Below are 44,574 nucleotides of genomic sequence, written 5' to 3'. Positions count from 1 at the left end.
TGAAACAATAAATCTTCGGCCTAAAACAAGGTCGAAAGAATCGTTGTGGACTATAATCTGAGTAAAAAGGAGGGGACCTTAAACCGAATTGGGGTCAGAGAATACATACCTCATTTTTTCTGTCGTATCTTCGGTTAGGATAATTTCTTCGCCGACCTTTCGGGCTGTCAGTCGGATAGCCTCGCCCATACAACCGTAGAATATACCCCACACCATCGTCTCGGGATTAAAAATGCGAAGTGTCGTTCCGTATTCGGCATCGGGTTGTTTATCTATCAGGCGTTCCTCGCGAGAGGGAACGATAAAGAGGTCTTGAACTGCCGTACCGTCCAATACTCGGGAGAATATCCATTCGCCTTTTACTCTTCGTGGCTTGACATCTTCCAAATGGTCATTCCACACGATGTTCCATTCACCTATCAAGCAGCCGAAGAAGTCGTATTCTTCGGGGATTCGTTCATTTCTTGCATTACTACACAATGCTGTTATAAATTCATTCATATCGTTTTTATTTCTTGTTCTTCGGAAGTTTTTGCGAAGCTTGTTCTATTTTCTTCTCATCTCGAGTAACCTTGCGTTCCAACTTCTTTATATCTTCTGCAGCAGGCAATTCTTCTGGTTTGATACCACGGTTTCCCAACATGGCACGCACACTTTGATTGTTTTGAATATGCTCTCGAGTGATGGACGGTTCTCCGTAAAGGTCTTTGTTTTCTACATTGTAATTGGTCATTTCCGTGGCGAGATTTTTAGCAGCAATGGTAAGAGTGGGCAGAAAGTCTGCCAGCGGTCTATTGGATTTCACGCCCAACCGTTTTTTCATATCTTCCGTAGTGTGCCCTCCGAAAAGAGCCGTGTCACCTTTAGAGCGTATTCGTCCAAAACCTTTATCGTCCACACCGCGTTCATATATATTTTGCGACAATTGTTTTTCTGCTGCTCTCAATTTGTCCCGTGTTTCCAAGCGAGAAAGCAAGTTTAGTCGCTCTTCTATCAGCTCAGCCTTCCGTGTTTGAACAGCAAAATAACTTTGGGCAAAGGCAATCTCTTCTTTCTTTGGATCACCGTTTTGAGCAATGAGATAACAAGCGTAACGAGTAAGCATAAAATCAGAAACTTCACGCTTGGCACCACTACCCAAATCTACCATTTTCGTGACTTCACGAAAATGGTCATCTACATTGATGTCCTGCGACTTGCACGAGGCGACTGCCCGATGTATGGCAACGAGAAAATTCTCCCAGCGAGCATAGCCCAATATCGTTTGCAGTTCTCGTGCAAACCAAACCTCGATTTGATCTTTGGCATCATCACTTTCTATATGCCGAACAATGCCGTCAAAAGTTGATTTATATTGTAATATACTATTCTTATCCATTGTTTTTTATTTTCTTGTGAATCCTTCAATTGTATGGGGGTTGATAACAAAAAAAATAACATCAGTAAACCTCTAAATGCAATATGATTTTTATATTAGAACTTGGATTGTTTGCGAAGTCCAATTACTGCATTTGCAATATCTTGTTGAGCACACCTATTACTCCATTCTTTCCAAAATTTTATAGTTGCACTGTCAGGCTTAATTATTGGTTCTGAGATTAAAATCCTTGTCGGTAACAAAGAAGCATCTCCTACTACCAATGCTTCTCCAATATCTAAGATTGGAAGAACTTCTGTTAGACCGGCAAGATTATCGGGTAAAAGTCTTTTAATTACGGTTTGATCTTCTGCATTAGAAAGCCGTAATGAGATAAAGTTGTTGCATTGACTTAAAACTGTTCTATTAACCTCTGCTGGTCTTTGACTTATTACTACTAGACTAACGCCATATTTTCTTCCTTCTTTTGCAATTCTTTCAAAACTTTTCAAACTTAATTCAGAAGCAGCATCTTGACTGGTTCTTTCAGGAATATATAAATGAGCTTCATCACAAAGCAGACAAATTGGATGTTGATTTTCTTTTGTTGTCCATTGTTGAACGGTGAAAATAATTCTTGCAACCAATCCAATTACTAATGGCAAAACATCTGATGGAACCTCCGAGAAATCAATAATTTTAACGCCTGCTTTTTTACCATTAAGTTCTGAACCATGCATTAAAGCACTACAAAGATCATTTAACCAATTTAACTGTAATTCATCATCTGAAACTTGGAAAAGAAACCCAATACGTTTATCGTCTTTTTTTGCTTCAAGTCGTTGAATAAATCTTGTCAACTTTCCAAAGAATGGACCTTGCTTTTCTTTTCCTGCAGCTCCAGGAACCATTTCTTCGTCAAGGCGTTTTAATTCTTGAAGCACCTTTTCTAATTTATAAGGGATAGGGCTATCAATAGTAATACTATCTTTGAAAATAGTATCTTTCACTTCATCAAGATATTTTTGTTTTTCTGTAAATACGGTTTTAGAAAATAGCATTGCTTGATTGGGGGCATTGCTATCACTACGGTCAAGCAACATTGCTAACATCTCTTCGTAAGTCAATAACCAATAAGGCAACATCAAAACGCCGTTTGTAAGATTACCTTTTTTTCCTAAATCAGAAGGATTGGCAATTCTGAAATGCTGTATTCCGTCTGCCTTAAAATTCTCTCCACTATATTCTCCGTGTATGTCAAACAAAATAGAATTTGCCATTGGTAATTTAGCAATCTGTTCAATAATTTTGGCAACACACCACGATTTCCCCGAACCAGTACTTCCTACAATAACTGCGTGCCGTTGGAATAGTTTATCTCCATCCAAAAATGCTTCTGCATTTTCATCTATAGAATATTTCCCAATAGAAAGAGGTATTTGATATTTCTCTTTCGTGGAAATAGTTTGCATAAACCTTGTAATGTTTTCTCCGTCTATAGGGAAGCATTTGGCCTCTATTTCTGGAACAGTATCAAGCGTTCTTTTAAACACATTCTCTTTTTCTCCGTGCTTATTTAACAATGTCCCAATTAAGTTCACTTTCAGAATATTTTCTGTAAAAAGAAAATTATTCAATCCTAAATCTTCACCTACTGGTTGCTCGTCATCAGTAGCCTTACGAGTTATACGATTTATAATTCCAATTAAATATTGTCCAGCTTTTGAGCTTTTGATTGCAACCAAATGATTAACCTGTAACTTTCTTAACTTATCAAGTTCTTCAACTTTTACGATAAGCGTTGCTGTGTCAACGCTAAAAACAGTTCCGATAGAAGCATTATCTTCAAAATCAAAAATTACCATATTTCCTATTTTATTAGTTTGATATATTCTGAAAGTTGCCAATAGCTAACGCCTTCAATTGTATGTTCTCCCTGATTTGAAGAATATATTTTTGTGTGGTTGCCACGGCTTTCTTCCATAAGTATGTAATTCTTACAATCTCCATCAATTATTGCCTCTTTTGTTTTTGGGGTTAATTCTTTTGTGATTACAATTATTGGTTTTGATTTTATCTGTTGAATGAGTTTTGGTTGAACGTGTTCATCATTGAACCCGTAACCAATACACAGAAATCCATTTGCGTTTTGAATTTCTGTATCTGCCTGTGTAAAAATAGTTCTATATGGTTCTTTATGTGTTTCAGCATACTTGCTAAGTCCGGGAGTTACAATCAATGGCTTATAGCCTTGTGGAATATTTTTACATAGTGGCAAATGAATGTTTTCTTTATTCGGTGTTTCAAACCAGTCTAATGATCCATGGACCTTCCATATATTAACCTGTCCGCTATATCCTTTTATATTTGCCAAGGCATTCGTATGAATGCTGTCTGAAAAATGTCCAATATAGTTGTGAGCATATCCTGTACAGATAAAAGCGTTTGCAATACTTGCACTATATTCTGCAATACGATCATAATTGGTAGTAACTATGGAAAGTTTTCTATTAGTCGTTGAAAGCAAATGTTTCATTAATATTGCCAATGGCACTTCCTCTCCATTCAAAACAAATTGTTTGTATGCTTTTAGGTCAGTTTCAGAGATTCGTTCCCAAGTTGCTTTAAGTACAGATTTTAGAACAGTATCGTTGAGTTGTATTTCTAACAATGTTTTCTCTAAATCCTTTGTTTCTTCAAGACTTTTTTTAAACGCCTCAAATTGTTTTCTATCTGAATCCTCTTCAAAGTCTAATGTGTGTTTCAAGTGTTCGCCAAGTGTCCACATTGAAGGCAATCCAAACGAAACAGAAGCACCACTACCTAATACGAGCAATGGGACTTTATTAGACCAATCCTGAAGTTGTTTTAACAATGCATCAAAATCCATATAGCTTTCCTTGGTTTATGTTCTTGTGTATAATCTCAGATAATAACCACTCCATATATTCTTTCAAAATTTTCTTATAGAAGAAAGAATTACTTTACCGTAAAGGGATAGAGTTGTTCACTTACACGTTGTTCCGACTTCTTCCATCCCAAACCCTCATAGAAAGCCAATGCCTTTGGAAAAGCTTTTACTCCCAATGTGATTAAAGTAAATTTCTGTCTCATAATTTGTACATTATAGAGTTTGCCACAAAGTTACTCATTCATAACGAGAAAGGCGAAGAAAATAGCAAGAAAACAGGGCAACTGCATCAAAATGTAAGTGCCTGATTATCAATCATAGTTTTGAGAGCATTCCTTATCTTTGGGTATAATCTCCGAAATGCAATCATTTGAAAATTAGCAACTTGTATTTTCTCGAATTTTTTGATGCGGTTGCCATGGCTGAAGATAGGGATTTACAACAGTTTCCTAAATTTCATTTCAGCCAATCTGTTGATTTCATCTTTGTAGGTCTCAAGATGATGCAGGATGATGTTTTCTACATAGATGCCAATGGTCATATCTCTGTTTCTCATCGACATGACTATCTCCGCCAACGTGTCCTGCAACTCTTTGGCGATATAGATGGTCTTGCGATTTTTCAAAGTGTTGCGACAGATGAAAAGCGACTCATAATCGCCTTTGTCAGCCTTTCGTCTTTCTCTTCTTGGGACTCTTGAAAAATCCTTTGACATAGGTTCGTCATTTGGACGTTCCGATTCAACACACAGCTCTTCAGATTGAGAATGTTTTATCTCACTCTCTTTTTTTTTCATGGGAATACCCTGTGAAATAAGTTCTCGGATGGCAACGGGATCTACCTTGCCATTTTTGTTCTCTGTCATACTTCCTTAATTTTTATTGTTATACAATTCACTGTTCATTACGTTGCCAAGATGTTTACCGATGGAGATGAATACATCCGTTATCGGAGATATATCCAATAATTGGCTTGTACCAGCAGGGCTACATCCTTTTGTTCATACCCTTTCTGTGGAGATGTTAATTAGCGTCCATCAATACAATCGTTCGATTGTATCTGCTTTCGCACATTCCCACGTTCGAGTGAAAGAATCAAGGATATGTTCTTTGGTATATACCCTCGCCTATATCGCTCATCGAAACGTGATGTTATCGAAGACGCACACCCTCACCGACATATTCGACAGTGCAAATATATGGCTCGGTGATGCTGTAATCAGTGTGATTTCCTTTAGTGCGTACTTGTGGCGTCAATTTGGATAGTTATGGCTTCATATGAGGTAATGGAGTTAGACATGACGCTTAGTAATTTTGCACCCAAGCGGTAAGCCGAAGCTTTCGAGACATAAAGCGCTCTTTTTTGAGTGATTCGTTTTCGTCCTTCATGGACAGACTTATTTGCATCGGGCAAATAGCAAGGTATGCCTTGCGTTACCCGAAATTATTTCGGTAACTCAAAAACCCTTGCTCTTGGCAGAGGGCGGAACATCTCCGAAGTCGGTGTTCTTGAATAGAAGTTTTCGTTGTTTTGATTGGCTATTTTATCGTGAACGCTCTCTGAGGGATTTCAATTGTGTTTAGCACGTCCTATTTCCAGAAGAGAGAATTACAAACCATTAAAATCCAAAGTAATGACAAAGAGAAATGTGGGACGACCTCCCAAGAATGAACGAGCCGACCATTGTTGTATGGTTCGATTTACGGACACAGAATTTGCTAGTTTCCTAACGCTATTCGAGCAATCGAGGCTTCAAAATAGAGCCGCTTTTATCAAGGCAAGGGTCTTTGATGAGACCTTTCGAGTGATAAAAGTGGATCGTTCGTTGCTCGATTACTACCAAAAACTGACAACTTTGTACGGACAATTTCGCAGTGTCGGGGTGAATTATAACCAAACTGTAGTCGCTTTGAAAAGCAATTTTACTGAGAAGAAAGCCTTTGCGATGCTCACCAAGTTGGAGAAACTGACACTCGAATTGGCAATTATTGGAGGGGAAATCGTACAACTCACTCGTGATTTTCAAGAGAAATGGCAACATCGGTAATGACCTTTTACTGTGTATTATTATTCCTTAATGAAAAAATCAGGCTTCCCTTTTACTTTCGGAAGCCTGTTTAACCTTTTGATGGTGATTACCGTTTCTTGAACTTGCCGCCTTTCAGGTCGCTCTCCACCATACGTCTGTTGAGTTTCTCTCGGAGTTCGTCGAGGAAATAGGTGCGGCTATCATCTTTACGACGTTTCATGTTCATATAGACGTTGTAGCAGTTCTTTATCTCCACTCTGAAGATCTCCGAGAGAGTATCTGCCAACTCCTCTACACCTATTTCTCCGTTGTTGATACAGTCGCAGGTGTCGAGAGCGTAAAGAAGTTCAACTAAATCTGTTGCTTTGCCTGTCCAACAGAGTTCCTTCACAGGTCTGACTGGCAAGGCAGGAAGAAGTCCCTGCATTCGCAGCTTCAGTAATTCAAGCTCCGTGTCAATGACAAAGAGCAGTTCTGATACATTTTTTCCCCTCTCCGTCCATTGAATCTCCCCTTTGCAAGGGTTGTAGGCAAAAGCGTGTATAACGGAGGGTACGAAACAATGAGACTAAATCTCTTTCTGCATCACATAGGGCAATAATCTTCAGAATAAAATTGTCTGACGCGTTTTGTATCTGTCCTTTTGTAGAGCATAAAGAGATTATTGTCTTAAAGTCTTCAGTTTGAATAAGTCTTAGCATAATCATATCTTTTATGTTCAACATTGTAGATTCTCTGTTGTGAGATGTGATTTATGACGTATTTCCCTATGAATTTGAATGGCAAAGAACAGTGTCATCAAAGTTGCAAAGACGTCGGCTACCGGTTGTGCATAAAGCACTCCGTTCAATCCCCAATATGATGGAAGCAGCAATATTACAGGAATAAAGAAGAGTCCTTGTCGTCCAATATTGAGCAAAAGGCTTTGTCGTGCTCTTCCGATTGCCATATATAGTGTGGAATACACAAACTGGAAGCCGAAAGTGAAAAACATTAGCGTATTGGCTCTAAGGGCAATTCGTGCAATTTCTTGCATTGTTTCATCTTTGCCGAAACAACTGATAATAGGAGAAGCAGACACGAGTATGAAAGTGCTCCAAAGTACACAAAACGAGGTTGTGAGTATCAAGGAACAACGTACTGCCTCTTTTAACCTTTGGAAATTTTCTGCCCCATAGTTATAGCCAGCCATCGGTTGAAGTCCCTTAACAAATCCGAAAACCACGTTCGTTCCCAATGTTACAATTTTCAAAACAATGCCCACTGCTGCTACAGCCTCTGCCCCATATTTCACAGCGGCTTTCTGCAACAAACTAATGGAAAGGGTTTGAAGTAATTGCAGAAAGAGCATCGAGATACCTATCTTGATGATGTCCAAGTACATTCTTATTGTGGGAATAAACAAGGTAAATGATACTTTTACCTTTGCTTTCATAAAGAAGCGGATGTAAATGATTGTCGTAATGATTCTTGAAAGAATGGTTGCCCATGCTGCTCCTTCCACACCCAAATTGAAAGTGTAGATAAACAAAGGGTCTAATGCAACATTGACGACAGAGCCTATAATCATTGCCGATGCAGATGTTTTCGATACTCCCTGAGAAACGATAATATTGGACATCGACACATTCAATGTTCCTATGACACAACTAATAATAAAGAGTCTGCCGTATGCTTCTGCTAAGTTTATCATCTCCTCGTTTGCCCCCATGAAAAGCAGGATGTCCGGTAGGAACGCATTACATACAAGGGCAATGAGAGCAGCTAAAATTATAGAAGTGATCACCGAGACGGAAGCGACCTGGCCTGCTTTGACAATCTGCTTCGCCCCTAACAAGCGAGATATATACACTCCGCCCCCAACACCAAACATCAGCCCTATCCCAAGAAACAACAACGATAAAGGGAAAACAACTGATACGGCAGCGACAGAAAGAGTTCCCAAACGTGCAACCCAGAAAGTATCTACCACATTGTATATCGCCATAATCAGCATTGCGATGACAATAGGTATCCCCAATTTTGTCAAGGCTTTCATCATACTTCCTTCTTGCAAAATATTCACAGCGTTGTTCATCCTTGTAATCCGTATCTTTTTAAGTAAATAAATTCCGCTGCAAAGGTACAGTGGGATACAGGTCGTCACAATAGACGAACAAAGGGGATAATAGCACTATTCGTGGTAATTCTTTCTGAAGAGCGTTGGAGAAACTCCTGCAACTTTGGTAAACAGTCGTGTGAAGTAGGAGTAATCGTCAAAGCCCAAACTATGTGCAATCTCTTTGACGGAGGCTTTCGTATAGACTAACTGACGTTTAGCCAATAAAATAATCTCGTTTTGGATATGGTGGCTTACACTTGTCCTCAGAACAGAATTTACCGCCTCATTCAGATAGGCAACGGTAATGTTCAGCCGTCCGGCATAGAATGATGGCGAACGGTTGCTTCGGATATTGTTTTCCAGCAAATCCCGAAATTCCCATACAATTTCCTTGTGTCTGGTCACTGTCCCCTGCAATTTGGATTGAACTATTGTTGCATTTACAATGTTCTCTACGACCAACCCTACAATGACGGTGGTCAGTCGCTGAACGACTGCTTTGGCAGATGGATTTTCCATGCCACTCAGTTTGCAGTCGAGAAGTGATAATAATGGTTTCAGTTCCGATATGTCGGAGAGTTGTATTTCTTGGCGACCGTATCGCTCCAATGTTCGTTTTTCCTCCTCGTTTACCAATACAGAGTCGATAATCAGAAACGTTGCGGAAAGATTGAAAGCGTCGATGATACGGTGTACTTGTTCCGGACGGATGATGACCAGACTTTCCTTCCCGAAAGTGTATTCCTCGAAATCAATATTCAGACAGCATTGCCCATCCTCTATGAAGCCAAAGAAATAATAGTCGTCAGTATGAGAAAAGGCATATCTGTCTGAAGATACTGATGTTTTAGATATAATCGTCTTCAGATAGACTCCAAAATCTGTGAGTTGTGAACTTCTATGGATTGGTAACTGGGGCATACTTTAAATGTTTTCTACCAATATTTCCCGAATAAACTCCCAAGCCTCCTCTATACGGTAAGATATTCCCGGACGGATGATAGCGTACATGTCGGTGATGAACTCATTGTCTTTCAACTTGGTTTCCATATTGGCAAGGAACTGTTTGCATGTGGGAGGTTGCTCTACCACAAATGCCATATACTGGCGATAGCACTCCAATATTTTCGTTGCATTCGTATCATTATTCTTCATCGCCCAATAGAGATCGAAGAGGTCGCGTCCTTTACGGCGTTGATATAATGCCCGAAGTTTTGTTCCGAGCAGTTCTTCCAGCTCATAGCAAGTTAAATCACATTTTCCTGTAAACCATGAATTGGTTACTTGAAAAGGAATCTGTTTCAGTCCCAACACACTGAAATGCTCACGGGTGTTGATTTCTATTTTCAGCCGCAGGTCGATGACCGGAGGAAACTCCGATTCAAAGCGATAAATGACCGTATTGTTATGGATATGCTGCTTGACTGTCCGTTTCGTTCCCAAGAATACGAGCCGTTCACGTATTTCCTTCAATATCGGGTTAATCGGAGCCGGCTTTATCTGTACTAAGTCAATGTCTTCCGAATAGCGTACCTGTGGCTGTATGTAGAGCTTGTGCAGAGCCGTACCACCACGAAACGCCAATGTCTCCCTGATGAGTGGCGATGAGAACATTTCCACCAGTGCACGACTGATAACCAAATCTTGTTCCACTTGTGCTTCGTTTGTCCAAGGGGCTACGGATTTCCATTCGAGGATATATCGTTGAGGTATCATAAAATGTCTGTTTCTATTTCATCGTTTACAATGACTTTCCATTTTTCATCCAATGTGCCACGCTTCTCTGCCGAAAGAGAAAGATATTGGGGATATACAGTCCGCTTGGCAATGACGGAAGACAAGCCCTTTGTCAGGTCTGCTTTTTCCAACAGACTCTCAAAGATGTAGCCCAAACGCTGTATGATAGCTGTAGGGTAATAGGTTGCGGTGTTTCGCAAAGAGGATTTGCTGATACATTCAGACAATTCATCAATAATACCGACAACCCGTGCCAATCCGAAAGTGCGTTGGTTTTCCACAAGGTCGAGCATTGTCGCCTCCGGAGTGGACACATTCACATATCCCGTTCGAGTCTTCATCTGTGTAATACAAGAGTTATTCCACTCTTTCTTTATGTTGAAAGCAATATGCAACCTGTCATTCTCAATGTTTCTGACAGGAGGCATACCTGTAGTAACAAAAAAACGCATCGGTTGCTGATGGGCTGCCCCGTGAAGTGCGGCAGCCGATAAAAGAGAGATGTAATAGTCTCGTCCTATATATCTCATCAAATCATCGATATACATAAGAGGAGGAACGTTTTTTTGCAGGGAAAACTCCGGAGTGATAATTACGTAAAAGCCTCGTCTGACAAGTGCAATCTCTCCATTACTTGCCAAACGGGATAAGGATACCTGTGCGATTTTTCTGCCATATCCGCTTTGTTGCATCACCTCTTCAATGGAAAACGAAATTCGCCCCACCGACAAGACCTGTCTGATAAAACCGCTGTAAGAAAATCCTTTTTCTGCCATATCCTTATTTTTTAATAGTAGCTATAATAGCTACCGTTTGCAAAGATAGACTATTCAAAAGAAAAGCCCAAAGATTTAAGTAAGAAAATAATTTCAACTGTCTTTTACATTTAATTATACCATACATCCTTGGAATAATACACAAATAAAATTGGATTTGTTTTCTTCTCCGAAAGCCTGCCAATTATCCACCTTCGCAAATTCTTTGCCTTTGGTGTGGCAATACGAAACGATAGAATCGTTATCATTTCCATACCATACAAATCTGTAAAGCCGTGTTCAAAGTGGAGCGTTTGCATTGCTTCCGTCTCCATCAAAAGACCCTCTTTGAATATCGCTTTGATTTGTGCGTTCACTTTTCCGGAGAATGCCCCTAGTAGGTCGGCAATCTCACAAGCCGACATCCAAATGGGAGCAGACGGGATGTGTATTTCTCCATTCTCACTGATGGTTATGATTTCTCTTTTCATCGTGTTTCAATATTCGTTGTTCTTTCGTCTTTCTATCAGTCTATCCATATCTTCTGAGATTTTCTTCTCCGAAATCTTCGCATAGGTCTGCGTACTGGTAATGGAAGCATGTCTCATCATCTTGGCAATGCTCTCCGTGCAAATCCCTTCGGAAATCAAAAACGATCCGAAGCTGTGCCGGGCTTGATGGTAGGACAGATTCTCCTTGCGTCCGATGATGACGCCCAGTTCGTGTATCTCAAACCACATCATATCCCTGCTTGGCAGCGGAAAGACGGGTTGCGTGTCATCTGTCGTGTTATACAGGTTGATAATCTGCTCGGCTATCGGATGCAGGGGAATGAATGACTCTACTTTCGTTTTCCTGCGGTTAATCCGTATATAACGCCTTCCCTAAGCTGTCTTTCCTATGTGATGCGGATAAAGCAATTGTGTATCAACATAGGCAAGCCCCGTAAAACAAGAGAAGATGAAAGTCCGTCGAGCCAGCTCTTTCAAAGGGTCATTCTGTGGCAATTTAAGTTCCAATAACTGTTTTAGCTCCGCTTTGCTGATGTGCATACGCTTGGCAGGTGGCTTCTTCTCATATTCGACTTCTTCCAATGGATTGGCTCTAATAATCTCATGGTCAACAGCAAGGTAAACTAATCGGTTCAGCCAACAAAGGCAATGGTTGGTCTGCGATGCTCCGAAGTTTTTGTATCGTTTCAGATAAACCTTGTATTCCCGTCCGAACTCCTCGGTGATGTCTGAGAAAGCAATGTCGCTCATGCCTTTTGACTCCAAAAACTCGCGGATATAACTTTGGTAATATCTTGAACTCCTGTATGTGGAGTTTGAGCCTATTTCTTTGGCTCTTATCGCAAGGCGTTCTCGTTCTCTTTCTCCCATCCGGAGTAAATGAACGGGGACTACGACATGTCCTGCGATTTCGTTTTTCAACAGTTCCGCACTGACAACGCCGTATTTCTTGAGCAGATCCTCATAAAGCTGTTCCGCATTACTGCGGAACTTCTTCAGACGGTTGTTTGTCCGTGCATCTGAGGCCTCTGCATTTTTGGCGTTCCATTGTTGGGGGTTGCAGGAGATACCCGTGGTGATAACGGTGTTCTTTCCGTCAATGGAGATTCGGCAAAGGACGGAAGTTGTACCATCAGAACGTACCTTGTTGCGATTGATATAGAGTAGTAAAGAAAATGTGCTACGCATAATTCGTTTGTTATTATGGGGTGTTTATAATATGAGTTTCAAATCCTTTGTCGCTTCGATGTATTTGTCCATATCCTCGAAGAGTTTCTTCGGGGTAACCTTCGCGTATCTCTGAGTAGTTTGTAGGTTCGAATGTCCCAGCATCTTACAGATGGTTTCTATGGGCACTCCTGCTTCCAGAGTAATCAGTGAAGCAAAGGAATGCCTTCCGGCATGGTAGGTCAGGTCTTCCTTGATATCGGCGAGAACCGCAAGGCATTTCATCAGGCTACGCAGGTTGGGGTGATAAAGCATCGGAAAGAGTGTCGGACGGATATCGTCGTTGTATTTCTCTATCAATTCGAGGGCTTCGGGCAGGAGTTTGACACAAGCTTGAAGTTCGTTTTTCTTGCGGCAGTATTTAAGCCATAGATTTCCTTCATCATCCGTGAAGAGATTGTCCCGTGTAACCGATACCGCATCAGCATAGGAAGTTCCCGTATAGCAGGCAAAGAGGAAGAGGTCTCTTGCCAAGATATGGGAGGTACGATGTTCGGGAATAACCAAGTCTCGGATTTTCTCAAAGGATTCTCGACTTAGGGCTTTCGGTGTCTTCTCCTCTTGCTTGGGGAGACTGAAATGAGCGAAGAAGCATTTATCGGCATATCCTTCCTTGTAGGCTCTACGGCATACTTTTTTGATGATGGCGAGGTAGTGTCGGCAGGTCTCTATGGCAAGTCCTTTGTCGTCCACGACAAAAGACTGATAGTCGTGAATGAATTGTTCGGTCAGCTGACCGAAAGCAATGTCTTTGGAGTGGAATTTCTTTTGAATGAACTCCGCCAAGGTTCTTCGAGTGTAGAAATAGGCGGGGTATGTTCCTTTTGCCCGGTCTATCCCGATACGTTTACGGAGTTCCTCGCAGATGATGTCCGTCATTGCCAGTAAGGTCATCTGTGTTTCGAGACTTCCCTGGAACAGATTCTTGACGGCTTCCGCATCAAAATCCATCTTGCGCTCCACCAAGGTGTCGAATGCCGCATGAATGGAAAGCAGCAACTTGTCCAATTTGGCATTGACCTCCACGGCTTCATTGCTTTTACCGTTCAATCGACTCTCACGGGGATTCCATAAGTCAGGGGTACAGGAGAGTTTGCAACTGAACTGCACCATAGAACGATTGACGGTAATGCGTCCCATGATCGGGGCTTTGCCCGACTTGTCGGGTCTGCTTTTTTTCAGGTAGAGCAACACCTTGAATTTCTCTATCTTCATACGCTTTAACTTTATGGGCAAAATTACCCGTTATCAAAGCGTTCTCTGATACGCAAAATATTGATAAACAGATAAGAAGAAACCGAATGAGAAAAATTCTTCCAATAATCGTTACCTCACTTTGTTCGGGAAACAACAGGATAACGGTTTGGTAACTGAAAGGTCTCAATATCCCACACTGTTCTGCCTACCTCTATCTGTTGCAGAATATAGAAAAACGACTAATTCACAACCAGTTACCATATTTCTACCTATATTCCTCTTATACTTGCTTATGCTTGTATTTACCACATGGCTCGCCACACTTTCGGCACGATGACTCTTAGCGCAGGTATTCCCATTGAGAGCATTGCCAAGATGATGGGGCATGCCTCCATATCAAGTACTCAAGTATATGCACAGGTGACAGACAGCAAGATTTCTGAAGATATGGACAGGCTCATAGACAAGTACAAAGCAAAGGACAAAAATACCACAAATGTAAATATGGAAGCAGCAACAGACACAAAGACAATTCCGCTTGTTGTCAAATCAAATGGCAGAAAGGAGGAAACAGTATGAATGCGAACAATAACTGCCAAGGAAAGACAGGCGTAAACAAATATTAACTATATGTTACGTGAGGATTTGACCGTCACAGAAATACATGGATATCTTCAATTTAGTTGAAACTCAAGTTATACTGGGAAATCGCAGAAAAAAAATGAGATCACTGTCCGTCCAGCCATACTTAGGGCCGTGTGCACTTTAGGCTTGAGAACCTAAGCAAGTCTATTTCTGGAAACTTGGAGCGATCTCGATAGAAGTTGAGATAACCAGTATCTTTGAATTTCTTTTCATAGATATTTACCAGGGATAAACATCAACGCCACATCCCAATTATCACCTGATAGTTGGGATTTTTTGATTAAACTTATTACCATAAGAAAATAAAGTCTCTAACCTCTTATAGTCTGATAGGATGCCTGTCTTTCCTTATTTTTCCTTTAATCTCCTTCTTTTGCTAATTCCCAATTATTCTCATTATATATCTATAATTTAGCACTTTGATAACAGTATCCATCATTAAAATTATCAAGCAATGGAATCAAACAACAATGACAACTATGTGCTGGTCTTGGAAGAACGAAAAGGAAGTGGGTAAACTCTCCGTTGTATCGGGTATCGACGACAAGGGCAAACTCCAGACAACTGAAGCCACAGCCGCCAACCAAGCCGCGTTTTTGACGTTCAATGGCAGGGACGAACTTCTGAAGAACTTCATGACCAATTTCTTCAAACAGTTCAACGAACCGTCCCGCTTTGGGCTTTACAAAGTTCTGGCAAGCAATGTGGAGCAAGGCGTAGAAGGGCTTCGTGGTATGCTTCTGAACAAAGATTCCGCCGAGAACAAGCAAAAATTTTATGTTTTCGCTGGTAGAGAAGAGATGCAATTCCCGCGCTCTCTGCGTGATTGTTTTTGTCCTTCCACGCTTGCAGTGCGACGCTTCCTGCGTCGGAGTCCTCTCTGTCCACTTCCCCACGGGTTCACCCTCGCCCTCGCTCGAGCATCACCCACGGTTAAGCATAGTGCGCCTCCGCCAGAGGCAGGACTTCACGAAGATAATGCTTACAATTTGGAGGAAGAAAAACCACCTCTTCAAGAGGTAATAATTTAGTAATGAAATAGTATTCAGAAATACTCTTTTACAGCAAACTCAAACTGATCCATGAAAATTTGTTTGAAAGCATATAGATTATTCTGCTCATAGAAGATGAGCATTGCTTTCTTATAGTCGATGGAATCTACAGAGCGGAAACTTAGCGGACAATAGCCATTAGCTATCATAATAGCATTGCTCGTGATACGTGCCGTACGCTTGTTTCCATCTGAAAAAGCTTGAATATAGGACAAAAGCACTAAGGTGAGCAGGGCTTTCTCAAAAACATTTTTCTTTCCATTGACCAAATCACAAGTGTCGTGCATTGCTTCACGAATTTGGAACTCATTATCGAGAGGGCGATAGTTTGTCCCTGTAATACCTACACGGCGACGACGAAGTCCCCTATCAACAGAGAGATCTTTGGTCAGCAGTTGATGAATGTCTTCAATATGGCTTATACTAAGTTTCTCCAGATAATCTGGATTATCAAGGAGAAAATGAAGTGCATCCTTATGATTAAGAAGCATGACAGCTTCTTCCTTTGTCTTACCATCAGCTGTCTTGCTTTCACGCAGGAGGCGTTCCGTTTCCAGCAGAGAGTATGTATTCCCCTCAATCTGTGAAGATTTCCAACTAAGGTCAATGCTCAGTCGCTCCATTTCCTTGCGATATTCACCAACAGTTATTCCATTGATATGCTTTCTGAACTCATCTTGCAACTGCACAAGATGAGACATTTCTTCATCAGTAAAAAGCGAAATAGTGGGAAGCTGTCCACGAATAAGTTCAAAGTTGAATGACGTCTGCACTTGGCGATCGTCAATATCTAAAGCAAAGTACGTATCTAAATTGAGAGGCATCAATAGATATGCTTGATTTGAAAGACGATAACGTGTTGCACGAGCTTTTCCTACAACAACTATATCACCCTTTTGTGCAGCTGAAGACAAGATTCGCTTCAATGAAGCATCGCTTCCGTCAAAACTAATACCTAACTTTATTTCATCGCGCGACGATAGCGGATCGTTATGCAGAAATTGTAGTATTTCGCGTGTAATATCCATAGGTTAAAAATCGAATCGGTGCAAATTTGGTGATTTTCTTATATAAATCGGCTCAAATTAAGCTAAAAAACACATCAAAAAGGACTCTTTTTGAGCCGATTCTCTTCAGAGATATCTTTTTAGGGAATTATCAGCCTCTATATTACGACGGAAAAACGTGGGAGTTAATAGAAAAAGAAGCAATGCGCAATAAGCCCTGTTCATTTTTTTATAAACAAAAACCGAGAGATTTTAGGCAAGTCTAAAAATCTCTCGGAGTAAGAAGTCGATAGCAATAGGGCGTTAGCCAACTGTTGCAGCAGAAACAGGGCAGTTGATAGTGCCACTCTTATAATAGTAGGTACCATCCACAACAATGGCTTTCGCTTTTGAGCCGGAAGTGGAGATATTGATAGTTCCACCATCGAAAGTGAAGTTTCGGTCTATCTTCATGCCGCGCGTCTTGCTCTCATCGGCCTGTCCCTTGTTATGGGTAGTGCCCGTGAGCGTGATAGTAATGGTGGGAGCTATGCCCGAAGCGTTGTTGACCAGCAAATCGGTAGCGGTCTTTATGCCTTTTTGTCCGTTGCCCGAACCAGTGATGGTGATGTTGCCTCCGCTGATGGTAATTAGGCTATCGGCCTTGATTCCCTTCACATCATTGGCAGCATCGAGGGTTATCGCCAGTGTTCCGCCAGAGATGAGCAGTTGTCCGTTGTTCTCCTCGGTGGAATCCTTTGTTGCGCCTACATCTATGCCGTCTGATTTTACGCCCGCAATCGTAAGTCTTCCTCCCGCCATGCGGAAATACTGCCCAACATGGAAACCATCCGTCACGGCAGAAACCACAGAGATATGTCCCAGAGAAGAATGCAGTTCGGTGTATTCGCCAGAAGCAAAGGCGTGTGCTTTGCGTCCTGTCAGCGTCAGCGTGCCCCCACCTACGAATTCGGCGTGTCCGCGAACGTAGAAGCAGGCTTTCTGAGAACCTGCGGCGGCATCGGTCAGCGTGTTGGTTGTCCCTTCAGCCAGCACCACTTTGATGCGCTTTCCGTTCTGCACATTGATGGCGGCACCTGATAAGGAAGTGAGACCCAGACCTTTGAGCGTGAGTCGCATCTTATAGCTACCCGTTTGCGTGAAACTACCATCAGAGCTTGTGCCACTCAGAACGTAATTGATTTCCCGCGTCAGACCATCGGCGGATGTGATACTCACGTGTGCGCCACTGACAGAAGCCGTCAGATAAGGGGCAACATCGCCCGCCATAAACACGCGCGCACCGCTGTTGGAGTATTCCACCTCCACTTGCCCCGCCGTGACGGAGCGCGTATTGACAACGATGGAGTCAATATCGGCAATGGAATAGGTGCGCCCTGCAATGGTCAGCGTTGTACCGTTGTCGTAGGTCATATCGCCTGCATCAGCAGCTGAAACGCCCACGCAAACCGAACCTTGGTAGATATTGAGTGTTTGTGCCTCAACAGCCAAAGTGCAACACATTGTGATCAAGAGGAGAAAAAGCTTTTTCATCGGATGTAAACTTTAGAGGTGACACTGCCAACACTGACGAGGTAGAGACCGCGCTCCAAACCAGAGCATATCTCTTCTGTCCCGTTCCAACGCTTGCGGAAGTTGGTGAGCAAACGACCGTCAGTGGTGTACACACGAATGGTTGTGCCCACTGGAGCCAATACGCTGATGCTGCTCTCCCCTATCGTGACGAGCGTTTGCCCACCTGTGGGATTGAGAACACCAGACACTTCGGAGGTGAAGAACATCTTGGAGAGACCTGTCAGGGGCAGCGTGGTTGTACCTTCCGCGCTGGTGGCGGTCAGTGTATTACCAGAAAAAGTTATCTTCAAGCCGTTGGCGGTTAGGCTTTTCTGCGTGCCATCTGTTTGCTGAAATGTCAGATAGCTATAAGTTTGTGCCTTTGCGCCCGCTGCGAGGAGCAAGAAAGCGGCGAGGATAGAAATACGTTTCATAGGCGAGTGTATGGAATCTTAGAAACTGAAATTATAGCCAACACTGATGGCGTGGGAGTTGGCATCGTTGTCGCCATCATCCCCATTGGTGTAAACATAGGCCAACGAAACAGTATGGTGGCGCTTCACCTTCCAATCGCCACCCAGAATCCATCGGCGTTTGTCGAGAGAAAAGCCATTTGCCAAATTGTTGCTAATCTCAAAGGAGGTGAAAGGCGTGATGGGGCAGTGAGCTATGTTGTACGACACTCCGAGACGTGAACGCAAGAAATGCTTTGTCTTAGCTCCCTTTTCCTTTACTTTGCTCTCTTTGTAAGCATAGACATTGCTGTCGTAAGTACCTTGGTAAGTAGCTCCCTCATAGGTGTCGGGATTGACCACTACGCCACGGTATTTATTCTCCGTCACGGTGACGGCCATGTTGCGAGTGAGCTGATAGCGTTCGCGCAGGGAGAAGGTGAAACGTCCCACACTGTATTTCCCCGTAGCATCGAAATGGAAACGATGCTTCGCACGCCAGTAGGATTGCTTCACATTGTAGCCGTTCATCTTATTGGAGCTGTTGTAGTGAACTTTTTCCTCCGGTCCAGAATAGTCGCGAATGAAGTCGTATCCCACGCCGAGTTTCAGAAACTTGAGGGGTTTATAGTTCACTCCCACGCCTAAATCGGTGCGCGTGAGGCGGCTCACAGCATCATCGAAGCGCATACCAGCAGAAGCCTCAACGGAGAAGCGTCCCAACTTTTTCTCTACGCCCACTTCGGGCCAAAGGCCGAAATCATCGGCGGCAGCGGGCAGCGACAGCATGGTGGCTACCAGCAAGATAAATGATTTATTCAAACGCATTGTCGTCTTTGAGGTTGGTCATGTGATCCACTGTCTTTAAGCGGTTGGAGTTGTCAATATAATAGACTCGGAGCATGGTCATATCTTTGATGAAATCCACAGCCCCCACCTCCACACGCTGAACCTTTACGCCAAGACGCTCTTCCAAATCGGCCTTGAGCTCTTGGCTCTTGTCGGGCGTGATGAGTTTGATATTGTCGTATTTTACATACTTGCATCCCACTTTCCGCTGCAAAGCAAAACGCTCTGCCCCCCATACCACACTGAGGAAGATTACGTTTGCCATGAGCTTCTCCAAGAGGTCCATGTGGTCAGTAGAGCCATTCACCACGGAGATTGCAACGAGATAGAAAAGATAGGTCATCTCGCGAATGGGTACACTCTCCGTGCGGTAGCGCAAAATACCGAATACGGCGAAAAGTCCCAATGCTGCACCAATCTCCATCTGCGATCCATTCATCAGATAGATCATCATGAAGATGGCAACGCTCAGGAGGATAAACGTGAAGTAGTAGTCGCGGCGGCGGCCTTTTGGATAGTAGAGGAAATGGCAGATAATCCACACCATCAAGAAATTAAGGCCAAAGCTAAGGCACAATTTGATGAGTTCAATCCCTTCAAAGGTTTCGTCAGGGGAGAGAGGGCGCAGAAGCTCGGAGATATTAGTTAAAAGAGTCATGCTATTTGTAAATTTATTTCATTGGATTGTCTTCAGCCTTCCGCATAGCGATGCGCTGAATAGTGTGTAGTTTTTCTTTGATGAGGTTTTTCCGCAAGGCATCATTAGTCAGTGCCGAACCGATGCAGTATTTGCTAAAGCCGCTGGGCTTGATGCGCAAATGGAGAAGGTGGTCAAGCACGGGCGAAGGCACTCGGCCATCGCGTTTGAGCTCTATGACGGCAACGTTCTCAAGAGCCGCTCGGCGTTGCGTTTCAAAATTTTCCAGGTGCAAGTTGAAATCTATTGTTAGTCGCTCCGTCTTCGCGCGGTTCACCAGCGTAATGCGATGAAAATGATTTCCTACGGAAGGAGCAAGATTGGCAAATGAGAGCCCCGTTTGCTCGTTGAGAAATTCCTCCCCAACGCCCCCTTCTGCAACAGCTTGAATGGAGGGTACTTTTATTCGTTTTTTGCGCGTCTTGCCGTGATTGTTTTTCTTTTTTATTTCTAAAAATGACAGATCTGATTCCACATAGGTTCGCGCCCTCACCTTCATGCGCGGCAAGTGGCCCGTTTCGTGCGTATGATAGAGGGGATGTTCGTTAGGTTCATCCCAATACACCGTGCGATACGAAGAGATGCGCAGCCCCTTCACTTCCTGACAGAAATAGTCCTCATGGAGCCGACCGAGCAGGCATATCAGCGTATCCACATCGGTCACAAATTTTTGGTCCATACGCTTCATAAGCCGTATTGAAGACATTTCTTCCAGAGAAATAGGCGACATGGTCTGCACAATACTCTTTAGCTTTTGTGTCTGGTTGTCTGTCATAACATTCCTACATATATGCGGATGTGTATTCAAGTCGCAAAAATAGTTAAAAACGCTTGCTCTGCAAACATTTTGTAGGAAAACGACAAATACGAGGAGCAAAAAATATATTTCTCTGACTCATCCTACCGATAGAAGCCTACTATGCACCATTTCTATCATAAAAAAGCAGAAAAAGTTTTGAGAGTTTCGAGCGAACCACTAACTTTGCAACAATTTCCTTTTGGAAACATAACATAACAACAATTTAAATTTTTAATTTCTCACTACTATGGCTTATGTAATTAGCGAAGACTGCGTTGCATGCGGAACTTGCATCGACGAATGTCCCTCCGGCGCAATTTCCGAAGGCGATCGTTACTCTATTGATCCTAACTCTTGTGTTGACTGCGGTACTTGTGCAGACGTTTGCCCATCAGGCGCAATCGCTCCAGGCGAGTAATCCTCTGTTTCAACAAAACAACAGACTCAACGGCTCAAGTCGAATATGGACTTGGAGCCGTTCTTTTTTATCGCGCCACTACAAAAGCATACCGTTCTTCTTCTCATATTCCTTTCTGATTAGGAACAGTGCGTTTCAAACTACACATTCTAGAAGGGCAGAGCATACACAATAAATACCGCGACCCGCCGTTAAGTTTAGAGATATGACTCCACTCAAACACATATATTGCCTACTGCTCGCTATGCTGTTCGCCATGAATGGCATCGCTCAAGAGCGTAAAATTCAGAACAAGCCCTATATCGATGAGCGGCAATTCCATTACGGTTTCTTCGTTGGCGTTCACGATCAAGGTATAAAACTGCAAAATAGCGGCCACATCGACCCCAATTCTGGAGCACAATGGACGGCGGAAAACGATGGGCAGAACTTCGGCTTCAGCGTGGGCATCTTGGGCGATTGGAAACTGACCACTTGGCTAAACCTGCGCCTCAGTCCGGGACTCCATTTCGGTTCGAAACACATCAAATTCCGCAACCTCGCCGATGGAGAAATCAAGACACAAGACATGAAGTCCTGCTATATCGGAATGCCCATCGACCTAAAAGTATCCGGCCCCCGCTTCAACAACTACCGCCCCTACGTGATTGCCGGAATTGCTCCCATGTACGACCTCACGAGCGGCAAACAAACACTGCTTCGCTCCACGCCCTACACCACGACCCTTGAAATAGGTCTCGGTTGCGACCTCTACCTCCCCTACTTCAAGCTCATCCCCGAACTAAAATTCAGCTTCGGCCTCAACAATATTCTCCGTAAGAATCGTCCTGACTTGACCGATTCTTCACAATACCTCTTCACGCAAAGCGTTGACCGTGCCACTTTCAACATGATCTCCCTCTGCTTCTATTTTGAATAGAAGTCTACGCTCCCGAAAGAGACGCCCCGAAAGAAAAGATTTGAGGTGTTTTTTAAAACACTACTACGAAAAACACAATGAAACTAGGATATATACACAGCAACAAAGAAGAACAGGCTCGGGTATTGCAAGTTTTGAAGATGACTTCGGAGTCTGTCGCACTTGAGGAACTGGGTATTGGGCGTATTCGAGAAGCTTTTGCCGACAAGATGTTTCCAGGTGTATCCACCCTGCAAAAACATATAAAATACTTTTCGCTCATGCCGCAGCTCTATCGCAAAGCTACGGAGAAACGCTACAATCGCCCCAATGAAGTGAAAGCAGAGATAGTACGACTGGAGCGAATTATGACCAAAAACCTATATGAAGGGAGCACAGACAAACGGGGCATTACGGGGAGCGATATGATCAATAAGAATTCGAACAGCTATGTGAAATACGATCCTGCATACATCTACAATTCGGGATTGCAAACTTTTGAAATCCTACGCAGCCCGCAGTTGCACGAGCTTATCTATTCGGCTTCAAAAGCTCTTCACAATGAACCAAAAGCTATCAAGAGCGAGGATGAAGATACGAATAATGACACGGGAGAAAAGCCCAATTTCTTTCAGTTCTGCTCCTTCCCCAATGTTGATTATGATTTCACGCAGCGGTGTTCTTTAGACCTCACTGCGGAGGATAAAGCTTTTATTGTCGACCATATTCTTAATGCCAAAGAGTGCAAAAACTCTTTGTTGCGCTACATTGTGGACAATCCAGATTTCCCGATAGCTGAAACTTTTGAGCAAATCCCACCCGCTCTTCTTCCCGCAGATTTAGCAGAAACTCAAGACTTAGCAAGGCGCTTCGCCGACTTTATGTACATGATACATATTCGCTACAACTATATTTTCTCTCAATATCAAGACGAAGAATTGCGCACGCTCTTTGAGGAGAAGCTCGCGGAATTTCGCAATAGCGGCACAGATATCGACAAGGTTCTAAATGCTATAACCATCAGTGAGAATAGCAGTAAGAGATTTTGCAAAAACATTACGGAACAACTCTTTGCCAACGACACGCAAGTGGGAGGCGCCTTGGACCAACTCATTATCAAGCGTGAGAAGGACGTCAAGAAATCGCGCCGAAAAATAGAAAATCCTGCTTACACCTACAACCCGAAAAAACGCATCCACTTTTACAAACTTTCCTATCGATGGGAAACAGTAAAAGTTTTTGCGGATGAACTAAGAAAAGACACAAAACCATGACGGATACTTTATGGAATGATATTGTCTATACCGAAGTGATGCAGAGCGATGGCTTTGTAGTGGATTATGCAATCTGTACCACTTATAGTCTGGATATGCCTACGCTGCTTTCGGTTCCCTTCATGTTGGGAACCATGGTAGACTTGACCGAGGACACCATGCGCTCACCACACTTCATTTTAGAAACCATCAACCGCTCCGCGGATAAATTTGCTGTGTTCTGTAATGCAGGGTGCATTGCAGTACCACCAGCCAACTCCAAATTATACTCACTCCTGGAGCGCAGCGTTGTGCAAGTGACATTGCCCGCTAATGGTCATGGCTACATCAACTTCCACCCGAAACTGTGGGTCATCAAAGAAACAAATCCCGAAACGGGCGAAAAGCAAATTAAGCTGGTAGTACTCTCGCGCAATCTAACCTGTTCGCACGATTTGGATGTAGTGTGCGAAATGGTTGGAAAAATCGAAACGGAACCTGCCACTGAGAAGGCACAGGAAAAACACGCCCCACTTGCCGACTTCCTCACATGGCTCATCGCTGAAGTCGATGGCCCTACGATGGAGAAGAAAATAAAAGCCATTTGCGAAGACATTCGTTACATCGAAAGATTCAATTTAGAGAACTCTCCTTTTGAAGATTATAACTTCTTTCCTATGGGTATCTCCCAGCACGATGGAACCACAGAATGCTTAGAGCAAAACATCTTGAAGCATGCGGCAGAGATGCTCATCATATCTCCTTTTGTAGACCACAACATACTCCAGAAAATGGTGAGCTGTACTCCCAATGCAAAAAAGACTTTGATCACAAGACACTCTTCCATCAAGCCAGAAATGATGCAAATGTTCAACCATGGCGTCTATGCTCCAAAGGAGGTGCTAACGGACAAAGTGGAAAAAGATGTGATAGTAGACTTACACGAAAAAGTGTATTTCATTCGCTCTCAAGAAGGCAACCAAAGCTATAACCGCCTCTATCTTGGTTCTACCAATGCCACAACAAATGGTTTTGGGCGCAATGTTGAATTCTTACTCCAATTGCAGTTTTCTCCCTATAAAACATCTTACGATAAGTTTCGCAGCGAACTTATCAACGACAGCGATGAATGTATGTTTGAAGAGGTGGTAGCAATCCCTGAAGATGATATAACTAAGGAAGACGTACCCAACGAAATGGTACTGCGCACTGCCATTGCTGCCATACAAAAAGCAGAAGTCAATTTATGCGAATCTCTTTACTCCATCACCATTCACTGCTGCCAAAGCCAACTCCCCAAACAGTCCCTTTCACTCTATCCATTAGGCTGCGAAGGGATAGAATCAAACTTAGCTGATGGAATGGTATTTACAGATTTGGAGCTGGCTATGCTCACCGAGTTCTATGTCATCCAAACTGGTGACTTACGCCGTGTGATAAAGATTCCAACAGAAAGAATGCCAACAGAAGAACGAGACAAGGCTATTTTCCGCTCTATTATCAACACCAAGACAAAGTTTATCAACTATCTTTCCTTCATGCTCACCGACGACATAGAACAATACATCGTGGAGACTCAGCTGTTGGAAAAAGAAAACGACAGCGACAAAGCTTCCTCCTTGGAACAAATAATCTGCACTTCTCTCTATGAAGATATGGTTAGAAAATCCTACACCAACCCCGACCGTATCGCTGCCATTCGGCAACTCCTCGATAAAGCAGAAGAAAACGTGCGCCCAGAGAATTTCAAAGAGATGTACGACACGTTCGAAAAAGTTCTCAAACAGATCAAACGCTTATGAGCCAAGACATAAAAGATTTCCAGCGCGCCACTGCCGAACGCATTCTCCACATCTATAAAAAATTGGGGCATCGCCGTGTGTTGTTGGCCGATGAAGTGGGATTGGGCAAAACCTTTGTTGCCCGACAGGTCATCCAGCTGGTGAGAGAGTGGCACAAGGAGATGAACGATGATTTCTTCAAAGTGGTCTATATCTGTTCTAATGCAAACATAGCCGACCAAAACATAAAGAAATTAGGCATTGACAACTGCATGAGCATCAGCGATAGCCGGCTTTCTATGCAGCACCTCCACATCAAGTTAGCCGAAAAGCGCATTGCTCAGCAACAGGACGAGGGGAATATGCCCGAATCCATCATTCCGCTCACACCCTCCACCTCTTTCCGCTTCTATAGTGCGCAAGGCATAGCCAAAGAACGCGCTTTGATTTGTAATATCTTGTGCCGGATGGATTGCTTTACTGTCCATAAAAGTGAAGTGCAGAAATTTCTCAGTTGTGGCGTAAAACATTGGCAAGAACTTATCAATAGCTACAACTCCTCCATCCAACAATGTGGAGAGGACTATCTACAAGAGATCCATAAAAAACTACAAACAAAGCTCTCCAACGAAACGGCGAACCAACTCTTGGAGTTCGCCCAAAATGGTTGCGACTATCAACAACGCTCTTCCATCATCAACACGCTGCGCCGCATTTTTGCAGAGATTAGCATTGATATGCTCGATCCCGATTTGGTTGTGATGGATGAGTTTCAACGCTTCAACTCGCTCCTGGAACAAGGCGAGGACGAACAATCTATGCTGGCAAACAAGTTCTTCGACGACAAACGCTCCAACACGAAGATTCTGCTGCTTTCGGCCACTCCCTACAAACCTTATTCTACACTCGAAGAACTCAACACTGACGGCAAGGACGAGCATTATAACGACTTCCTGAAAGTGATGGATTTCCTCTTTGCTACCAAAGACAAGACAAACCAGTTTCAGCTAATTTGGCAAAACTATTCTGCCACGCTAAAACGAACCGATGTGGTCAATTTGCAACCGCTTATAGCTGCAAAAAACTCAGCAGAAGAACAACTATACAGTGTTATGTGCCGCACGGAGCGTTTCAATAGAGGCATCATCAATGATGATCAGGTGAAAGATGTGCAGGTTCTTCCTGAGGACATTCTTTCCTTTGCTGAATGCCAAAAGCTGATGGATTGCCTCTCAGAAGAGAATCCTAACACTCGTCTGGGAAATGTTCCGATGGAGTACATCAAATCTTCGCCATATTTGCTTTCCTTCATCGACAAATACAAACTGAAGGAGAAAATAGTGAAGGCTCTACAACAATCTGATGCAAAAAAACATCACAAGATGGATACGCTGCTGCTCTCCAAGTCGGCCATCAACAAATATAGGCCTATAAAAGCTGGCAGCGGCAAACTGAAATATCTCCACGACCTCATTTTCGGAGCACACGGCGAAAAGAAAACACAATTCTTGTTGTGGGTTCCGGCTTCCTATCCCTACTACAAAGCGGGAGGACTTTTTGAGACTGACGAAGCCAAAAGTTTCTCCAAAGTCCTGCTCTTTTCCTCCTGGGAAATGGTACCCAGAATGATTTCCGTGATGCTTTCCTACTACGAAGAGCTTTACACCTTTGGAAAATTGAGAGAAAGCGATAAGCAAATACGTTATACCGCCCAGAAGAAGAATCGTTATGGTGAGAATCGTTTGAAGGCCGATAGTCTTTTAGAATATCCTTGCCAAACACTGGCTTCTGTCTTCTCCCCTGCCGATTTCTACGGCGAAGAACTTTCCACCATTCGAAAAGAAATCAAGCAAAGGATTCAACAAAAATTGGTTGAACACGAACTGCTCCGTTCTCTGCCACAGCGTGGGCGAAACAATGCCAGAATCATTCTCTCTATCATGAAAATTCTCGATGGGGAGACACCCGAAGACGTGACCAATCTCTACATACCGCTCAACGCCTTTGATGTTCTGACAAATATTGCCATCGCCTCGCCGGCTGTCTGCGCCTACCGACAATCAAATAATAAAGACGACGCCCAACGGGTGGCGAAAGCCGTTATTTCGGTTTTCAACAAACCCGAAAGTGCTGCCATCATTGATGTTTTATACAGCAAAAAAAGCGAGGAGGACTACTACGAGTCCGTACTCGATTACTGCGCCGTGGGCAACTTGCAAGCTGTGCTTGATGAGTATGCCCACATGGTAGAAACCAACTTCTTGGGCGAAAGCATCACTGATTCGATCATCGGCACCAGCAATCTGAGCATCGACACCAAGAACTCATTGGGCAAGGAGGAGAAAAAACAACAGATGCGCTGCCACTTTGCCATTCCGTTTATCGACAAGACCATCACAGACAAATCCGTGGCGCGCTCCAAAAACATTCGCATGGCTTTCAACTCGCCTTTCCGTCCCTTCGTCCTCTCCAGCACGTCCATTGGGCAAGAAGGATTGGACTTCCATTGGTACGCTCGCAAGATAGTGCATTGGAATCTTCCCTCAAACCCTGTTGACCTCGAACAGCGCGAAGGCCGCATCAACCGCTACAAATGTTTAGCCATCCGCAGAAATGTGGCAAAGCTATACAGCAATGAAACTTTCCACACTTGGGACGAACTCTTCGCTATGGGATATGCCGAATTGAAAGGCTCTTTTTCCGACATTGTGCCCTACTGGTGCTTACCGACGGAGCAATTAACCAGCAAACAGCGCGAAAAGCTCGAAGAGATCGAACGAATAGTGCCGCTCTATCCGCTCAGTCGCGACAGATACAAATTCCAACGCCTCATCAAAGTGCTCGCCTTGTATCGCATGACACTGGGGCAACCCCGCCAAGAGGAACTCTTAAACCTATTGGAAAATATGCACCTATCAGAGGAGCAACTCAAGGAACTCACCATTGATTTATGCCCTTACAACAAGCAGAAGCGAATGTAGCCCATCATCTCTAACACGCAAACAGCTGATTATAAGCCACAAACACTCCAATCTATCGAAGCAAAAAATATCCTTATTGCGTCAGCTGACACAATAAGGATGTCAGCTGACAGCCTTATTGTATTTTCAAACGCAATAAGGATATTTACGCTGTGCTTTATCGCATCTTTTCTGCTCCTTCAGAACAAGATGCAGACAAAGTTTTCAGAACTCCATACCTATAATAAATTCGGTGAAATCGGCCTTGGTGAGATGGGCTTTCACATCGCCGCCGAGATAGAAACCTTTCCAGCGCGGGAAGTGGTAGCGCAGACCGATGCGCTCATAGTAGGGCTTTTCCTCCCATTTAGCTTCCTGCCCCATTTGGCGGTGGAGATACACGCCTAAGGACATAGCTAAGGAGAGATGATGATAGAAAACTTCATGACGCGCGGCAAGTCCCACCGACCACGGGGAATGGGGCAACTGAACACCTGCTGCACGATCGAGCGTAGCAATATGGTGCGCCGCCTGCGCATAGTTCAAATCAAGCCCAATGCCACTTGCCCAGCGCCGCGCATAGCGGTACATGAAATTGAATTGCATACTATAAGTGGGATAGATACGGAAATGTCCCGTGCGATAGTCGGGGTGCGACGGAGGCGTATTATATTGTGTTTTGAGCCAATCCTCCAAGAGAGATTTTCCGCCTACACCCAACTGCACGCCCCAATAGGAGCGGCGAGCAAAGGAGTGCAACGCCCCTTTCCCTGCCTGCTGCAGTCGGAGATCTTCAGCAGGAGCTGAAGGATAATAGATGAGGGAAAGACTTGACCCCACGGTGTTTTCCCCCTTATTGGGACGATCGAGCGCGCCATTACTGTGGTGGCGAAATTCTACGCCCAACTGCATCGCCCAATGCGGCGAGAACCAATAGGAAGCGTGAAATCCGGCACCGAAATAAATATTCCAGCGACTCCCCAAGAGTTCGTTGTCAACATTATTATGCCGATTGTAGAAACGCGAAGCTATGCCAACACCGAAATTGAGAGTGTAGCCCACTTCCCAATGGGAGCTGCGGAGCAAAGGGCGCGAGAAACCTCCATAAAGCGTCCACACCTGCCCCATCCGCGACACATAACCGACAGGTACGGCCAGTCCCCAATCAGGCGCAGCCTCTTTGTGCATCGTCACATTGTGGTAATTGCCCCAAAGCAAACCCACGGAGAAAGTCGGGAAGTTGTAGTCCACCGCAAAGGAGTCGGCATCCTCGGGGCGCGTGCGATAGTTCAGAGCCAGCCCTACGCTGATGTTCTTGTTTCCATGTAGCCACATCCGCTCGTAAGGGTCGATTTTGAGCACACGGCCGGGCATCACTTCCAGTGCCACGCCCAGGTGGGCACTATCGGGACGGAACGTTGGCACCGAGGTTTGAGCCAAGGTGCAGAGGGAGAAAAGGGAGAAAAGGAGAGATAGAATTTTCAAAGTGTTGGAGTTTTGAAACCGCAAGATAGAAATTATTTTAGGAAAAGTTTTGACCCAACGAAAATAAACACGTATCTTGCGCAACATGATGCTATTGAACTTGTTGACAACCTTGCTCTCTGTCCTGCTCTGGCCGTGGCTTGATGCCCCTCCCATGGATGCGCGGCAGGAAATTTACGCCGATCTCTATCGCGCGGCAGGGAGCTTATATGTCTATAAGTCGCCACGTTATGAGAAATACACACCTACGCCACGAGGCTATAACCCCGTTGCGCTCCAACTCTTTGCGCGCAACGGTTCGCGCTATCTGATGCAGGAAACGGACTATGAGCGGCCGCGCCAAACCTTGCAGCGGGCGCGAGCGGCGGGAAAACTGACAGCGTTGGGCCGAGAGGTGCTGGCAGAGGTGGATTCGCTCGCTGCAATGGCACGAGGTCACTACGGCGAAATCACGCGTGCCGGCATCGAGCAGCATCGCGGCATCGCGCGCCGCATGTTCTATCGGCACAAAGAGATATTCAGCCAAACCAAAACCATAGAGGTGGTTTCAACGCCTTCGCTCCATTGTCAGCAATCTATGCAAAGCGAATGCTCACAATTATTAGCACTCAATCCGCGCCTGCAATTCTCCACCGACATCGCCAGTCACAGCTGGTTTTCAGGCCTCATCAGTGCCCACACAACGGAGCTGTCCTCCGTTAATCCCTATCGGCTGATGGGTAGCCTTTTCAACGACACGATCTACATCCGCCAACACATTGAGCCCAGCTCTCTCTTTCAACAGCTCTTCTTGCTAGCGGCCAATATCCAGAGCTTGGACTGCCATCTCAACCTTTTCCGCATCTTCACGCGAGACGAATGCTACGCCTACTGGCGGGACGACAACTACAGTATCTTCCGGAAATATACGCGCACCCCTCGCTTCGATGCAGGCAAGGAAATGACGGAACTGCTCATGAGCCGCATCGAGCAACAAGCCCAAAAGAGTTTTGACTGTCAGCAGCCGAGCGCGATGCTCTGCTTTGGCAACGAAGAGAATCTGCTGCGCCTCTGCGAAGCGCTCAACCTCAACGGATGCTCGCTACAAGCCCCCACTTCGGAGGAGGTGGCCACTCATTGGCGTAGCTATCAGCTCTTTCCGCTGGGTGCGAACTTGCAACTCGTGTTCTACCGCTCCCGGAAAAATCCGCGCATACTTGTGAAGGTGTTACTCAACGAGCGCGAAGCCCGCATCCCTATCCCGTCCGACACTGCTCCCTACTACGATTGGGAACAAGTGAAGCTCTTTGTGCGCCAAATGCTGGCGAGGCAATGAGCCATCGCCTTATTCCCCTCCGCCCAAAAGACCCACAAAATTCTTTAATTGCTTTGCTTTCCGAGGGGCTTATGGTATCTTTGCGCACAATTATCAATCAATTAAATAGCTATCATGGCTCAACAAGAAGACGTTTTCAAGAAAATAGTATCTCATTGTAAGGAATATGGTTTCGTATTCCCCTCCTCCGAACTCTACGACGGACTCGGCGCTGTATATGACTACGGTCAGAACGGTGTGGAGCTGAAAAACAATATCAAGCAGTATTGGTGGCAAAGCATGGTGTTGCTCCACGACAACATTGTGGGAATCGACAGCGCCATCTTCATGCACCCCACTATCTGGAAAGCCAGCGGCCACGTGGACGCTTTCAATGATCCCCTCATCGACAACCGCGACTCGAAGAAACGCTATCGCGCCGATGTTCTCATTGAGGATCAGATTGCCAAATACGAAGAGAAGATAGAGAAAGAGGTAGCCAAAGCACGCAAACGTTTTGGCGATAGTTTCGATGAGGCGAAATACCGCGAGACAAGCGAGCGCGTTCTCGAAAATCAAGCAAAGCGCGATGCCCTTGAGCAGCGCTACAAAGATGCCATGAACGGCAACGACCTGCAAGCTATCAAACAAATCATTCTCGACGAGGAAATCGTCGACCCCATTAGCGGCACGCGCAACTGGACTGATGTGCGCCAGTTCAACCTAATGTTCAAAACATCCATGGGCTCTACGGCTGAGGGCGCAAGCGACATCTATCTCCGCCCCGAAACGGCACAGGGTATCTTTGTCAACTATCTCAACGTGCAGAAGACAGGCCGCATGAAAGTGCCTTTTGGTATCGCCCAAATCGGTAAGGCTTTCCGCAACGAAATCGTTGCTCGTCAGTTCATCTTCCGCATGCGCGAATTCGAGCAAATGGAGATGCAGTTCTTCGTGAAGCCTGGAACCGAGATCGACTGGTTCAAAAGCTGGAAAGAGATGCGTATGAAATGGCACCAGGCTTTGGGCTTCGGTGCGGAAAACTATCGCTTCCACGACCACGAGAAACTCGCTTTCTACGCCAATGCAGCCACCGACATCGAGTTTAAGATGCCGTTCGGATTCAAAGAGGTAGAAGGTATCCACAGCCGTACAAACTATGACCTCACGCAACACGAGAAATTCAGCGGAAAGAGTATCAAATACTTTGATCCTGAAACGAAAGAAAGTTACACGCCGTACGTCATCGAAACAAGTATCGGTGTGGACCGTATGTACCTCTCGGTGATGTGCCATGCCTACCAGGAAGAGCAGCTCGAGAATGGCGAGACGCGCACAGTGCTCAAACTGCCCGCTGCCCTTGCTCCAGTGAAGCTGGCCGTATTGCCGCTCATCAAGAAAGACGGTCTGCCCGAAAAGGCGCGTGAGATCATGAACGATTTGAAGTTCCACTTCAACTGCAAATACGAAGAAAAGGACACCATCGGTAAGCGCTATCGCCGACAAGATGCTATCGGTACGCCGTACTGTATCACCATCGACCACGAAACGCTGACTGACAACTGCGTAACGCTTCGCGACCGCGACACGATGAAGCAGGAGCGCGTGCCCATCAGCGAGCTTCGTTCGCTCATCGAAGACAAAGTAACCATCACTGGCCTTCTCAAAAAATTGCAATAATAACAACACTGTCCCGCTTCTCATCCAGTGAGGAGTGGGACAGATAATTTCCTTCGACAATCAGCATTATGAAAAATCTTTTCAAAATCCTACTGACGGCAGCAGCCTTGGTGCTGACCTTCGCCTCTTGCTCGGAACATCTCAATTCCGAAAACGACGATTTCGCCAACAACTGGAAAGGACAGAACACAGCTGCCTTTGCCGAACACATGAAACAAGCCAAAGCGGCCATCGCTACGGCTAAGGCGCAGTATGGTTCCGATTGGGAAGCCCACTGCAACTATCGCATCTATCGCTACTTCGGCTATACGGACAATACAAAAGCTTCCATCAACGACTCTATCTGCGTGGAGATTGTGAAGCAGGGAACTGGCAGCGGTTGCCCGCTCTATACTGACTCCGTCAGCATGAACTATATGGTGCGCCTCATCCCTTCGGCCAGCTATCCCTCGGGGAAACTCATCGACCATTCTGGTCAGACAATCAATGAAGAGGATATTTTCAGCACAACCCATTCAGCTCCGCGCCACTTCCTCGTGAGCAAGCAGATTTCAGGCATGCAAACGGCTCTGCAACACATGCACATCGGCGACCGCTGGCGCATCTATATCCCCAGCGATTTGGCTTATGGTTCTAACAACCTGCTCGGTAGCTCCGGTATTCCGGCCTACTCCATGCTCCGCTTCGATGTAGAACTCAAAGCTTATGCCCGCGTAGGAACAAAGCTCTGATGCTAACGCATATACACATAATAATAGCCGCAGTAATTTCATTTACTGCGGCTATTGTTGTATTGAAAAACGCCCTATTCAGCTTTATTTTTCCTTAAGTCCTTCCGACAGATTCACGGCAATTCCGCGACGCTGCTGGTCGTCGGTGAGGGGACGGAGGCGGCGGAGGAAATCGGTGTAGTTGCGGCGCGAAGGATAGCTCCAACCAGCTTCGGCCAAGGCGGCGGCGCGGGGGAAGGCTTGATAGTAGATACGCTCCGTGGAGTTGATACATTCGCTCCAAAGTGTGCCACTAACGCCGAGCAGGTTCTGACGCACAAAGGTGCTGTCCTGTCCCCATGCGGGATCGAGGCGGTAAGTCTGCTGAAGCGTCGTGACGGGCATTCCCCAGTTCACCTCCGGCATATCGCCGCGCTGCTGCGGATAGTCGAGGTAGCAGTGTTCGCCAGGACAGAGCATGATTTGAGCTTTGTTGCGCACGGCTGCATCGATGGCCATCTTTGTCAGACCATGACGCCAAGCATAAACAACGCAACCAGGTTGTATTGTTTTGAATTCTTGTTCGTACCAATACATCGGCGTCTTCTTCAGCGCCTTGAGTCGGTCGATGACGCGGTCGAAGAGATACTGCTGCAACTGCCAGTTTTCCGTAAATCCTTCTTTGCGCTTCAGCTCCTGACAAGCGGGGCAATCGCTCCATGCACCCAAAGGTGGCTGACCGGCTTCGTCGCCTCCCAGATGGACATAAGGAGCTGGGAAAACATCGGCCAACTCCGTAAGGACATTGTCGAGAAACTCATAAACAAAGGGTTCGGCGGGGCAGAGCAATTCGTTGCTCACGCCACACGTCAAGCGAATGGGTACGGGCTTCTTGGCACACGACAGTTGCGGGAAACAATGGACGGCAGCCACCTCATGTCCTGGTAGTTCTATCTCGGGGATAATCATAACGTGATACTGCGCGGCGAAGCGGACGAGTTCGCGCATCTGTGCCTGGGTGTAGAAACCACTGATGCGCTCGGGCATATCATCCATGCCCACACGGTCGGAGGCTTTCTGCGTGAGCTGCGGATACTTCTTGATTTCGATGCGCCAGCCTTGATCGTCCACCAAATGGAGGTGCAGCGCATTGTATTTATAGCGAGCCATTTCCACGACAAAGGCCTTCAAGTCGGCAAAGGGAATGAAATGGCGCACAGGGTCGACCATCAATTCGCGGATCGGTGTGCGTGGTTGGTCAGCAATGTGCAAGGCGGGGATTTTCTCAGAGCGCGCACCTGTTCCGTTACCGATGCAGAGCTGCTCGAGCGTCATCAGTCCGCGGAACACACCGGCGGCTGTCTTGCCTTTGAGCACTACGCCTTTCTTGGAAATGTCCAAAGTATAGGCTTCATCGTTGGGGAGAGAGGAGTCGAGTTGGAGCTGAATGGTCGGCCCTGTCTTGCGGCGCACTTTCATATAGGCCGTGCGCTCTGCGAGTATGCGCTCGGCTTGCAGCTTTTCGTTGTTCAATTCTTGAGGGGCTGCCACGCCAATCACATCGGCCCAACGGAGGGGACGATGGCGGATGCGTTTCCGCTTGTCGCCGCTCTCCGCTGCTTCCTCAAAGGTTTCTTCAGGGAACACCTTCAGCGTGAGCGGTTGGGGTACGAGAATTTCCTCTGGGCGGCACACGTTTGCCATTTCCTTTTTTGCAAAGAAATGTCGCCAGCCTGGCGCGCGGCGGTAGTCCTTGCGAGCCCGCTCCGGAACAATGAGTTCCACGCGGCGGAGGTCGATACCGTCGAAGGCATTGTCGGCGCAAATGGGTGGCACAAGGGCCGAGAGGCGCACAGTGCGGAGGCCGCTGCAATTGGCAAAAGCAAAGGGAGCGAGGCGCGTAGTTCCCTCAAAGGAGAGTTCGCGCAACTTGCTGCAACCGTTGAACGCTGAAGCCTCTACCACGCGGGTAGTGGCGGGGAAACGCAAGCGCCCACCGATGCCCTTGCAGGCAAAGAAGGCTTGGCTACCCACAGAGTCGAGCTGCTGCGGCAAAACGAGCGATCGCAGCCGGTGGCGCGAGTGCATAGCGTTGCGGGGAATCACCGTGCAGTCGGTTTTAGAAAGATCGAGGGAGGTTTCGTTCACCTTCACATCGCGCAGCTGGCGGAAGTTCTGCGCACTGACGGGTAAACCCATGAGTAAGGCCACAAAAAAGGCGGAAAGTGTTTTCATCCTTATGGTGTTACTGATTTGAAATAATACTGTTTTATTGCGGGTCGTTCATCGTCAGCGTGCGAGTACCGTCCTCGTTTTCCACGATATTGACGCGCACGGCATCCTCGGGGAGCATATTTTCAATGAGTTCGGGCCATTCCATGAAACAAAGGTTGCCCGAATAAACATAGTCCTCATAGCCGATGTCGTAGACCTCTTCTTCCTTCTTGATGCGATAGAAGTCGAAGTGGAAGATAGGCCCTTGCGGCGTGGCATACTCATTGACGATGGCGAAGGTGGGAGAATTCACCTCATCGTCCGTGCCAAGCGCTTTGCAAAGTTCTTTGATAAACGTAGTTTTTCCCGCCCCCATTTTTCCATAAAAGGCAAAGACTTTGCGACCTGCCATGGCGGCGATAAACTGCTGGACTGCTTGCGGCATACTCTCCAGCGAAGTGATTTGTATTGTTGTCATATTGCGCTATTTTGTCATTTTCGGCGAAGATAGCATAAAACTACAAAATAAGAAAGTATCCCCGCTGCGGATTAGCTCCCTGGAAAGGCTTTGGCGCAACGGATTGGAGACGCCCCCATCGGGACAGCCAACGGACAGGAGTATCACGGCGTTTGTCTGAAGCCTTGCTGCGTCAGACCAACGAGGAAGAAGAAAAACGCCTATGGAGATGCGGGGAGGCACGTCCATAGGCGGAAGAAGTTTATAATATGATTTCTTACGAACATTTAGCGAATGAGTTTCTTTATCCCTTCGATGAGCTGTTCGAGCGGCATACCAGTACGGTCGCTCATGGCTTGTACATCCACCTTTCCTATCATGAGCCGACCAAGCGGCGTATTGAGCATTTTGAATTTGGAATCCAATTCGGGCAAACGACTTTTGAGCGCGGGATATTGCGCCAGCAGATCCTTCAAGCGAGTTTGTGGCGTGATTTCCGTCACGGCTTGCGTTTCGGCAACTTCGGTTTGTTCCGTCTCAACTTGGGTGGGTGCTTCGGCAGCTGCTGGGGCATCGCCATTGCTCCAGGTGAGCAGCGTTTGCGAACCTTCCAAAGCGCGGATGTGTGTGCAATCCTGCATCATTTCGAGCACACCACGGAAGTTGCCCTCCTTGTCGCGCACAGCCACATATATAATATAGATGAACAATCCCGGCTTATTGATCCAGAATTCGGCCTTGTCCTGTTCGCCACTTCTGAGTTTGTCGATCACTTCGCGAACGATGTGGGCACTCTTGCGCGGATGGCAATTCATCACTTCGCGCCCGATGACGTTCTTACTACGCGGGAAAATGCGGTGGTCAGTGTCGGAATAGAAACAAACGAGTTCGTTCTCGTCCACAAAGGAGATGTCGATGGGCAGGTGCTTGTAGATCAGATTCACCTGCTCCAGGGTGAGTTTTCCCGTTGCAACGTCCAGGATGTTGTTGCCTTTGTCAGCATAACCATACTTAGCGAGCAGGGCTTGCAGGTCGTTGGCAAAATCGTTCTGAGCAGCGGGGGCAACTTGCGGCTTCACTTCGGTAGCGGTATGCTCCACCTCGAAGAAGGCAAAGCCGATTTCCTGATCGCCACTCTTCATGTCTTCAAATTCTTCGGCGCTGATGAGAGCGAGAGATGTGGGATAGAGGATGAATTCTTCCTTCTGCATCAAATCGCGCGCATATAGCAGCACGCGTTCTTGCTGCTTGATGAAAGCGTCCTCATTGTCCTCGCGCAGCAGGCGTTCGGCTTCTCTGATTTCATCGCGCACCATATCGTCGAAAGTCCACATCGTGGTCGTGGGGCGGGTAAAACCTTTCTGCTCAAGCACGGGGTAGAGCTGATTTTGCTTGCGCTTGTAGTGTAAGGGGTATTGACTGATTTTCTCGTAGAGTTCTAACCATTGGTTTTTAATCATGGGATATTGCACCAAATCCTCCACCGCCAAGAGCAAACGCTTCATTTCCTCATTCTCTTTGAGATAGTGCATAATGGGGTGGTCGGCAGGAAGATTGGGCAAACTATTGTCGATGGCATCGCCCAGCATATCTATCACGGAATGCACATCCTCACGGATACATTCATCGCTGCTTTCTTCCGTCATCGTTTGTTCTATGTAGGCCACATGATAGGCACTAACTTTTCCCACACGTTCTTTGATCTGCTGTTGGGCTTCGGCAGCCGACAGTTTACCAGCTTTGAAGGCATTTTCTATCTCGAAAAGCGCATTGAGCTTTTCTGTATCCATAGGTGGAAGGTAATCTTTCATTCTATTGTCCATATCGTATTCAATTTTATTATTTGCAAAAATAAGCATAAATCAAATAAGAAAAAAGCCCTATACTGATGGAGGAATAAAGATTATCTGTACACAAAATATCATCCTACTCATTCTTACACCCAACATTCGCTACAAAACACAGGAATTACGCCTTTCCAGAAAAAGGATTTTTCAGTCCATAATTTGCCTTATATCACACTACCCTCGCCCACAATGTATAAAGATTCATGCGGTCACCTCCCCCACGCTCTCCTATCCACCAATAAGCTGCTACAAGACTGATTTTAAGCCACTTATATACGCTCAAAAATACAATAAGGTTGTCAGCTGACAGCCTTATTGTGTCGGCTGGCTTCCTTATTGCGTCAGCTGACACAATAAGGATATTTACGAGGGGGATAGACTTATGGGACAGGACGCGCTGTTTGCTGATAAATACCACCTATCTGATGATTCAGGAGATAGTTTCTCTCTTGTTTTCCTTATTTTGCACTTTAGTTTTCCATGTTTGGCACGCTTTTAGTATAAAGGCATTATCGCAAACAAATACGTAAATAATCAAAACTAAAATACAAGTATTATGAACATTCAACCATTAGCAGACAGAGTTCTGGTGCAGCCACAAGAGGCTGAAGAGAAAACAGCCGGTGGCATTATCATCCCCGACACCGCAAAGAAAGAACGTCCCATCGAAGGTAAGGTGCTGGCCGTTGGGCAAGGCACAAAAGACGAGGAAATGGTTCTGAAAGTGGGCGATAAGGTACTCTATGGAAAATATAGCGGTACGGAAGTGGAACTGGACGGCGAAAATTTCCTCATCATGCGTCAGAGTGACGTTTTGGCAGTAGTGAAATAATCGTTTTCAAGAACTAACATTATACATTTCAAAATAAAGATTTATCATGGCAAAAGATATCAGATACAATGTGGATGCGCGCGAAGCGCTCCGCGAAGGTGCTAACGCTTTGGCAAACGCAGTGAAAGTAACTCTCGGCCCTAAAGGTCGCAATGTGGTAATCGACAAAAAATTCGGTGCTCCGCGCATCACGAAAGATGGCGTTACAGTGGCAAAAGAAATCGAACTGGAAGACAGTTTCGAGAATGCTGGCGCACAGCTCGTGAAGAGCGTTGCGAGCAAGACGGGCGACGATGCCGGCGATGGTACTACTACTGCTACCGTCCTGACGCAGGCCATCCTGACTGAGGGTATGAGAAATGTGGCAGCTGGTGCTAACCCGCTCGATCTGAAGCGCGGTATGGACAAGGCTGTGGCAAAAGTGGTAGAAGGTATCAAGGCACAGGCTGAACAAGTGGGCGAAAGCTACGAGAAGATTGAGCAAGTGGCAAGCATCTCTGCTAACAACGATGCCGAAATTGGTAAGCTCATTGCCGATGGTATGCGCGCTGTCAGCGTGAATGGTGTTATCACCATTGAGGATGCAAAGGGTCGCGACACGGTACTCAAGACTGTGGAAGGTATGCAGTTCGACCGCGGTTACCTCTCTCCCTACTTCGTGACTGATTCTGAAAAGATGCAGTGCGACATGGAGAAGCCGTACATTCTCATCTACGATAAGAAGATTTCTAACTTGAAGGATTTCCTCCCCGTGCTCGAACCAGCAGCACAAAGCGGCCGTCCTCTCCTCGTTATTGCTGAGGATGTGGACAGCGAGGCGCTGACTACGCTCGTAGTAAACCGCCTGCGTGGTAGCTTGAAGATTTGCGCTGTGAAAGCTCCTGGCTTCGGCGATCGCCGCAAGGCCATGCTGGAGGACATCGCTGTGCTGACGGGTGGCGTTGTTGTGAGCGAAGAGAAGGGCTTGAAGCTCGAACAGACTACGCTCGAAATGCTCGGTTCTGCCGATAAGGTGACCATCTCTAAGGAGAACACGACCATCGTGAACGGTGCTGGTCAGAAGAACCTGATTCAGGATCGTATCAACCAAATCAAGAACGAGATTGCGAACAGCACTTCTTCTTACGACAAGGAGAAACTCCAGGAACGCCTTGCAAAACTGAGCGGTGGCGTTTGCGTACTCGAGGTGGGTGCTGCTTCTGAAACTGAACAGAAGGAGAAGAAGGACCGCTGCGACGATGCGCTCTGCGCTACGCGTGCAGCTATCGAGGAAGGCATCGTGACGGGTGGCGGCGTGAGCTACATCCGCGCACAGAAGGCTCTTGATGATCTGAAAGGCGACAACCAGGACGAACAGACGGGTATCGCTATCATCCGCCGCGCTATTGAAGAACCGCTCCGCCAGATTTGCTATAATGCTGGCATCGAGGGTGCTGTGGTTGTAAACAACGTTCGCGAGGGCGAGGGCAACTATGGCTACAACGCCAAGACTGAGAAGTACGAAGACCTCCGCGCTGCTGGTGTTGTTGACCCTGCAAAGGTGGCTCGCGTTGCACTTGAAAACGCTGCTTCTGTTGCTGGTATGTTCCTCACCACCGAGTGTGTCATCTGCGACAAGAAGGAAGAAAATCCTGCTCCCGCAATGCCCGCTCCCGGCATGGGCGGCATGATGTAAGCCAACCCTATCGCTTCATAGCGAAGAAAGATAAAAGCAAGGGATAGTTACACGATAGTAACTATCCCTTTTAGTTTCATAGATATTTTCCTTCACTTAAATATTCATATCCTATCTCGATTTAATGTTGTGTATGCCCTATTTTATCCATGTATGTAATACCCAAAGCAGACAAAACAAATACGATATGAATACTGATTTGCATAATCGTGTGTTGTGTGTCGATATTCTCGGCTACAAATGTTTCCAACAAATGGACGGCAGAAATACTGATGAGCGATATCATCAACTTGTGCTTTAATGCATTTGGATTTATCTTACCAAGATAACCAAACTGATTACAGTCCTTGTCCTTCTCAATAATCTCCAATCTGCTAACAAACGACCAGTATCCACCAATTACGCACACAATGATTAGATTCAAAACCATAGAAACATCCACAATACCTATGGCAAGCATAAGCATGGTTTCTTCTGTGAAAGTCCCTATATATATCAAGCTATGTACGACTTCTTTACAAAAAACGTAAGAATACATTCCCATCACTACGCACATACCAAGATACACAGGAACTTGAAGCCATCGACTTTGAAAGATACACCATTCAATAGCCTTTTCCAATTTATTCCCCATAAAATTTATATTTAAAGTATTTGCATTAAGTAATCAACGATCTTTGTGTGACGCTGGCGGATTTTATCTTTATCCCAAAGTTGGTCTTGCGCCGTCATTCGCTGAACTTCCAACTGCTGTTGTAAGTGTGTATAGCTTTCACGCTTTATCTGAAATCTGCCATTGCTCAATGACATATTATGACTGCCAGACAGAAGCAAGTAATTGCCCAAACACTCCAAATATCGGTTATAGAAGTCTTCATCATAAGGGCAATAACCATTATCAGCTTCTTTATTTTCGGTTTGTGGTGCGATGTGCTCGAGGTGTGGAGTCTCAATGCTGTCATATCTGACAGGACTATAACCAGACTTTCCGCTGGCTATCAGATAGTTTTCGTATTTCCATAAGAGAAACTTTGCGGTTTGATGATTCATCCCCATATTGAGGCAACGAGCAAGCTCTTCATTATTCCAATATCCCCACCAATCATTTCGATTTTTCATCCATTCAATATGATTGACAACCGTCATGGCATTAGATCCCATTTCCTGATAGCATTTATTGAGACGCCACAGTAAATTAGCACGAGTACCGATAATACGATTGCGCAAGAATATTTGTTCCAGAGATTTTGCCAATAGGTTTAGTCCATCTTGTTCCATACCATTACGCATGGCTTTAATGACAAATGGGAACATGATACCTTTGTCTGCCGACACCAACAAAGCATGATAGACCATATTTTCTCTTTCTTGCTGGAGGAATTTAGCTGCTTGGGTAAAGCAAGAAGCCAATAAACGTGTGAAGTCACGTATAAAAGCAATACTATCGGCTTTATTTAAATTTTCATTTACGAAGTCTGTGGAACTGATATCGTCCAAATTATTTCTATAAATCTTGACGGTATAATTCAGAATATTATCTTCATCGAGATAGTTCTCTATTAGACTAATTGATTTATAGATATGCTCAAATCTTTCTGTTGTGTCTGCCAATATAGATTCTGTTTCTTCAGCTGGCGCATGTAAATGTATATGATACATAAACTGAGCCTTAATGATTTCCAATTTGGTAGGTTTCTTCCCACGATTGTTTTGAAAGATAAACATCTGTACAGCCTCGGCGGCATCCTTTACCACATGCGTAGTGCATGCAGCATGGGTGATGGCGTTGAGAAGAGCTAAGAGATCTTTCTCTTCGATGTCTGCGAGGCGTGCTTTAAAATAATCAAATGCATCCGCAATTCTCGCTTTTGAAAGAGTGTCTATTTCACTACGATCAGTGGACGTTTGGTCTATGATATAGTCACGGAACATCTGATTGTCATAATCCACTGTTGAAAAGCGATATTTACTTCTCTGTTTAATGGTGTTACAATAGGCTATATACAAGTCATCATCGAAATCTTCTACCTTTACAATGCTTCTAATCTCTTTCAATCGTTTATAGAGGGCAGACAGAAATATAACGGTTGTTGTCAATCGTTGTTGTCCATCTATAATAGCATACTTGTTTTCTCCTTTCTCCTCAAAAAGAAAGTGACCGAAATAGTATGCTGTAGAGGAGTGGCTGTTTACATAATCTTGTATGTCTGACAGGAATGTGTTGACTTGTTTTGGGCTTTTGTTTGAGAGATCTGTATCCCAGGAATAAGCTCGTTGATAGTTAGGCACACTAATTGACTTTCCTGCCAACAGTGTTGATATGTTTGTTGATGATTCCATAATGATGTTTTATTTTATCCTCCAATTCAAAATTATGAATTGGAGGCTAAAGAATGGATTTAACGTGCAGAACGTGTGTTTATCTTCTTCCCAAAGCGATCATAGGTGTCTAGCCATGAGCTACGCCGCACAACGAAAGTGTCGCCTGTAACACTGACAACAATACCAATTGTCTCACTTAGCGTTTTGTACTTTTTGCCACTTTCATCGTAGAGGTCGTACCAAGAGCTACGTCTAACTATAAAGAAGTGTGGACCATAACCCACCACTTCACCAATAGTTTGCGATAATGTTTTTACCTTTTTCCCCTGTTCGTTGATAATGTCATACCAAGAACTACGGGGTTCAATCATTGAAATAGCCATAATAGATTTCTTTAGGTCGTACAATTCCTATGGACCGTTTTATTTAATAGGTTAATATACAAGAAGCGTGGAACTGTATGCTCCACGTCCTAATGCTCAGGCCCTGAGAAAACCTTAATAGACAGATGTGGGAATAACAGCCCCACGCTATATGCGTGGAGACCATTACGACCTTTCTTGTCTATTATTGCTTTAAGTTTCTCAGGCTTCGAGCATACAAGAATAGGGCATAACGCCTCTTTTACCAAAATATATGAGCAGATAATACGCTCACATCGCAAAGATATTTTTTTCTTTCAATATACCAAAGAAAACTAAAATATTTGATACAAAACTAAAAGAAATCCTTCAGAAACAAGGAAAAGGATGAACCTGCAGCACTATTGATGTAGATATCCATTTACTCTTTTTGTTTGAAGTTTAACAAGTTATCAACAAAAAAGAACAAGGAACGGAGTCGACATGGACTTCTTCCTTGTTCTTTTATACAGATATAACGGTATCTTTTACTTCTCCATTTGGAGACCGAGCTTCATACCATCGTAACTTCCTGCGAGCTTAGAAAGCGTGGAGAGGGTAGTATTCCCAGAGGCTGAACCGAGAAGGGCGGCAAGTTTGAGAAGGCGATCGCTATCAAACAGTAAACTGATTTTGCCATTGCTCTTAGCTACGTTTGCACTCATAGAGCCAAGGCCTAAGAGCGTGGTAAACTTGATCGTTTTATTTTTGCTATCAAGAGCGTAAGTACCACTGAGATTGCGACCGCCAACACTGGCCTTAAACGTCTTGTCCTTATTAAAAGTGAACGTACAAACTCCTGGTTTAATACCAACCTTACTCAACTGTTCATTGATTTCGCTTTCAATTTTATTAGCTGCCACTGCGCCACCGGCTTTCTTCAAGAGGTTCTCCGTTTCAAAAACACAATCGGTGCTCGTGTACTTCCAAGTGCCATACAGATCCTCTTCCGTGATCGTCTTAGAGCCTAAAAAAGAACTGAGGATATTACCAAACAAACTGGTAGTGCTCTCGCTCTTTTGATTATTAGCCGCAGTAGTTGTCGTTCCACCAAGGACATTAGAAAGCGAAGCATTACCCGTTGTCCCACAGGATGTCAGAGTGAGACCAGCAGCAACCACCGCCGCTGCCAAAAATACATTTCTCTTCATTTTATCTTAAATCTTTATCTTGTTTAGTGCCTGCAAATTTACACAGACTAAAACAGCTCACCAAACTAAAACTTTACTCTTCTCTTGTTTTTTCGAATAATTAAAAGAATGTTCTTCAAGAACTTCAAGGACTCTACAGAAAAGCCCCCAGAATGTCTCTCTCACAAAGCATACAAAAAAAAGACTCCCATCAGATTATTACTCTGATAGGAGTCTCTCTTATTAAAAAAGGCGGCGACCTACTCTCCCGTCTTGTGGACAGTACCATCGGCGCGACCGGGCTTAACTTCTCTGTTCGGAATGGTAAGAGGTGGA

Annotated in this window: 37 protein-coding genes, 1 rRNA gene and 4 pseudogenes; 13 read left to right on the top strand and 29 right to left on the bottom strand. The window is 45.1% G+C overall.

Translation table 11 applies throughout. From position 1 onward, the window contains the following. Positions 1-93 precede the first annotated feature (93 nt). From FHS60_RS09430 to FHS60_RS09405, 6 genes and pseudogenes are all read right to left on the bottom strand, one after another. A pseudogene (locus FHS60_RS09430) lies at positions 94-501 on the bottom strand (hypothetical protein); the annotation flags it as partial. A gap of 7 nt (positions 502-508) precedes the next feature. Continuing rightward, the gene (gene dinD, locus FHS60_RS09425; RefSeq protein WP_015546407.1) at positions 509-1,378 is read right to left on the bottom strand and encodes a DNA damage-inducible protein D; all 870 of its coding nucleotides are present in this window, start codon (positions 1,376-1,378) and stop codon (positions 509-511) included. Between the two features lie 95 nt (positions 1,379-1,473). Beyond that, positions 1,474-3,222, bottom strand: coding sequence for an ATP-binding protein (locus FHS60_RS09420; protein ID WP_183697929.1), 1,749 nt, complete (start codon positions 3,220-3,222; stop codon positions 1,474-1,476). Between the two features lie 5 nt (positions 3,223-3,227). Then, entirely contained in the window at positions 3,228-4,247 is a 1,020-nt protein-coding gene (locus FHS60_RS09415) for an SIR2 family protein (RefSeq protein WP_039416745.1), read from the bottom strand. Positions 4,248-4,336: 89 nt separating this feature from the next. Further along, positions 4,337-4,471 (bottom strand): VOC family protein, encoded by a 135-nt coding sequence (locus FHS60_RS10440; protein ID WP_256824718.1) that lies wholly within the window; start codon positions 4,469-4,471, stop codon positions 4,337-4,339. Between the two features lie 233 nt (positions 4,472-4,704). Next, positions 4,705-5,133 carry a DUF3408 domain-containing protein gene (locus FHS60_RS09405; RefSeq protein WP_077085280.1) on the bottom strand — a complete coding sequence of 143 codons (429 nt, stop codon included), beginning with the start codon at positions 5,131-5,133 and terminating at the stop codon, positions 4,705-4,707. 768 nt (positions 5,134-5,901) lie between these two features. Here FHS60_RS09405 and mobA point away from each other — a divergent pair. Further along, entirely contained in the window at positions 5,902-6,315 is a 414-nt protein-coding gene (mobA, locus tag FHS60_RS09400) for a conjugal transfer protein MobA (protein ID WP_221189665.1), read from the top strand. 88 nt (positions 6,316-6,403) lie between these two features. On the opposite strand, the gene FHS60_RS09395 is transcribed toward mobA, so the two are convergent. The 8 genes and pseudogenes from FHS60_RS09395 to FHS60_RS09360 form a co-directional block, all read right to left on the bottom strand. Further along, the gene (locus FHS60_RS09395) at positions 6,404-6,724 is read right to left on the bottom strand and encodes an RteC domain-containing protein (protein WP_183697927.1); all 321 of its coding nucleotides are present in this window, start codon (positions 6,722-6,724) and stop codon (positions 6,404-6,406) included. Positions 6,725-7,015: 291 nt separating this feature from the next. Next, on the bottom strand, positions 7,016-8,374 hold the full coding sequence (locus tag FHS60_RS09390; protein ID WP_183697925.1) for an MATE family efflux transporter: 1,359 nt from the start codon (positions 8,372-8,374) through the stop codon (positions 7,016-7,018). 96 nt (positions 8,375-8,470) lie between these two features. Beyond that, entirely contained in the window at positions 8,471-9,319 is an 849-nt protein-coding gene (locus tag FHS60_RS09385; RefSeq protein WP_183697923.1) for an AraC family transcriptional regulator, read from the bottom strand. Between the two features lie 3 nt (positions 9,320-9,322). Beyond that, positions 9,323-10,114, bottom strand: coding sequence for a nucleotidyl transferase AbiEii/AbiGii toxin family protein (locus FHS60_RS09380; RefSeq protein ID WP_183697921.1), 792 nt, complete (start codon positions 10,112-10,114; stop codon positions 9,323-9,325). Continuing rightward, positions 10,111-10,911, bottom strand: coding sequence for a type IV toxin-antitoxin system AbiEi family antitoxin domain-containing protein (locus tag FHS60_RS09375; RefSeq protein WP_183697919.1), 801 nt, complete (start codon positions 10,909-10,911; stop codon positions 10,111-10,113). The genes FHS60_RS09380 and FHS60_RS09375 overlap by 4 nt, the downstream gene beginning before the upstream one ends. A gap of 110 nt (positions 10,912-11,021) precedes the next feature. Further along, positions 11,022-11,381: a hypothetical protein gene (locus FHS60_RS09370; RefSeq protein WP_183697917.1), complete on the bottom strand. Its 360-nt coding sequence runs from the start codon at positions 11,379-11,381 to the stop codon at positions 11,022-11,024. 6 nt (positions 11,382-11,387) lie between these two features. Beyond that, positions 11,388-12,590, bottom strand: a pseudogene (locus tag FHS60_RS09365) (site-specific integrase). A 24-nt stretch (positions 12,591-12,614) separates the two neighbouring features. Then, the gene (locus FHS60_RS09360; protein WP_183697915.1) at positions 12,615-13,844 is read right to left on the bottom strand and encodes a site-specific integrase; all 1,230 of its coding nucleotides are present in this window, start codon (positions 13,842-13,844) and stop codon (positions 12,615-12,617) included. 285 nt (positions 13,845-14,129) lie between these two features. Between FHS60_RS09360 and FHS60_RS09355 the strand changes: the two are divergent. Together FHS60_RS09355 and FHS60_RS09350 are read left to right on the top strand one after the other, a co-directional pair. Continuing rightward, positions 14,130-14,405: pseudogene (locus FHS60_RS09355) on the top strand (tyrosine-type recombinase/integrase); the annotation flags it as partial. 520 nt (positions 14,406-14,925) lie between these two features. After that, positions 14,926-15,244 (top strand): annotated as a pseudogene (locus FHS60_RS09350) (hypothetical protein); the annotation flags it as partial. Between the two features lie 272 nt (positions 15,245-15,516). Here the strand turns inward: FHS60_RS09350 and FHS60_RS09345 are convergent. The 6 genes from FHS60_RS09345 to FHS60_RS09320 all read right to left on the bottom strand — a co-directional run bounded on the left by FHS60_RS09345 (position 15,517) and on the right by FHS60_RS09320 (position 20,857). Then, positions 15,517-16,551: a Fic family protein gene (locus FHS60_RS09345; protein WP_183697913.1), complete on the bottom strand. Its 1,035-nt coding sequence runs from the start codon at positions 16,549-16,551 to the stop codon at positions 15,517-15,519. A gap of 282 nt (positions 16,552-16,833) precedes the next feature. Further along, on the bottom strand, positions 16,834-18,063 hold the full coding sequence (locus FHS60_RS09340) for a carbohydrate-binding domain-containing protein (protein WP_183697911.1): 1,230 nt from the start codon (positions 18,061-18,063) through the stop codon (positions 16,834-16,836). Continuing rightward, the gene (locus tag FHS60_RS09335; protein WP_183697908.1) at positions 18,060-18,518 is read right to left on the bottom strand and encodes a T9SS type A sorting domain-containing protein; all 459 of its coding nucleotides are present in this window, start codon (positions 18,516-18,518) and stop codon (positions 18,060-18,062) included. The genes FHS60_RS09340 and FHS60_RS09335 overlap by 4 nt, the downstream gene beginning before the upstream one ends. Before the next feature lie 18 nt (positions 18,519-18,536). Next, positions 18,537-19,358 (bottom strand): DUF2490 domain-containing protein, encoded by an 822-nt coding sequence (locus FHS60_RS09330; RefSeq protein WP_183697906.1) that lies wholly within the window; start codon positions 19,356-19,358, stop codon positions 18,537-18,539. Beyond that, positions 19,351-20,043 (bottom strand): DUF4956 domain-containing protein, encoded by a 693-nt coding sequence (locus tag FHS60_RS09325; protein WP_183697904.1) that lies wholly within the window; start codon positions 20,041-20,043, stop codon positions 19,351-19,353. The genes FHS60_RS09330 and FHS60_RS09325 overlap by 8 nt, the downstream gene beginning before the upstream one ends. Before the next feature lie 13 nt (positions 20,044-20,056). Next, entirely contained in the window at positions 20,057-20,857 is an 801-nt protein-coding gene (locus FHS60_RS09320) for a polyphosphate polymerase domain-containing protein (RefSeq protein ID WP_183697902.1), read from the bottom strand. A 271-nt stretch (positions 20,858-21,128) separates the two neighbouring features. Between FHS60_RS09320 and FHS60_RS09315 the strand changes: the two genes are divergently transcribed. From FHS60_RS09315 to FHS60_RS09295, 5 genes are all read left to right on the top strand, one after another. Continuing rightward, the gene (locus tag FHS60_RS09315; RefSeq protein WP_183697900.1) at positions 21,129-21,299 is read left to right on the top strand and encodes a DUF362 domain-containing protein; all 171 of its coding nucleotides are present in this window, start codon (positions 21,129-21,131) and stop codon (positions 21,297-21,299) included. A gap of 205 nt (positions 21,300-21,504) precedes the next feature. Beyond that, positions 21,505-22,218 (top strand): type IX secretion/gliding motility protein PorT/SprT, encoded by a 714-nt coding sequence (porT, locus tag FHS60_RS09310; protein WP_183697898.1) that lies wholly within the window; start codon positions 21,505-21,507, stop codon positions 22,216-22,218. A gap of 77 nt (positions 22,219-22,295) precedes the next feature. Beyond that, positions 22,296-23,471 (top strand): DUF6361 family protein, encoded by a 1,176-nt coding sequence (locus FHS60_RS09305; RefSeq protein ID WP_183697896.1) that lies wholly within the window; start codon positions 22,296-22,298, stop codon positions 23,469-23,471. After that, positions 23,468-25,252 (top strand): phospholipase D family protein, encoded by a 1,785-nt coding sequence (locus FHS60_RS09300; protein WP_183697894.1) that lies wholly within the window; start codon positions 23,468-23,470, stop codon positions 25,250-25,252. Before FHS60_RS09305 ends, FHS60_RS09300 begins: the two co-directional genes overlap by 4 nt. After that, the gene (locus tag FHS60_RS09295) at positions 25,249-28,212 is read left to right on the top strand and encodes a DEAD/DEAH box helicase (RefSeq protein ID WP_183697891.1); all 2,964 of its coding nucleotides are present in this window, start codon (positions 25,249-25,251) and stop codon (positions 28,210-28,212) included. Before FHS60_RS09300 ends, FHS60_RS09295 begins: the two co-directional genes overlap by 4 nt. Positions 28,213-28,416: 204 nt before the next feature. Here FHS60_RS09295 and FHS60_RS09290 read toward each other — a convergent pair whose 3' ends face one another. Then, complete coding sequence (locus tag FHS60_RS09290) at positions 28,417-29,676, bottom strand: acyloxyacyl hydrolase (RefSeq protein WP_244957485.1); 1,260 nt, start codon at positions 29,674-29,676, stop codon at positions 28,417-28,419. Between the two features lie 85 nt (positions 29,677-29,761). Here FHS60_RS09290 and FHS60_RS09285 point away from each other — a divergent pair, with 85 nt between their 5' ends. The 3 genes from FHS60_RS09285 (at position 29,762) to FHS60_RS09275 (ending at position 33,381) form a co-directional block, all read left to right on the top strand. Then, a complete protein-coding gene (locus FHS60_RS09285) occupies positions 29,762-30,991 on the top strand; it encodes a hypothetical protein (RefSeq protein ID WP_183697889.1) in 1,230 nt (409 codons plus the stop codon). Positions 30,992-31,105: 114 nt separating this feature from the next. Beyond that, positions 31,106-32,650 carry a glycine--tRNA ligase gene (locus FHS60_RS09280; protein ID WP_183697887.1) on the top strand — a complete coding sequence of 515 codons (1,545 nt, stop codon included), beginning with the start codon at positions 31,106-31,108 and terminating at the stop codon, positions 32,648-32,650. A gap of 68 nt (positions 32,651-32,718) precedes the next feature. Continuing rightward, entirely contained in the window at positions 32,719-33,381 is a 663-nt protein-coding gene (locus FHS60_RS09275; RefSeq protein ID WP_183697885.1) for a BamJ family beta-barrel-assembly machinery protein, read from the top strand. An 84-nt stretch (positions 33,382-33,465) separates the two neighbouring features. On the opposite strand, the gene FHS60_RS09270 is transcribed toward FHS60_RS09275, so the two are convergent. The 3 genes from FHS60_RS09270 to FHS60_RS09260 form a co-directional block, all read right to left on the bottom strand. Continuing rightward, the gene (locus tag FHS60_RS09270) at positions 33,466-35,595 is read right to left on the bottom strand and encodes a family 20 glycosylhydrolase (RefSeq protein ID WP_183697883.1); all 2,130 of its coding nucleotides are present in this window, start codon (positions 35,593-35,595) and stop codon (positions 33,466-33,468) included. A gap of 34 nt (positions 35,596-35,629) precedes the next feature. Then, the gene (gene tsaE / locus FHS60_RS09265) at positions 35,630-36,052 is read right to left on the bottom strand and encodes a tRNA (adenosine(37)-N6)-threonylcarbamoyltransferase complex ATPase subunit type 1 TsaE (RefSeq protein ID WP_183697881.1); all 423 of its coding nucleotides are present in this window, start codon (positions 36,050-36,052) and stop codon (positions 35,630-35,632) included. 266 nt (positions 36,053-36,318) lie between these two features. Beyond that, on the bottom strand, positions 36,319-37,854 hold the full coding sequence (locus FHS60_RS09260) for a DUF438 domain-containing protein (protein ID WP_183697879.1): 1,536 nt from the start codon (positions 37,852-37,854) through the stop codon (positions 36,319-36,321). Positions 37,855-38,434: 580 nt separating this feature from the next. Between FHS60_RS09260 and FHS60_RS09255 the strand changes: the two genes are divergently transcribed. Both FHS60_RS09255 and groL read left to right on the top strand, forming a co-directional pair. Beyond that, entirely contained in the window at positions 38,435-38,710 is a 276-nt protein-coding gene (locus FHS60_RS09255; protein WP_009348469.1) for a co-chaperone GroES, read from the top strand. Between the two features lie 46 nt (positions 38,711-38,756). After that, positions 38,757-40,385 (top strand): chaperonin GroEL, encoded by a 1,629-nt coding sequence (gene groL / locus FHS60_RS09250; protein ID WP_009348470.1) that lies wholly within the window; start codon positions 38,757-38,759, stop codon positions 40,383-40,385. Positions 40,386-40,506: 121 nt separating this feature from the next. On the opposite strand, the gene FHS60_RS09245 is transcribed toward groL, so the two are convergent. From FHS60_RS09245 to rrf, 5 genes are all read right to left on the bottom strand, one after another. Further along, complete coding sequence (locus tag FHS60_RS09245) at positions 40,507-41,019, bottom strand: TIGR00645 family protein (RefSeq protein ID WP_183697877.1); 513 nt, start codon at positions 41,017-41,019, stop codon at positions 40,507-40,509. An 11-nt stretch (positions 41,020-41,030) separates the two neighbouring features. Further along, positions 41,031-42,725: a DUF262 domain-containing protein gene (locus FHS60_RS09240; protein WP_183697875.1), complete on the bottom strand. Its 1,695-nt coding sequence runs from the start codon at positions 42,723-42,725 to the stop codon at positions 41,031-41,033. Positions 42,726-42,784: 59 nt separating this feature from the next. Continuing rightward, positions 42,785-43,090, bottom strand: a complete 306-nt coding sequence (locus FHS60_RS09235) for a hypothetical protein (protein WP_183697873.1) — start codon at positions 43,088-43,090, stop codon at positions 42,785-42,787. A gap of 506 nt (positions 43,091-43,596) precedes the next feature. Then, positions 43,597-44,259, bottom strand: a complete 663-nt coding sequence (locus FHS60_RS09230; protein WP_183697871.1) for a DUF4923 family protein — start codon at positions 44,257-44,259, stop codon at positions 43,597-43,599. Between the two features lie 226 nt (positions 44,260-44,485). Continuing rightward, a 5S ribosomal RNA gene (gene rrf / locus FHS60_RS10560) occupies positions 44,486-44,574 on the bottom strand; the annotation flags it as partial.

Origin of the sequence: Alloprevotella rava (genome assembly GCF_014195585.1) — a bacterium.
In the GTDB taxonomy this organism is placed as follows: domain Bacteria; phylum Bacteroidota; class Bacteroidia; order Bacteroidales; family Bacteroidaceae; genus Alloprevotella; species Alloprevotella rava.
The sequence above is the reverse complement of the archived record's forward strand: the minus strand, read 5'-3'. Positions and strand labels throughout refer to the sequence as shown.

Bases quoted from the DNA above. Each gene is read 5' to 3' on its own strand.
- FHS60_RS09245 (WP_183697877.1), bottom strand. From the start codon at position 41,019: ATGGGGAATAAATTGGAAAAGGCTATTGAATGGTGTATCTTTCAAAGT.
- mobA (WP_221189665.1), top strand. From the start codon at position 5,902: ATGACAAAGAGAAATGTGGGACGACCTCCCAAGAATGAACGAGCCGAC.
- FHS60_RS09395 (WP_183697927.1), bottom strand. From the start codon at position 6,724: ATGCAGGGACTTCTTCCTGCCTTGCCAGTCAGACCTGTGAAGGAACTC.
- FHS60_RS10440 (WP_256824718.1), bottom strand. From the start codon at position 4,471: ATGAGACAGAAATTTACTTTAATCACATTGGGAGTAAAAGCTTTTCCA.
- dinD (WP_015546407.1), bottom strand. From the start codon at position 1,378: ATGGATAAGAATAGTATATTACAATATAAATCAACTTTTGACGGCATT.
- FHS60_RS09320 (WP_183697902.1), bottom strand. From the start codon at position 20,857: ATGACAGACAACCAGACACAAAAGCTAAAGAGTATTGTGCAGACCATG.
- FHS60_RS09405 (WP_077085280.1), bottom strand. From the start codon at position 5,133: ATGACAGAGAACAAAAATGGCAAGGTAGATCCCGTTGCCATCCGAGAA.
- FHS60_RS09255 (WP_009348469.1), top strand. From the start codon at position 38,435: ATGAACATTCAACCATTAGCAGACAGAGTTCTGGTGCAGCCACAAGAG.
- FHS60_RS09240 (WP_183697875.1), bottom strand. From the start codon at position 42,725: ATGGAATCATCAACAAACATATCAACACTGTTGGCAGGAAAGTCAATT.
- FHS60_RS09420 (WP_183697929.1), bottom strand. From the start codon at position 3,222: ATGGTAATTTTTGATTTTGAAGATAATGCTTCTATCGGAACTGTTTTT.
- tsaE (WP_183697881.1), bottom strand. From the start codon at position 36,052: ATGACAACAATACAAATCACTTCGCTGGAGAGTATGCCGCAAGCAGTC.
- FHS60_RS09295 (WP_183697891.1), top strand. From the start codon at position 25,249: ATGAGCCAAGACATAAAAGATTTCCAGCGCGCCACTGCCGAACGCATT.
- FHS60_RS09370 (WP_183697917.1), bottom strand. From the start codon at position 11,381: ATGAAAAGAGAAATCATAACCATCAGTGAGAATGGAGAAATACACATC.
- FHS60_RS09315 (WP_183697900.1), top strand. From the start codon at position 21,129: ATGGCTTATGTAATTAGCGAAGACTGCGTTGCATGCGGAACTTGCATC.
- FHS60_RS09285 (WP_183697889.1), top strand. From the start codon at position 29,762: ATGATGCTATTGAACTTGTTGACAACCTTGCTCTCTGTCCTGCTCTGG.
- FHS60_RS09325 (WP_183697904.1), bottom strand. From the start codon at position 20,043: ATGACTCTTTTAACTAATATCTCCGAGCTTCTGCGCCCTCTCTCCCCT.
- FHS60_RS09360 (WP_183697915.1), bottom strand. From the start codon at position 13,844: ATGAAGATAGAGAAATTCAAGGTGTTGCTCTACCTGAAAAAAAGCAGA.
- FHS60_RS09270 (WP_183697883.1), bottom strand. From the start codon at position 35,595: ATGAAAACACTTTCCGCCTTTTTTGTGGCCTTACTCATGGGTTTACCC.
- FHS60_RS09380 (WP_183697921.1), bottom strand. From the start codon at position 10,114: ATGATACCTCAACGATATATCCTCGAATGGAAATCCGTAGCCCCTTGG.
- FHS60_RS09300 (WP_183697894.1), top strand. From the start codon at position 23,468: ATGACGGATACTTTATGGAATGATATTGTCTATACCGAAGTGATGCAG.
- FHS60_RS09345 (WP_183697913.1), bottom strand. From the start codon at position 16,551: ATGGATATTACACGCGAAATACTACAATTTCTGCATAACGATCCGCTA.
- porT (WP_183697898.1), top strand. From the start codon at position 21,505: ATGACTCCACTCAAACACATATATTGCCTACTGCTCGCTATGCTGTTC.
- groL (WP_009348470.1), top strand. From the start codon at position 38,757: ATGGCAAAAGATATCAGATACAATGTGGATGCGCGCGAAGCGCTCCGC.
- FHS60_RS09340 (WP_183697911.1), bottom strand. From the start codon at position 18,063: ATGAAAAAGCTTTTTCTCCTCTTGATCACAATGTGTTGCACTTTGGCT.
- FHS60_RS09305 (WP_183697896.1), top strand. From the start codon at position 22,296: ATGAAACTAGGATATATACACAGCAACAAAGAAGAACAGGCTCGGGTA.
- FHS60_RS09375 (WP_183697919.1), bottom strand. From the start codon at position 10,911: ATGGCAGAAAAAGGATTTTCTTACAGCGGTTTTATCAGACAGGTCTTG.
- FHS60_RS09390 (WP_183697925.1), bottom strand. From the start codon at position 8,374: ATGAACAACGCTGTGAATATTTTGCAAGAAGGAAGTATGATGAAAGCC.
- FHS60_RS09275 (WP_183697885.1), top strand. From the start codon at position 32,719: ATGAAAAATCTTTTCAAAATCCTACTGACGGCAGCAGCCTTGGTGCTG.
- FHS60_RS09415 (WP_039416745.1), bottom strand. From the start codon at position 4,247: ATGGATTTTGATGCATTGTTAAAACAACTTCAGGATTGGTCTAATAAA.
- FHS60_RS09230 (WP_183697871.1), bottom strand. From the start codon at position 44,259: ATGAAGAGAAATGTATTTTTGGCAGCGGCGGTGGTTGCTGCTGGTCTC.
- FHS60_RS09335 (WP_183697908.1), bottom strand. From the start codon at position 18,518: ATGAAACGTATTTCTATCCTCGCCGCTTTCTTGCTCCTCGCAGCGGGC.
- FHS60_RS09280 (WP_183697887.1), top strand. From the start codon at position 31,106: ATGGCTCAACAAGAAGACGTTTTCAAGAAAATAGTATCTCATTGTAAG.
- FHS60_RS09235 (WP_183697873.1), bottom strand. From the start codon at position 43,090: ATGGCTATTTCAATGATTGAACCCCGTAGTTCTTGGTATGACATTATC.
- FHS60_RS09260 (WP_183697879.1), bottom strand. From the start codon at position 37,854: ATGGACAATAGAATGAAAGATTACCTTCCACCTATGGATACAGAAAAG.
- FHS60_RS09385 (WP_183697923.1), bottom strand. From the start codon at position 9,319: ATGCCCCAGTTACCAATCCATAGAAGTTCACAACTCACAGATTTTGGA.